The 53874-nt window shown below is 68.5% G+C and carries 57 protein-coding genes (2 of these 57 only partly in view); 20 read left to right on the top strand and 37 right to left on the bottom strand.

Going from position 1 to position 53874, the window contains the following annotated elements:
* On the bottom strand, positions 1-269 hold the 5' portion of the coding sequence (smpB, locus tag WG903_RS13480) for an SsrA-binding protein SmpB (protein ID WP_340076174.1). The gene continues 205 nt to the left of window position 1, outside the view; only the first 269 of its 474 coding nucleotides appear in the window; the start codon lies at positions 267-269; its stop codon lies beyond the left edge, outside the window.
* A gap of 59 nt (positions 270-328) precedes the next feature.
* Here smpB and WG903_RS13475 point away from each other — a divergent pair, with 59 nt between their 5' ends.
* Together WG903_RS13475 and WG903_RS13470 are read left to right on the top strand one after the other, a co-directional pair.
* Entirely contained in the window at positions 329-769 is a 441-nt protein-coding gene (locus tag WG903_RS13475; RefSeq protein ID WP_340076171.1) for a type II toxin-antitoxin system RatA family toxin, read from the top strand.
* Positions 762-1085, top strand: a complete 324-nt coding sequence (locus WG903_RS13470) for an RnfH family protein (RefSeq protein ID WP_340076168.1) — start codon at positions 762-764, stop codon at positions 1083-1085. The genes WG903_RS13475 and WG903_RS13470 overlap by 8 nt, the downstream gene beginning before the upstream one ends.
* Here WG903_RS13470 and WG903_RS13465 read toward each other — a convergent pair.
* The gene (locus WG903_RS13465; protein WP_340076166.1) at positions 1082-1573 is read right to left on the bottom strand and encodes a DUF4124 domain-containing protein; all 492 of its coding nucleotides are present in this window, start codon (positions 1571-1573) and stop codon (positions 1082-1084) included. The genes WG903_RS13470 and WG903_RS13465 overlap by 4 nt on opposite strands.
* 89 nt (positions 1574-1662) lie before the next feature.
* On the opposite strand from WG903_RS13465, the gene guaB reads away from it, so the two are divergent.
* From guaB to WG903_RS13435, 6 genes are read left to right on the top strand one after another with little or no spacing between them, the layout of a single operon-like run.
* Positions 1663-3132, top strand: coding sequence for an IMP dehydrogenase (gene guaB, locus WG903_RS13460; RefSeq protein ID WP_340076164.1), 1470 nt, complete (start codon positions 1663-1665; stop codon positions 3130-3132).
* A complete protein-coding gene (gene guaA, locus WG903_RS13455) occupies positions 3132-4745 on the top strand; it encodes a glutamine-hydrolyzing GMP synthase (RefSeq protein WP_340076162.1) in 1614 nt (537 codons plus the stop codon). Before guaB ends, guaA begins: the two co-directional genes overlap by 1 nt.
* A 5-nt stretch (positions 4746-4750) precedes the next feature.
* Positions 4751-5371 (top strand): FMN-binding negative transcriptional regulator, encoded by a 621-nt coding sequence (locus tag WG903_RS13450; protein WP_340078243.1) that lies wholly within the window; start codon positions 4751-4753, stop codon positions 5369-5371.
* Position 5372: 1 nt separating this feature from the next.
* The gene (locus WG903_RS13445; protein ID WP_340076160.1) at positions 5373-5603 is read left to right on the top strand and encodes a hypothetical protein; all 231 of its coding nucleotides are present in this window, start codon (positions 5373-5375) and stop codon (positions 5601-5603) included.
* 14 nt (positions 5604-5617) lie between these two features.
* Complete coding sequence (tadA, locus tag WG903_RS13440; protein WP_340078242.1) at positions 5618-6973, top strand: tRNA adenosine(34) deaminase TadA; 1356 nt, start codon at positions 5618-5620, stop codon at positions 6971-6973.
* On the top strand, positions 6970-7881 hold the full coding sequence (locus tag WG903_RS13435; protein ID WP_340076158.1) for an LD-carboxypeptidase: 912 nt from the start codon (positions 6970-6972) through the stop codon (positions 7879-7881). Before tadA ends, WG903_RS13435 begins: the two co-directional genes overlap by 4 nt.
* A gap of 13 nt (positions 7882-7894) precedes the next feature.
* On the opposite strand, the gene WG903_RS13430 is transcribed toward WG903_RS13435, so the two are convergent.
* Positions 7895-8239 (bottom strand): hypothetical protein, encoded by a 345-nt coding sequence (locus tag WG903_RS13430; RefSeq protein WP_340076156.1) that lies wholly within the window; start codon positions 8237-8239, stop codon positions 7895-7897.
* A gap of 174 nt (positions 8240-8413) precedes the next feature.
* On the opposite strand from WG903_RS13430, the gene WG903_RS13425 reads away from it, so the two are divergent.
* Together WG903_RS13425 and WG903_RS13420 are read left to right on the top strand one after the other, a co-directional pair.
* Positions 8414-9034, top strand: a complete 621-nt coding sequence (locus tag WG903_RS13425) for a glutathione S-transferase family protein (protein ID WP_340076154.1) — start codon at positions 8414-8416, stop codon at positions 9032-9034.
* Complete coding sequence (locus tag WG903_RS13420; protein WP_340076152.1) at positions 9031-10140, top strand: 3-deoxy-7-phosphoheptulonate synthase; 1110 nt, start codon at positions 9031-9033, stop codon at positions 10138-10140. Before WG903_RS13425 ends, WG903_RS13420 begins: the two co-directional genes overlap by 4 nt.
* 2 nt (positions 10141-10142) lie before the next feature.
* Here WG903_RS13420 and WG903_RS13415 read toward each other — a convergent pair whose 3' ends face one another.
* The 8 genes from WG903_RS13415 to mltG all read right to left on the bottom strand — a co-directional run bounded on the left by WG903_RS13415 (position 10143) and on the right by mltG (position 16171).
* A complete protein-coding gene (locus WG903_RS13415; RefSeq protein WP_340076150.1) occupies positions 10143-10457 on the bottom strand; it encodes a hypothetical protein in 315 nt (104 codons plus the stop codon).
* A gap of 35 nt (positions 10458-10492) precedes the next feature.
* The gene (locus tag WG903_RS13410) at positions 10493-11440 is read right to left on the bottom strand and encodes a MerR family transcriptional regulator (RefSeq protein WP_340076148.1); all 948 of its coding nucleotides are present in this window, start codon (positions 11438-11440) and stop codon (positions 10493-10495) included.
* A 228-nt stretch (positions 11441-11668) separates the two neighbouring features.
* Positions 11669-12328: an ankyrin repeat domain-containing protein gene (locus tag WG903_RS13405; protein WP_340076145.1), complete on the bottom strand. Its 660-nt coding sequence runs from the start codon at positions 12326-12328 to the stop codon at positions 11669-11671.
* The gene (locus WG903_RS13400; protein WP_340076142.1) at positions 12325-13131 is read right to left on the bottom strand and encodes a TatD family hydrolase; all 807 of its coding nucleotides are present in this window, start codon (positions 13129-13131) and stop codon (positions 12325-12327) included. Before WG903_RS13400 ends, WG903_RS13405 begins: the two co-directional genes overlap by 4 nt.
* Before the next feature lie 31 nt (positions 13132-13162).
* Complete coding sequence (locus WG903_RS13395; RefSeq protein ID WP_340076140.1) at positions 13163-13519, bottom strand: PilZ domain-containing protein; 357 nt, start codon at positions 13517-13519, stop codon at positions 13163-13165.
* An 11-nt stretch (positions 13520-13530) separates the two neighbouring features.
* A complete protein-coding gene (locus WG903_RS13390) occupies positions 13531-14520 on the bottom strand; it encodes a DNA polymerase III subunit delta' (protein WP_340076138.1) in 990 nt (329 codons plus the stop codon).
* Positions 14517-15152: a dTMP kinase gene (tmk, locus tag WG903_RS13385; protein WP_340076136.1), complete on the bottom strand. Its 636-nt coding sequence runs from the start codon at positions 15150-15152 to the stop codon at positions 14517-14519. Before tmk ends, WG903_RS13390 begins: the two co-directional genes overlap by 4 nt.
* The gene (mltG, locus tag WG903_RS13380) at positions 15149-16171 is read right to left on the bottom strand and encodes an endolytic transglycosylase MltG (protein WP_340076134.1); all 1023 of its coding nucleotides are present in this window, start codon (positions 16169-16171) and stop codon (positions 15149-15151) included. The genes tmk and mltG overlap by 4 nt, the downstream gene beginning before the upstream one ends.
* 28 nt (positions 16172-16199) lie before the next feature.
* Between mltG and ygfZ the strand changes: the two genes are divergently transcribed.
* Entirely contained in the window at positions 16200-17078 is an 879-nt protein-coding gene (ygfZ, locus tag WG903_RS13375) for a CAF17-like 4Fe-4S cluster assembly/insertion protein YgfZ (protein ID WP_340076132.1), read from the top strand.
* Here the strand turns inward: ygfZ and WG903_RS13370 are convergent.
* The 3 genes from WG903_RS13370 to WG903_RS13360 are packed head-to-tail and all read right to left on the bottom strand — an operon-like array spanning position 17054 to position 20489.
* Positions 17054-18676 (bottom strand): O-antigen ligase family protein, encoded by a 1623-nt coding sequence (locus WG903_RS13370; protein ID WP_340076131.1) that lies wholly within the window; start codon positions 18674-18676, stop codon positions 17054-17056. The genes ygfZ and WG903_RS13370 overlap by 25 nt on opposite strands.
* A complete protein-coding gene (locus WG903_RS13365; protein ID WP_340076130.1) occupies positions 18673-19536 on the bottom strand; it encodes a YbgC/FadM family acyl-CoA thioesterase in 864 nt (287 codons plus the stop codon). Before WG903_RS13365 ends, WG903_RS13370 begins: the two co-directional genes overlap by 4 nt.
* Positions 19533-20489 (bottom strand): alpha/beta hydrolase, encoded by a 957-nt coding sequence (locus WG903_RS13360; RefSeq protein ID WP_340076129.1) that lies wholly within the window; start codon positions 20487-20489, stop codon positions 19533-19535. The genes WG903_RS13365 and WG903_RS13360 overlap by 4 nt, the downstream gene beginning before the upstream one ends.
* Before the next feature lie 18 nt (positions 20490-20507).
* Between WG903_RS13360 and WG903_RS13355 the strand changes: the two genes are divergently transcribed.
* Complete coding sequence (locus WG903_RS13355) at positions 20508-21644, top strand: iron-containing alcohol dehydrogenase (RefSeq protein WP_340076128.1); 1137 nt, start codon at positions 20508-20510, stop codon at positions 21642-21644.
* On the opposite strand, the gene WG903_RS13350 is transcribed toward WG903_RS13355, so the two are convergent.
* Together WG903_RS13350 and WG903_RS13345 are read right to left on the bottom strand one after the other, a co-directional pair.
* Positions 21645-22718: a phospholipase gene (locus WG903_RS13350; RefSeq protein ID WP_340076127.1), complete on the bottom strand. Its 1074-nt coding sequence runs from the start codon at positions 22716-22718 to the stop codon at positions 21645-21647.
* A gap of 4 nt (positions 22719-22722) precedes the next feature.
* A complete protein-coding gene (locus WG903_RS13345; RefSeq protein WP_340076125.1) occupies positions 22723-25050 on the bottom strand; it encodes a Tex family protein in 2328 nt (775 codons plus the stop codon).
* Between the two features lie 142 nt (positions 25051-25192).
* Here WG903_RS13345 and WG903_RS13340 point away from each other — a divergent pair, with 142 nt between their 5' ends.
* The 3 genes from WG903_RS13340 to WG903_RS13330 are packed head-to-tail and all read left to right on the top strand — an operon-like array spanning position 25193 to position 27007.
* Positions 25193-25720, top strand: a complete 528-nt coding sequence (locus WG903_RS13340; protein ID WP_340076123.1) for a hypothetical protein — start codon at positions 25193-25195, stop codon at positions 25718-25720.
* A 53-nt stretch (positions 25721-25773) separates the two neighbouring features.
* Complete coding sequence (locus WG903_RS13335) at positions 25774-26505, top strand: DUF1223 domain-containing protein (RefSeq protein WP_340076121.1); 732 nt, start codon at positions 25774-25776, stop codon at positions 26503-26505.
* A 10-nt stretch (positions 26506-26515) separates the two neighbouring features.
* Positions 26516-27007, top strand: coding sequence for a hypothetical protein (locus tag WG903_RS13330; RefSeq protein WP_340076118.1), 492 nt, complete (start codon positions 26516-26518; stop codon positions 27005-27007).
* Here the strand turns inward: WG903_RS13330 and WG903_RS13325 are convergent.
* The 16 genes from WG903_RS13325 to WG903_RS13250 all read right to left on the bottom strand — a co-directional run bounded on the left by WG903_RS13325 (position 27004) and on the right by WG903_RS13250 (position 44911).
* Positions 27004-27546, bottom strand: coding sequence for a methylated-DNA--[protein]-cysteine S-methyltransferase (locus WG903_RS13325; protein ID WP_340076116.1), 543 nt, complete (start codon positions 27544-27546; stop codon positions 27004-27006). The genes WG903_RS13330 and WG903_RS13325 overlap by 4 nt on opposite strands.
* Positions 27547-27553: 7 nt before the next feature.
* Positions 27554-28507: a glutathione S-transferase family protein gene (locus WG903_RS13320; RefSeq protein WP_340076114.1), complete on the bottom strand. Its 954-nt coding sequence runs from the start codon at positions 28505-28507 to the stop codon at positions 27554-27556.
* A gap of 10 nt (positions 28508-28517) precedes the next feature.
* Positions 28518-30158, bottom strand: a complete 1641-nt coding sequence (locus WG903_RS13315) for an isovaleryl-CoA dehydrogenase (RefSeq protein WP_340076112.1) — start codon at positions 30156-30158, stop codon at positions 28518-28520.
* Positions 30159-30168: 10 nt separating this feature from the next.
* Positions 30169-31185 carry an NADP-dependent oxidoreductase gene (locus WG903_RS13310; RefSeq protein WP_340076110.1) on the bottom strand — a complete coding sequence of 339 codons (1017 nt, stop codon included), beginning with the start codon at positions 31183-31185 and terminating at the stop codon, positions 30169-30171.
* Positions 31186-31193: 8 nt separating this feature from the next.
* A complete protein-coding gene (locus tag WG903_RS13305; RefSeq protein ID WP_340076107.1) occupies positions 31194-31622 on the bottom strand; it encodes a PaaI family thioesterase in 429 nt (142 codons plus the stop codon).
* 2 nt (positions 31623-31624) lie between these two features.
* Positions 31625-32419, bottom strand: a complete 795-nt coding sequence (locus WG903_RS13300) for an SDR family oxidoreductase (RefSeq protein WP_340076105.1) — start codon at positions 32417-32419, stop codon at positions 31625-31627.
* Positions 32416-32658 carry a hypothetical protein gene (locus WG903_RS13295; protein ID WP_340076102.1) on the bottom strand — a complete coding sequence of 81 codons (243 nt, stop codon included), beginning with the start codon at positions 32656-32658 and terminating at the stop codon, positions 32416-32418. The genes WG903_RS13300 and WG903_RS13295 overlap by 4 nt, the downstream gene beginning before the upstream one ends.
* The gene (locus WG903_RS13290; protein ID WP_340076100.1) at positions 32658-34481 is read right to left on the bottom strand and encodes an acyl-CoA dehydrogenase; all 1824 of its coding nucleotides are present in this window, start codon (positions 34479-34481) and stop codon (positions 32658-32660) included. Before WG903_RS13290 ends, WG903_RS13295 begins: the two co-directional genes overlap by 1 nt.
* On the bottom strand, positions 34482-35657 hold the full coding sequence (locus WG903_RS13285) for an acetyl-CoA C-acyltransferase (RefSeq protein ID WP_340076098.1): 1176 nt from the start codon (positions 35655-35657) through the stop codon (positions 34482-34484). It abuts the gene before it with no gap.
* Positions 35658-35676: 19 nt separating this feature from the next.
* Positions 35677-37776, bottom strand: a complete 2100-nt coding sequence (locus tag WG903_RS13280) for a 3-hydroxyacyl-CoA dehydrogenase NAD-binding domain-containing protein (RefSeq protein WP_340076096.1) — start codon at positions 37774-37776, stop codon at positions 35677-35679.
* 126 nt (positions 37777-37902) lie between these two features.
* Positions 37903-38598 (bottom strand): ABC transporter ATP-binding protein, encoded by a 696-nt coding sequence (locus WG903_RS13275; RefSeq protein ID WP_340076093.1) that lies wholly within the window; start codon positions 38596-38598, stop codon positions 37903-37905.
* Positions 38598-39368 carry an ABC transporter ATP-binding protein gene (locus WG903_RS13270; protein WP_340076091.1) on the bottom strand — a complete coding sequence of 257 codons (771 nt, stop codon included), beginning with the start codon at positions 39366-39368 and terminating at the stop codon, positions 38598-38600. The genes WG903_RS13275 and WG903_RS13270 overlap by 1 nt, the downstream gene beginning before the upstream one ends.
* Positions 39365-40708, bottom strand: a complete 1344-nt coding sequence (locus WG903_RS13265) for a branched-chain amino acid ABC transporter permease (protein ID WP_445263632.1) — start codon at positions 40706-40708, stop codon at positions 39365-39367. Before WG903_RS13265 ends, WG903_RS13270 begins: the two co-directional genes overlap by 4 nt.
* Before the next feature lie 70 nt (positions 40709-40778).
* The gene (locus WG903_RS13260) at positions 40779-41726 is read right to left on the bottom strand and encodes a branched-chain amino acid ABC transporter permease (RefSeq protein WP_340076086.1); all 948 of its coding nucleotides are present in this window, start codon (positions 41724-41726) and stop codon (positions 40779-40781) included.
* A gap of 90 nt (positions 41727-41816) precedes the next feature.
* Positions 41817-43010: a branched-chain amino acid ABC transporter substrate-binding protein gene (locus tag WG903_RS13255; protein ID WP_340078241.1), complete on the bottom strand. Its 1194-nt coding sequence runs from the start codon at positions 43008-43010 to the stop codon at positions 41817-41819.
* Between the two features lie 272 nt (positions 43011-43282).
* Complete coding sequence (locus WG903_RS13250) at positions 43283-44911, bottom strand: 3-(methylthio)propionyl-CoA ligase (protein ID WP_340076084.1); 1629 nt, start codon at positions 44909-44911, stop codon at positions 43283-43285.
* A 221-nt stretch (positions 44912-45132) separates the two neighbouring features.
* Between WG903_RS13250 and WG903_RS13245 the strand changes: the two genes are divergently transcribed.
* On the top strand, positions 45133-45384 hold the full coding sequence (locus WG903_RS13245; RefSeq protein ID WP_340076082.1) for a hypothetical protein: 252 nt from the start codon (positions 45133-45135) through the stop codon (positions 45382-45384).
* 28 nt (positions 45385-45412) lie between these two features.
* Here WG903_RS13245 and WG903_RS13240 read toward each other — a convergent pair whose 3' ends face one another.
* The 4 genes from WG903_RS13240 to WG903_RS13225 are packed head-to-tail and all read right to left on the bottom strand — an operon-like array spanning position 45413 to position 49581.
* On the bottom strand, positions 45413-47158 hold the full coding sequence (locus WG903_RS13240) for a PHA/PHB synthase family protein (protein ID WP_340076080.1): 1746 nt from the start codon (positions 47156-47158) through the stop codon (positions 45413-45415).
* A 4-nt stretch (positions 47159-47162) separates the two neighbouring features.
* Complete coding sequence (locus WG903_RS13235; protein ID WP_340076077.1) at positions 47163-47621, bottom strand: MaoC family dehydratase; 459 nt, start codon at positions 47619-47621, stop codon at positions 47163-47165.
* A gap of 13 nt (positions 47622-47634) precedes the next feature.
* Entirely contained in the window at positions 47635-48438 is an 804-nt protein-coding gene (phaZ, locus tag WG903_RS13230; RefSeq protein WP_340076075.1) for a poly(3-hydroxyalkanoate) depolymerase, read from the bottom strand.
* Positions 48439-48441: 3 nt separating this feature from the next.
* Positions 48442-49581 carry an ABC transporter substrate-binding protein gene (locus WG903_RS13225; protein ID WP_340076073.1) on the bottom strand — a complete coding sequence of 380 codons (1140 nt, stop codon included), beginning with the start codon at positions 49579-49581 and terminating at the stop codon, positions 48442-48444.
* 138 nt (positions 49582-49719) lie between these two features.
* On the opposite strand from WG903_RS13225, the gene WG903_RS13220 reads away from it, so the two are divergent.
* From WG903_RS13220 to WG903_RS13205, 4 genes are all read left to right on the top strand, one after another.
* Positions 49720-50472: a Crp/Fnr family transcriptional regulator gene (locus tag WG903_RS13220; RefSeq protein ID WP_340076071.1), complete on the top strand. Its 753-nt coding sequence runs from the start codon at positions 49720-49722 to the stop codon at positions 50470-50472.
* A 10-nt stretch (positions 50473-50482) separates the two neighbouring features.
* On the top strand, positions 50483-51160 hold the full coding sequence (locus WG903_RS13215; protein ID WP_340076069.1) for a Crp/Fnr family transcriptional regulator: 678 nt from the start codon (positions 50483-50485) through the stop codon (positions 51158-51160).
* A 55-nt stretch (positions 51161-51215) separates the two neighbouring features.
* A complete protein-coding gene (locus WG903_RS13210; protein WP_340076067.1) occupies positions 51216-52229 on the top strand; it encodes an AraC family transcriptional regulator in 1014 nt (337 codons plus the stop codon).
* Positions 52230-52381: 152 nt separating this feature from the next.
* Entirely contained in the window at positions 52382-53389 is a 1008-nt protein-coding gene (locus WG903_RS13205; RefSeq protein WP_340076065.1) for a fatty acid desaturase family protein, read from the top strand.
* Here WG903_RS13205 and WG903_RS13200 read toward each other — a convergent pair.
* Positions 53376-53874 carry the end of a hybrid sensor histidine kinase/response regulator gene (locus WG903_RS13200; protein WP_340076062.1) on the bottom strand. Its footprint extends 641 nt past the window's final position, so only the last 499 of its 1140 coding nucleotides appear in the window; its start codon lies off the right edge, out of view — the gene reads right to left on this strand; the stop codon is at positions 53376-53378. The genes WG903_RS13205 and WG903_RS13200 overlap by 14 nt on opposite strands.

Below are 53874 nucleotides of genomic sequence, written 5' to 3'. Positions count from 1 at the left end.
TGCATCAGCAGCTTGCGGGTGCGCTGCGCCTCGGGGTTGACGTGCGTCGAAGCCGATTTGAGGGGGTCGATGCGCAGGCCGATGATGAACAGCTCGCCGTCCTTGACCACGACGTAGCCGTCGGTGAGCTGTGCCTTGCCTTCGCGCAGCGCCTTCACTTCCCAGCCCTGCAGGACGATGCCGGCCTCGTAGCGCTCTTCGAAGAAGTAGTTGAACGAGGCCTTGCGGTTCTCTGCGATGCGGGGCGGGCTCTCGTTTTTCGTGGACATGGACTGACAGGTGAGGGCGAAGGGCCCTAACTACAATCCGCCGGGCTGCCGCATTCTCCATGAAAACCGTCCACAAATCCGTGCTGATCTGGTACAGCGCCGAGGAGATGTTCAGGCTGGTCACCGACGTGCAGGACTACCCGGAATTCCTGCCCTGGTGCGACCGCGCGACCGTGCTGGAGCAGGACGAGCGCGGCATGAAGGCCCAGGTCGGCATCGCCTTCGGCGGCATCCACCAGACCTTCACGACCCGCAACGAGCACGTGCCCGGCCGCCAGGTGAAGATGCACCTGGTCGACGGGCCGTTCTCGCGGCTGGACGGCGACTGGAAGTTCCACCCGCTCGGCGGCGGCGAGCAGAGGGCGTGCAAGGTCGAACTGGAGCTGGTCTACGGCTTCGACAACGTCGCGCTCGCGGCGCTGGTGGGCCCCGTGTTCGACAAGATCGCGGGCAGCCTCGTCGACGCCTTCGTCAAGCGCGCCGAATCCGTCTATGGCTGATGCACCCCTGCGGGTGACGGTGGTGTTCTCGCCCGCGCCACGCGAGGTGCGCGAATGGGCGCTGGCGCTCGCGCCCGGCAGCACGGTGGCCGACGCCATCGCCGCCAGCGGCCTGCGGGGGGACTTCCCGGCGCTGGACCTCGATGCGCTGGGCGTGGGTGTGTGGGGCAGGAAGGCGGGCCCGAAGCAGCCGCTGCGCGACCGCGACCGCGTCGAGGTGTACCGCCCGCTGCAGGTCGACCCGAAGGTGGCCCGCCGGGAACGTTTCAGGAAACAGGGAACGCGCGCCGCAGGGCTGTTCGCCCGCAAGCGCTAGCTGCAGTTGCGCGTGATGACGTTCTCGAGGCGGCGCGTCTCGGCGGCGCGCGCGTTGTCGTCCATGATCTCGCGCTCGCCCTTGTCGTTGGTGACCGTCAGGCGCACGCCGGAGTCGATGGTGGCCTTGGCCTGCTTCGCGCGCGTGCAGTTGTCGGCCCTGGCCTTGTTGTTCTCTTCCTCCGCGGCCTTCTTCTTCTCGGCTTCCGCGGCGGCCATCTGCTTCTTCTTCTCCTCCAGCTCCTTGTCCTTGCCGGTCACGCGCGGCATGGAGGCGGCGGGCGCAGGGGCGGGCGCGGCTGCGGCAGGCTCCGGCTCGGCCGGGCGGTTGCCGGGGCGGCGGAGGATCTTGTCGTTGGGCGTGCCGGGCGGCGGGGGCTGGTCGCTGAACACCTTGCGGCCGTCCTTGTCGACCCATTGCCATTGCGCGTAGGCAAGGGGCGTGGCCAGGCACGCGAGGGCGACGAGGGTGATGCGAAGCCGGTTCATGCGTGCCAGTTTAGCTTTGCGGGGTTTTATGTCCATCCGCAAAAGCGTGCAAAAGGGCACGAGTACAATCCGTTTTTTGGAGCCCTGACATGCGCCTCTTAGGAAAAGCGCTCACCTTCGACGACGTGTTGCTGGTGCCGGCGTACTCCCAGGTCCTCCCCAAGGACGCCTCCCTCGCCACCCGCCTCTCCCGGAACATCAGCCTGAACCTGCCGCTCGTGTCCGCGGCCATGGACACCGTGACGGAGGCGCGCCTGGCGATCGCCATCGCGCAGGAAGGCGGCATCGGCATCGTCCACAAGAACCTCACGCCCAAGCAGCAGGCGGCCGAGGTCTCCCGCGTCAAGCGTTACGAATCGGGCGTCCTGCGCGACCCGGTCGTGATCACGCCGCAACACACGGTGCGCCAGGTCCTGGACATGCAGGAGCAGCTGGGCATCTCCGGCTTCCCGGTGATCGACGGCGGCAAGGTCGCCGGCATCGTCACCGGCCGCGATTTGCGTTTTGAAACACGTTACGACGTCCCGGTGTCGCAAATCATGACGCCGCGCGAGAAGCTCGTGACCATCCGGGAAGGCACCAGCCTCGCCGACGCCAAGGCGCTCCTGAACAAGCACAAGCTGGAGCGCCTGCTGGTCGTGAACGACGCTTTCGCGCTCAAGGGCCTGATCACCGTCAAGGACATCACCAAGCAAACGAGCTTCCCGAACGCCGCGCGCGACGCCTCGGGCCGCCTGCGCGTCGGCGCCGCGGTCGGCGTGGGCGAGGGCACCGAGGAGCGCGTCGAGGCGCTCGTGAAGGCGGGCGTCGACGCCATCGTCGTCGACACGGCCCACGGCCACAGCAAGGGCGTGATCGAGCGCGTGCGCTGGGTCAAGAAGAACTACCCCGACGTCGACGTGATCGGCGGCAACATCGCCACGGGCGAGGCGGCGAAGGCGCTGGTGGAAGCCGGCGCGGACGCGGTCAAGGTCGGCATCGGCCCCGGTTCCATCTGCACCACGCGCATCGTCGCGGGCGTGGGCGTGCCGCAGATCATGGCCATCGACAGCGTGTCGACGGCGCTGCAGGGCAGTGGCGTCCCTCTCATCGCCGACGGCGGCATCCGCTACTCCGGCGACATCGCCAAGGCCATCGCCGCCGGCGCCAACAGCGTGATGATGGGCGGCATGTTCGCCGGCACCGAGGAGGCGCCCGGCGAGATCGTCCTGTTCCAGGGCCGCAGCTACAAGAGCTACCGCGGCATGGGCTCCATCGGCGCCATGCAGCAGGGCAGCGCCGACCGTTATTTCCAGGAATCCACCAGCGGCAACCCCAACGCGGACAAGCTGGTGCCCGAAGGCATCGAAGGCCGCGTCCCGTACAAGGGGTCGATGGTGTCCATCGTGTTCCAGCTCGCCGGTGGCGTGCGCGCCGCGATGGGCTACTGCGGCTGCGGCACCATCGAGGAGATGCGCGAGAAGGCGCAGTTCGTGGAGATCACGTCCGCCGGCATGCGCGAGAGCCACGTGCACGACGTGCAGATCACCAAAGAAGCCCCGAACTACAGGGCTGATTGATGCAGCACGACAAGATCCTCATCCTGGACTTCGGGTCGCAGGTCACCCAGCTCATTGCCCGCCGCACGCGCGAGGCGCACGTCTATTCCGAAGTGCACCCTTGCGACGTCAGCGACGAGTGGGTGCGCAGCTTCGCCGCCGACGGCCACCTGAAGGGCGTGATCCTCTCCGGCAGCCACGCGTCGCTGTGGGAAGACGAAACCTTGCGCGTGCCGCGCGCGGTGTTCGAGCTCGGCATCCCGGTGCTGGGCATCTGCTTCGGCATGTACGCCATCGCCGAGGCCCTGGGCGGCAAGGTCGAAGGCAGCAACAAGCGCGAGTTCGGCTACGCCGAGGTGCGGGCGCGCGGCCACACGAAACTCTTCGACGGCATCCAGGACTACGTGACCCCCGAAGGCCACGGCATGCTGCACGTGTGGATGTCGCACGGCGACAAGGTCACCGAGATGCCGCCCGGCTTCAAGCTGATGGCGTCCACGGATTCGTGCCCCATCGCCGGCATGGCCGACGAGGAGCGCCGCATCTACGGCGTGCAGTTCCACCCGGAGGTGACGCACACCTCGCAGGGCCGCGCCATCCTCGAGCGCTTCGTGCTGGGCATCTGCGGCGCGAAAGCCGACTGGGTCATGGCGGGCCACATCGACGAAGCCGTCGCGAAGATCCGCGAGGAGGTGGGCAACGAGGAGGTGATCCTCGGCCTGTCGGGCGGCGTCGATTCGTCGGTGGCCGCCGCGCTGATCCACCGCGCCATTGGCGACCAGTTGACCTGCGTCTTCGTCGACCACGGCCTGCTGCGGCTGAACGAAGGCGACATGGTCATGGACATGTTCGCCGGCAAGCTGCACGCGAAGGTCGTGCGCGTGGATGCGAGCGAGCTGTTCCTCGGCAAGCTGGCGGGCGTCGCGGACCCCGAGCAGAAGCGCAAGATCATCGGCCGCGAATTCGTCGAAGTCTTCAAGGCCGAGGCCGCGAAGATCAAGCAATCGCATTCGCGCACCGTGGCGTGGCTCGCGCAAGGCACGATCTACCCGGATGTCATCGAGTCGGGCGGCGCCAAGAGCAAGAAGGCCGTCACGATCAAGAGCCACCACAACGTCGGCGGCCTGCCGGAGCAGCTGGGGCTCAAGCTGCTGGAGCCGCTGCGCGACCTGTTCAAGGACGAAGTGCGCGAGCTGGGCGTAGCCCTCGGCCTGCCGCCGGAGATGGTCTACCGCCACCCGTTCCCTGGGCCGGGCCTCGGCGTGCGCATCCTGGGCGAGGTCAAGAAGGAGTACGCGGACCTCTTGCGCCGCGCGGATGCGATCTTCATCGAGGAGTTGCGCAACTTCACCGACCCGCAGACCGGCAAGAGCTGGTACGACCTCACCAGCCAGGCCTTCACCGTGTTCCTGCCGGTCAAGAGCGTGGGCGTGATGGGTGACGGCCGCACCTACGACTACGTCGTGGCGCTGCGTGCCGTGCAGACCAGCGACTTCATGACGGCCGACTGGGCCGAGCTGCCGTACGCGTTGCTCAAGAAGGTCTCCAGCCGCATCATCAACGAGGTGCGCGGCATCAACCGCGTCACCTACGACGTCTCGAGCAAGCCCCCGGCCACCATCGAGTGGGAGTGAGTTCCATGTACATGCCGCCGCAGTTCAAGTCCGACGACCCGGCGCTTGCTGCGGAGCTGATGCGCGACCACCCCTTCGCGACGCTCATCTCCAACGACGACGGCGGACAGCCGTTCGTCTCGCACCTGCCGCTGCATGCGGAGCGCAGCGGTGACGCCTTCACCATTTGGGGCCACTGCGCCAAGCCCAACCCGCACTGGCGCTACCTGCAGGCGCGCCCGAAAGCGCTGGCGGTGTTCATGGGCCCGCATGCCTACATGTCGCCCAAGGTGTACCCGGACCTCACGCGCGTGCCGACGTGGAACTACCTGTCGGTGCACTGCGAAGTCGAAGCGCGCCTGGTCGAGGACGACTTCGGCAAGGACCGGCTGCTGAAGAAACTGATCGGCGACCATGAGCCCGCGTACGCGCAGCAATGGCTCGACCTGGGCGAGGAATTCCAGCGCAAGATGCTCGCGGGCATTGTCGGCTTCGAGTTGCGCGTGACGTCGTGGCAGTGCAAGCTCAAGCTGAACCAGCACCGCAAGGAGGCGCACGCCGGCATGCGGCAGGTCTATGCGTCCGGCAGCCCGGACGAACGCGCGCTCGCCCAGTGGATGGAGCGGCTGGGACTCCAAGGAGGATGACATGCGGATGGTTTTCGGTGTCCTGAGCCTGCTGGTCGTCGTGGCGATCATCGGCGTGCTCGCGAAAAAGCAGCTCGGTTCGGTGTCCGGCGCGCCGCCGTCGACGAGCACGTCGTCCCAGGGCGTCACTGCGCCCGCGGGCACGCCCAAGCAGCAGGTCGAGGCCGTGAAGCAGTCGATCGAAAGCGCCGTGCAGCAGGCGCCGCGCCAGTCGACCGAAGAGACGAAGTGAGCGACGCCGCCTTCATGGCGCGCGCGCTCGCGCTGGCGCGCGAAGCGGCGGCGGCGGGCGAAGTGCCGGTGGGAGCCGTCGTCGTGCAGGACGGCGAGGTCGTGGGCACCGGGCGCAACGGCCCCATTGCGACGAGCGACCCGACGGCCCATGCCGAGATCGTCGCGTTGCGCGAGGCCGCGCGCGCGGCCGGCAACTACCGGCTCGATCGCTGCACGCTCTACGTGACGCTGGAACCGTGCCCGATGTGCGTGGGCGCGATGCTGCACGCGCGCGTGGGTCGGGTCGTGTTCGGCGCGCCGGACCCGAAGACAGGCGCGGCCGGCTCCGTCGTCGACCTGTTCGCACGCCGTGAGCTGAACCACCACACCACCGTTGAAGGCGGCGTGATGCAGGAGGAGTGCGCGGCGCTCCTCGGCGATTTCTTCCGGTCGCGCCGGGCCGAAGGCAAGGCGACGGCGCAGCCGCTGCGCGACGACGCGGTGCGCACCCCCGACGAGCGCTTCGCGAACCTGCCGGGTTTTCCGTGGGCGCCGCAGTACGTCTCCGACCTGCCTTCGCTGGCCGGGCTTCGCATGCACTACGTGGACGAAGGCCCGCGCGATGCGCCGCTGACCTGGCTGTGCCTGCACGGCAACCCGGCCTGGAGCTACCTCTACCGCCGCATGATCCCGGTGTTCCTGGAGCAGGGCCACCGTGTCGTCGCGCCCGACATGCCCGGCTTCGGCCGCAGCGACAAGCCGAAGAAGGACTCCGCACACACGTTCTCGTGGCACCGGCAGGTGCTGCTGGAGTTCGTCGAGCGGCTCGATTTGCGCAACGTCGTGCTGGTGGTCCAGGACTGGGGCGGCCTGCTCGGCCTGACGCTGCCGATGGCCGCGCCGCAGCGCTACCGCGGCCTGCTGGCGATGAACACCACGTTGGGCACGGGCGACGCGCCGCTGTCGCCGGGCTTCCTCGCCTGGCGCGAGATGTGCCGGACCAAGCCCGATTTCGACGTCGCGCGGCTTTTCTCGCGCGGCAACCCGCACATGATCAGCGCCGAATGCGAGGCCTACAACGCCCCGTTCCCGGACCGCGGCCACCGCGCGGCGCTGCGCGCGTTCCCGCCGATGGTGCCGGATCGCGTGGATGCCGATGGCGCGGCCGTCTCGCGCGAGGCGCGCGAGTTCTGGCGCTCGAAATGGGATGGGCAGGCCTTCATGGCCATAGGCGCGCTCGATCCCGTGCTGGGCACCGGCGTGATGCAGCAGCTGCGCGCGGACATCCGCGGCTGCGCCGAGCCCATGGTCCTGCCGCAGGCGGGCCACTTCGTGCAGGAGCACGGCGAGGAGATCGCCCGCGCCGCGGTGGGATACTTCCGCGCGTGAGCCACATCTACGTTTATTCGCCCTCCAGCGCCGTCCCCGACCGTTCCGTCATCCAGCGGGGCGTGAAGCGCCTCGAGGCCCTCGGGCATGAAGTCGAGCTCGACAAGGCCGTCTTCGCGCGCAAGATGCGCTTCGCCGGCGACGACGAGATCCGGCTCGCCGCGATCCATCGCGCCGCCGAAAGCGGCGCCGATATCGCGCTCATCACGCGCGGCGGCTACGGCCTGACTCGGCTGCTGCCGGACATCCGCTACAAGGTCCTCGCCAAAGCCATCGACCGCGGCATGAGCTTTGTCGGGCACAGCGACTTCACCGCGCTGCAGTGCGCCGTGATGGCGCAGACCGGCCGGGTCACCTGGTCCGGGCCCGCGCTCGGCGAAGACTTCGGCGGCGAAGGCGAGCCCGACGACATCATGCAGGCCTGCTTCGAGGACTTGGCGAGCGGGCAAGGGGAGGGCGCCGGCTGGCAACTGCCGCGCGCCGAGTCACGCGAACGCGCGTTCGAGGCGAAGGGCCTGCTGTGGGGCGGGAATCTCGCGATGATCGCGGCCCTCGCCGGCACGCCGTGGTTCCCGAAGGCCAAGGGCGGCATCCTGTACCTGGAAGACGTGGGCGAGCATCCCTACCGCGTAGAGCGCATGCTCACGCAGCTGCTCTACGCGGGCGTGCTGCAGCAACAGAAGGCGATCCTTATCGGGCAGTTCACCAACTACCGCTTGGCGCCGCACGACCGCGGCTTCGAGCTGAAGACGGTCGTGCAGTGGCTGCGCGCGCAGGTCAAGGCGCCCGTGTTCACGGGCCTGCCCTTCGGCCACGTGCCGACCAAGCTCGTGCTGCCCGTGGGCGCGAAAGTGGAGATGGCGGCGGAGGGCCGCGACGCGATCGTGGTGTGGGGTCACCGCCATTGAGGCGGCGGGGCGCTCAGCCGACCAGCGGGCTGGGACGCGAGCTCAGGCCGCCGGGCAGCAGGCCCTGGAACTGCGCGCTGATGCTCGCGATCTTCTGGCGCGCGGCGGATTCGCCGTGCATGTTGGCCAGCGCGGCCATCAGGTCGCCACGCAGGTACCACAACGCATGGATGTCGTTGGCGTAGCGGATGCGGCGCGTGATCTGCGGGAAGTGGCGCGGGCCGGCCGGGCCGAGCGCAGCCAGCATGGATTCGCGAATGTCCTCGGTCCCTTCGTCCAACGTCGAATCGGACGGCGGGCCGGGCGGGTTGCCGAGCAAACCGTAGACACTACGAAGGGTGGGCTTGAGCCAACGCATGGAAGGGTTGCGACAAAATCCGATGGCGGGGATCACAAGTTAGGCCTGCAACATGAAAACTACAAGGCAGTGGCGTGATGGAGTTAACGGAAAACCACACGCTAAATCAACACGTTGGTAACGAATCGTGAAGCTGTTTCCAGTTATTTCGGGCTTTAGGCCTTTCTTGTTCCGATGAGCACGCGCACCCTTTACCACTGCAAGCAGGCTCGTTCGTTCCGCGTGCTGTGGATGCTCGAGGAGCTCGGCCTCGACTACGAGCTGCACATGCTGCCGTTCCCGCCGCGCGTGTTCGCGCGCGACTACCTGCAGGTGAACCCGCTCGGCACGATCCCGTTCTATGTCGAAGGCGACGTGCGCATGACCGAGTCGAGCATGATCTGCCACTGGCTCGCGACGCAGCACGGCAAGCTGCACGTACCCGCCGGCGAGGCCGGCCACTCCGAGTACCTGAACTTCGTGAGCTACGGCGAAGCCACGCTGACGTTCCCGCTGGCCGTGCACTTCCGCTACACCGCGGTCGAGCCCGAAGAGCGCCGCCTGCCGCAGGCCGCCGAGGACTACAAGCGCTTCTTCATCGGCCGGCTCAAGTTGATCGAGCCGGTGCTGCAGAAGCGGCAGTGGCTGTGTGGCGACCGCTTCACGGCCGCCGACATCTCGGTGGGCTACGCGCTGGGTTTCGCGCGGACGCTCGGGCTGCACGATGCACTGCAGCCGCAGGTGCAGGACTACGAAAAGCGGCTGCGCGAGCGCGACGGCTACAAGCGGGCGGTGGCAAAGGAAGCGAACGGATGAACGAAGACAGGGCAGGGCGCTACCAGGAGCCCAACGAGGATTTCCCGCACGCGACGCGGCTGGACGACGTGCGCATCCGCGAGGTGCGGCCGCTGATCTCCGCGGCGCTGCTGCAGTACGAGCTTCCGGCCGACGAGAAGATCCAGGCGTTCATCGAGGAGAGCCGGCGCGAAGTGGCCGCCGTCGTTCACGGCACGGACCCGCGGCTGCTCGTGGTCGTCGGGCCGTGCTCCATCCACGACCGCGACCAGGCGCTGGAATACGCGCGCCGGCTGCGCGGGCTGTCGCGGGAACTGCACGACGACCTGCTCGTCGTGATGCGTGTGTACTTCGAGAAACCCCGCACCACCGTCGGCTGGAAGGGCTACATCAACGACCCGCGCCTGGACGGCAGCTTCCGCATCAACGAAGGCCTGCGCCGCGCGCGCGAGGTGCTGCTCGAGGTCGCGAAGCTCGGGCTGCCGGCGGGCACCGAGTTCCTCGACCTGCTCAGCCCCCAGTACATCGCCGACCTCGTGAGCTGGGGCGCGATCGGCGCGCGCACCACCGAAAGCCCGAGCCACCGCCAGCTGGCCTCCGGCATGAGCTGCCCGATCGGCTTCAAGAACGGCACCGACGGCAGCGTGCAGGTCGCGGCCGATGCCCTCGTCGCGTGCCGCTCGCCGCATGCCTTCATGGGCATGACCAAGATGGGGCAGGTCGCGATCTTCGAGACGGCGGGTAACGACGACTGCCACGTGATCCTGCGCGGCGGCACGCGCGGGCCGAACTATTCGCCACAGGACGTCGACGCGGCCTGCTCGGCGCTCGCGAAGTCCAAGGTGCTGGAGCGCGTGATGGTCGACTGCTCGCATGCGAACTCGCGCAAGGACTGGCAGAAGCAGGTGGAGGTGGCGCACTCTCTGGCGCAGCAGGTGGCCGGCGGCGAGCGGCGGATCATGGGGATCATGGTGGAAAGCCACCTGAAGCCGGGCCGCCAGGACCTCAAGCCCGGCGTGCCGCTGGAGCCGGGCGTGTCCATCACGGACGGCTGCATCGGCTGGGAACAGACCGACCAGGTGTTGCGAGAGCTGGCGCAGGCCGCCCGCAAGCGCCGCGGCGCGTAGCTTCAGGCGTCGCGGGCGAGGGGGCTGGGGCGCGAGCGCAGGCCGCTGGGCAACTGGTCGCGCACCACTGCGGAAATCCGGTCGAGCCGGTGGCGCGCCTCGGCTTCGCCGTGTTCGGCGGCGAGCAACGCCATCATCTCGCTGCGCATGAACCACAGCGACTGCAAGGTGGCCGCGCAGCGGATGCGCAGGTTCAGCATCGCGGCCTTCTCGCCAGGGTCGCCTTCGAGCAGCCCCAGCATCAGGCCGCGGAAGCGCTCCATCGCGGCGGCTTCGGCGTCCTCGCCCAGTTTCTGCGGCGAGCTTATGGGCCACATCGAGTGGATTCCCTCCCTGAGTTTTGAAAACATCGTCATTCGGGTTCCTTCCAGGCCGGAGTTGCGGCGGCGCGCAGCTCCACGATTTCGGTGACGGGTACTGCCGCAAGTCGTTGGGGAAGCAGCGCATGGGCGGGTGCGATGTCCGCCAGGCGCGCGAAAGTCATGGGCTGGGCCGGCACGCCGTAGGCCACCCGCTCGCGTAGCGCCTGGGGCAGGCGGGCGATGAAGGTGCGCGTGGCCAGCACGGTGCCGGCGCGGGCGCAGCGTGCGAACTCCTCGGCGTCGCCCATGGACTCGCCGACCATTTGCAGGTCGCCGGGCGCCGCGGCGCTGACCCAGGACTCGCCTTCGCACAGGCCGGCGTCGGCCTGCACGTCGAAGGGCCAGTCGCGGCGCAGCTTCCAGCGCGCATTGACCTCGCGCACGGCCTCGCGCACCTGCTGGGACGCTTCGAGCGCGGCCCAAAGATGGTCCTGGCGGCCACGCGGCAGGAAGCGGCACACGAAGCGGTGGGGCGCGACGCGCAGCAACTGGCCTTCATGCGTGGCTGCGATCCGGCGCACTTCCTCGGCCACGTCGTTGGCCAGGGCGAAGTAGTCGTGGACGGACAGGGCGACCCACAGGCTGTCGGCGTCGTGCAGCGTGACCGCGAGGACGGCGACGACCAGGACTTGCGGCTCCGCCGAGACGCCGGTGGCGGCCGGCATGGGCACGGGCGCCGCGACTTCGGCCCGCGCGGACGGCGAGCCCGAAAAGGATTCCAGGATGCGCCCGAGGCTCCAGCCTTCCCGCTTCAGGCGCTGGATGGTCTCGATGCGCTCGATCGTGTCGTCCGGGAAGTAGCCGATGCGCGGCGCCCCGCCGTCCTGCGGGTCGGGCGGCAGCACGTCCGGCCGGGGGATCAGCCCGGCCGAGATGTAGTTGTTGAGCGTGGCGCGCGAGATGCCCGTTCGCTCGAGGATTTCCTTGCTGCTAAGCATTCCTTGTCGTCTGTCCAAATAGACTTAGACAGAGCTGGACGGATACTTAGACAGACTTGGACAGTTGTCAACCTTCGAGGGTGGAGAGAGGGGACAGGCGTCGCCGCCGTGCAACGGCCTTCTACACAGCCAGCCCAGGCCACTCCCGGATGTTAGTTGACATAATATACATCGTATAAACCAGAGAAAGCGCGAGGAGACGGCGTGAAGCGCCTAGGCGCCGTCCTCCTAGCGCTTGTACTTCTCGCGCCAAGCCTTCGCTGCCGCAGCGATCAGCTGCGCGGAATCCGGGCGATTGGCCTTGCTTGCGAAGTCCGTGGCGGACATGCCGAGCTGGTTCTTCAATGTCGGGTCGGCGCCGGCTTCCAGCAGGAACCGGACGGCCGCCGGCGTGCCGTACATCGCCGCCATCATGAGCGGCGTGGTGCCGTTGGGCGCCTCGGCGTCGATGTACGCGTGTTCCTCGATCAGGAGCTCCATGACCGGGATGTGCCCGTTGGTGGCCGCGTAATGCAGCGGCGTCCAGCCGGTCTTGACGACGTCGGCGCCGCGGGCGACCAGCTTGCGGGCGAGCTCGAGCTGGCCGCGCAGGCTGGCCATCATCAGCGGCGTCTCGTCCTTGGCCGTCCGGGCGTCGACCTGGGTCTTCGGCGACTCGATGAGCGCCCCCGCGGCCTTCAGCGAGCCGTCGCGCAAGGCCAGGTATAGGCCGTGGGAGCCGTCCGGGCCGGGCGAATTGGGGTCGAACCCGCGCCTCAGCAGATTCTGGATCGCCGCCGGATCGTCCTTTCGGATGGCGGCGAAGAAGTCGTCGTAGGAGCCGGCGCTGGCGGACGAAACTACAATAGCGACAGCCAGATAGGCAATGAACTTGAAGTGTTTTCTCACGCTGCGGGCACCCCGAACAGGCGCTCGAAATTGCGGCTGGTGGCCTCGGCGACGGCTTCCACGGTGGTCTGGCGAACTTCGGCGATCTGCCTGGCGACGTACGGCACCAGCGACGGGTTGTTGGTCTTGCCCCGAAAAGGCACCGGTGCCAGGTAGGGGCTGTCGGTTTCGATCAATAGGCGGTCCGCCGGGACGAAAGCCGCGACATCGCGCAGGTCCTGCGCGTTCTTGAAGGTCACGATGCCCGAAAACGAGATGTGGAAGCCCAGGTCGAGCGCCGCTCGCGCCACCTCGGCCGTCTCGGTGAAGCAGTGGAACACGCCGCCCGCGCTGCCCGCTCCGCCCTCCTCGCCCTCTTCCTTCAGGATCCGCACCGTGTCGGCCGACGACGCGCGGGTGTGGATGATCAGCGGCTTGCGCACCTGGCGCGCGGCGCGGATGTGCGTGCGGAAGCGGTTGCGCTGCCATTCCAGGTCGGCCACGGCGCGGCCGCCCTTGCGTTCTTCCATCTGGTAGTAGTCCAGGCCCGTCTCGCCGATCGCCACGACCTTGGGCAAGTGGGAGCGCGTCACCAGGTCTTCAACCGTGGGCTCCGTGACGCCTTCGTTGTCGGGGTGCACGCCGACGCTGGCCCAGAAGTTGTCGTAGCCGGTCGCCAATGCGTGCACCGCCGGGAATTCCTCCAGCGTCGTGCAGATGCACAGCGCGCGGTCGACCTGCGCCTGCGCCATGGCCTCGCGGATCTGCGGCAGCTGGCCCAGCAGTTCGGGAAAGGACAGGTGGCAGTGCGAATCGACGAACATCCGCCGATGCTACCGCCTCGTCGCGGCCGCTTCAGATGGTCTGGGTCGGGCGCTCGGAAGCGAGGTGGCCGCCGAGGATCTCTTCGATCTTGATCTTGAGCAGCTTGGACTTCTCGTCCGACGGGAAGCGCACGCCGACGCCTTGCGTGCGGTTGGCCGCGGCGCGCTGCGGGGTGACCCACGCGACCTTGCCGGCCACCGGGTAGCGCTGCGGGTCGTCGGGCAGCGAGAGCAGCACGTACACGTCGTCGCCCAGGCGGTAGTCGCGCGTCGTCGGGATGAACACGCCGCCGTCCGCGAACAAGGGGATGTAGGCGGCATACAGCGCGGCCTTCTCCTTGATGGCGAGCTGGATGACGCTGGGACGGGGAGTGCTGTGGGCGGCCATGGCGGTACTGCTCAGTGGCCCGAGTGTAGGGCCGAGCGGCCCTGGCTCACAAGCGCCTCCAGCAGCAGGCCGGCGTTGTACGGGTGCTCCACGGTGCGCAGCGTGCGCGCCAGCTCGCGCGACCACTCCGCGAGCACCGCGTAGGCCGGGGGGCGGGGCAGGTCGGCGAGCTGGAAGAAGCGCGGGGCAGCGCCGGCGCGCACGGCCATCAGGTCGTGGCACAGCTTCAGGAGGCCGTCGACGGCGCGCGCAGCCGACCAGTCGCCCATGAGCGAAGCGTCGCCGCGCGCGATGGCCTTGGGCAGCGAGGACCACTGGCGCGCGTCGATGCCCGCGCGCGACATGGCCAGCGCGTCTTCCGGCCGCCCGCCCGCGGCGCGCAGCAGGGCGTCGACGTCGCCGCTGGGCACGCCTTGCCCGGCCAGCCATTGCGCCGCTTCCGGCGGCTTCGGCCAGTCCATGGTGTGGCCCAGGCAGCGGCTGCGGATCGTCGGCAGCAGCTGGTGCGCAGCCTCGGTCGCCAGCACGAAGCGCACATCGCCCGGTGGTTCTTCCAGCGTCTTCAGCAGGGCGTTGGCCGTGATGGGGTTCATGCGCTCGGCGGGATAGACCAGCACGGCCTTGCCTCGCCCTCGCCCGCTGGTGCGCTGCGCGAACTCGATCGCGTCGCGCATCGCATCGACGCGGATTTCCTTGCTCGGCTTGCGCTTCTTGTCGTCGATGTCGCCCTGCGCCTTCTCGCCCAGCGGCCAGCCCAGGTCGATCATCACGGTCTCGGGCATCAGCACGAACAGGTCGGCGTGCGTGCGCACGTCGATGGCGTGGCAGCTCGGGCAGTTGCCGCAAGCGCCTTGCGCCGTCGGCGTTTCGCACAGCCAGGCGCGCACCATCTCCAGCGCCAGGGGGTATTGGCCCAGGCCCGACGGGCCCTGCAACAGCCACGCGTGCCCGCGTTGTTGCAGCAGGCCTTGCAGCTGCGAAGCGATCCAGGGGGCGCTCACGCGAGCCAGCCCTTGGACTTCACCGCCGCCAGCACATCGCGCCACACGGCATCGCGCGGCTGGTCGCCGGCCAGGCGAGCGAAGCGACCTGCCTGCTCGCGCGCCCGCCGGTCGTAACCGGCGGCGACACGCGCGAAGAATTCCGCCGGCTGTGACTCGAACTTGTCCGGCACGCGAACGCCCGCCAGCCGCTGCGCAGCGACCTTCGGGTCGATCTCGAAGAGCAGGGTGAGGTCGGGCTGGCGCAAGGCCGCGGCGGGCGTGCGTTGCACCACCTGCTCGAGCTGCTCCAGCACGGCCCAGTCGAAGCCGCGCCCGCCGCCCTGGTAGGCGAAGGTCGCATCGGTGAAGCGGTCGCACAGCACGACGTCGCCCCGCGCCAGCGCCGGTTCGATGACCTGCACCAGGTGGTCGCGCCGCGCCGCGAACATCACGAGCGCCTCGGCCAGCGGGTCCATCGGCTCGTTGAGCGCCAGCGTGCGCAGCTTCTCGGCCAGCGGTGTGCCGCCCGGCTCTCGCGTCACGACCACCGCCCTGCCCTGCGCCTTGAACGCTTCGGCCAGGGCCTGCACGTGGCTGGACTTGCCCGCGCCGTCGATGCCTTCGAAGGTGATGAAAACGCCCGGCTTCACGGCAGTTTGCGCTGGTACTTGTTCACCGCGCGATTGTGCTCGTCGAGGTTCGCGCTGAAATGGCTGGTGCCGTCGCCGCGTGCGACGAAGTACAGCGCGTCGCTTTGCGCGGGCTGCACGGCTGCCAGCAGCGACGCCTTGCCCGGCATCGAGATCGGCGTGGGCGGCAGGCCGGGGCGCGTGTAGGTGTTCCAGGGCGTGTCCGCCTGCAGGTCCTTCTTGCGCAGGTTGCCGTCGAAGGCCGCGCCCATGCCGTAGATCACCGTGGGGTCCGTCTGCAAGGGCATGCCCACGCGCAGGCGGTTGTTGAACACCGCCGAGACCAGCGTGCGGTCCGACGGCTTGCCCGTTTCCTTCTCGACGATGCTCGCGACGATCAGCGCCTCGTCCGGCGTCTTCGCGACGGAGCGCGGCGTGCGTTGCTCCCACGCTTGCGCCAGGCGCTTGTCCATGGCGCGCATCGCCCGCTGCAGCACCTTCACGTCGCTGGAGCCCTTGGCGTAGGTGTAGGTGTCGGGGAAGAAGCGGCCCTCGGGATGAACGCCCGGCCGGCCCAGTGTCGCCATCAGCTGTTCGTCGCTCATGGCTTTCGTGTCGGGCCTGAGCGTGTCTTCCTTGGCCAGCGCCGCGCGCACCTGCCGGATGTTCCAGCCTTCGACCAGCGTGAGGGCGCGCAGCGACTCCTCGCCACGGGCGAGTTTCGACAGGAGCCCCTCCGGCGTGATGCCGGCCTCCAGTTCGTAGCTGCCCGCCTTGATCTGGCGGCCCTGGCCCGAGATGCGGAACCAGCCGTAGAGCAGCTGCGGGTCGACGTCGACACCGGCGTCGTGCACCGCTTGCGCCACCGCGCGCGGCAAGGTGCCGGGCTCGATGGACAGGTCCACGGTGGCGGCGCGCAGCTTCAGCGGCTGGTTCAGCCACCACCAGCCCCAGCCGGCCGCGCCGGCGGCCGCCAGGAACAACAGGAAAAGGACGGTCGTGAAGAAGCGGCGCACCGGGCTGGCCCTACGGGCCTTCATGGAATGGGCTCACGATAATAATTCAGCGATGACCCAAGCCCTGGATGGCGTTGCGCCGCTCGCGCACCTCGGAGTGATCGCGGTGTCCGGCGAGGACGCGGTGAGCTTCCTGCAGAACCAGCTGACGAACGACGTTGCCCTGCTGGGCAGCGGCGAGGCGCGGCTGGCCGCCTACTGTTCGGCCAAGGGCCGCATGCAGGCCAGCTTCGTGTGCTTCAAGCCGTCCGACACCGAGGTGCTGCTGGTGATGAGCCGCGACATCCTGCCCCAGACGCTCAAGCGCCTGTCGATGTTCGTGCTGCGGGCCAAGGCGAAGCTGCGCGATGCGAGCGGTGAATACGAGCTGTGGGGCGTGGCCGGCGGACAGGCGCCGCGCCGGCCGTGGGAGTCGAAGCGCGACGGCGCAACGACGCTGGTCGGGCTCTACCCCGCGGACGGCACGCCCCGCGCGCTCGCTATCGGCGCGCGGCCGCCAGGGCCCGAGCTCGATCCTGCGCTGTGGGCCTGGGGCGAGGTGCGCGCCGGGGTCGCCACCATCACCGCGCCGATCGTCGAAGCGTTCGTGCCGCAGATGCTCAACTACGAATCCGTGGGCGGCGTGAATTTCAAGAAGGGTTGCTACCCGGGCCAGGAAATCGTGGCGCGCAGCCAGTTCCGCGGCACGCTCAAACGCCGCGCGTTCCTGGCGCACGGCCCCGCGCAGCTGTCGGTGGGACAGGAGCTCTTCCATGAATCCGATGCGTCACAGCCATGCGGCACCGTGGCGCAAGCCGCGGCTGCGCCGGGTGGGGCCTGCGACGCGATCGTGTCCATCCAACTGGCCGCCGCGCAAGGCGGCAAGGTGCTGGCCGGCGGCGCGGAGCTGAAGCTATCTCCGCCGCCCTATCCCTTGCTCGACGACATCTGACGCAGAAGCCGCGCCCGCTCGGCATACGGGGCGGCGAGGTCCGGGCGGCCGATCGCCGTGTAGCCGCGCGCGACGTTGGCCAGCATGGGGGCGACGTTCGGGTGCGAACGCAGCACATGCTCCCAGATGCGGATCGCGTTGGGCCAGTCGCCCCAACGCCCCAGCTCGTCGGCCACCAGGGGCGTCATCAGCCGCTCGTGCGGATGCAGGCGCATGCCTTCGTCGGCCAGCCGCAGCATCTCGGACTTCGCGGGCAGCCAGCGAACGTCGTTCGGGTTCGAGGTGCCGCCGATCTCGAGGGCGATGCGCGCGGCGCGGGCGAGGCGGGATTCCGCGCGGGCGGCGGTGACCGTGGCGTAGGCGGCGAGCACGAGAGCAACGACGATCACCGCGGACGTGGCAATGCTGGAGCGCCGCGACAGCGATATCTCGCCACGCGGAAGCGCGAGGCCGCCGAGGCCTAGCGCGAACATCGCGCCGGTCGCGGCCAGGTGCCATGGGAAACCCGCGGCACTGACGACTAACAGCGCGCCGAGGCTGGCCAGGAGCGCAGCGCGCCATGCATCGACCGTGCGGACTTCACGCACAAGCCAGGTCACCAATGCGGCGAGGAACAGCCAGCCCACGATGCCGTACTCCGCCACGAGCTGCAGGAATTCGTTGTGCGCAAAGTAATCGGCCTCGTGCTCCCATGACCCCGCGCCGACGCCGGCGAGCGGATGGTCCGCGATGGTTCGCGCGGTCGCAGCCCACATGTCCAGACGCATAGTCGTCGCCTCGTCCCGCGACGCGATCGCCGCCCCACGCGTGAAGACCCGCGCGATGGCGGTGTCGCCGCGCTGCTCCGCGGCGATGCGCGCATCGCCCGTCGGCACGGTGCCGAGCAGGACGAAGGGCAGCAGCGCGACGAGGACCCACGACCGCGTGGGCCGCGCCAGCAGCGCCGAGGCCAGCAGCAGCCCCAGCGCGACGAGCGCCGCGCGCGCGCCCGTCATGCCAATCGCCAGCACCACCACCCCTGCCGCGAGCGCGATCAGGATTCGATTGCCCCGGCGGCGCTCGCGCACCACGAGCCATGCGAACCACGGCAATGCACATACCGCGAACTCGGCGAAGAAATTGCGGTTGACGAAGGTGGACGCCGGGCGTGCGCCCTGCGGGAACAGCTCGAGCCCGAAGAAGAACTGCAGGACGACCCAGAGCGACGCCACGGTCGCGCCCAGCGCCACTCCCCGTGCCACCACTGCGCGCCTTGCCTCATCGTGAAGGACTTGCAGCGCGACGCACGCGAGCAGCGCCACCACCAGCCAGCGGACTGTTTCGACACCGGCGAGCCACGGATGTGCCCAAGCCATGCTGGCGAATGCATAGGCGGCCAGCAGCAACGGCAAGAGCAGCACCGGATGCCAGCGCAGGATGAGCGGCGCCTCGCTGCGTGGCCACACGAACACGAGCGCGGCCAGCAAGGCACCGCAGGCGACGACGGCCGACTTGAACGTGTCCTGCAACATCCCCTCGTGCGTGACGCCCAGGGATGCCGCCGCGGCGATCGCCGCGGCGAGCAGCGCCGCCACGACGGTGCCGCGATCGGATTTCACTTCGCCAGGGGCCGCGCCATCTCGATGTGCGGGATGCCCGCTTCCTCGAATTCGTCGCCGCGGGGCGCGAAGCCCAGGCCGAGGTAGAACGACTCCGCCGTGCGCTGCGCGTGCAGCACGATCTCGCGGTCACCGCGCTTGCGGGCCGCCCCCATCAGCGCGTCCATCACCGCGCGGCCCACGCCCGAGCCGCGCAGCACCTTGTGGGTGGCAACGCGGCCGATCTTGGCCGAGCCCTTGTCCGCAGGCAGCAAACGCCCCGTCGCCACCGCCTGGCCGAGGCGGTTGAAGGCCACCGCATGGAGCGCCGTGTCGTCGGCCTCGTCCCACTCCATCTCCAGCGGCACCTTCTGCTCGTCGACGAAGACTTCGGTGCGGATGCGCCGCGCCGGGTCACGCAATTCGCTCCACGGGCCGACCCGCACCTCGAACACGGGCTCGCCCGCCTCGTAGCCTTCCAGCACCTGCCGCAGCGCCTGTGGCACCGGTTTCGACTTCTGCGTGGCCGGGTCGGCAAAGACGTAGAGCAGTTCGCAGGTGATCAGCAGGTCGTTGTCGCGGAAGATCGCGCCGGTGAACACCATCGAGGAGTTGCCGATCTTCGAGCACTTCACGCCCACCTCCAGGCGCTCGTCCATCCGCGCGGATGCATGGAATTCCACCGTCGCCTTCTTCGCGTAGATGTCGCCGCCCAGCGAATGCATCGCCTCCTCGTACGGCAAGGCGAGCGCGCGCCAGTAGTCGGCCACCGCGGTGTCGAAGTACATCAGGTAGTGCGCGTTGAACACGATCTTCTGCATGTCCACTTCGGCCCAGCGCACGCGCAGGCGGTGGAAGAATCGGAAGTCGCTTCTCTTCATGCGTGGAATGCTCCGGCGAGGGCCTTCGCCGCATCGGCGTGCGCCTGGCGCGCCTCGCGGATGGCACGGCCCATCTTGATGAATTCGTGGGTGACGCCCCGGTAGATCTCGATGTCCACCGGCACGCCCGCGAGGCGCAGTTTATCCGCGTAGGCGATGCCATCGTCGACCAGCGGGTCGCATTCGGCCAGGCCGAACCACGCCGGCGCCACGCCTTCGACATCGTCGGCGTTCAGCGGTGCGAAACGCCAGTCGCCGCGCAGCTCGCGCGGGATGAACTGGTCGAAGAACCAGTCGATGTGTTTCTGCTCCAGCACCAGGCCGCGCGCGAAGCGGCGGTGCGACGGGGCCGACGTGTCCGGTGCGGTGCCCGGATAGAACAGTAGCTGCAGGGCGAGCGGTAAACCGGTGTCACGCGCTTCGATCGCGCAGTACGCCGCGAGCGTCCCGCCCGCGCTGTCGCCACCCACGGCCAGGCGCGAAGGCACACCGCCATGGCTGGCGCTGCCCTTCGCGATCCACCGCAGCGCATCCCACGCATCGTCGAACGCCGTCGGGAACTTGTGTTCCGGCGCCAGGCGGTAGCCCACCGAGATCACCGCGCACGGGGCCAGGCGGGCGAGCTCCCGGCACAGGATGTCGTGCGACGCCACGCTGCCGATGGTGAAGCCACCCCCGTGGAAATACACCAGCAGCGGCATCTTCCCCTGCGCGGGCGCGTACAGCCGCGCCGGGATCGCGAAGCCGTCGCGCGCGGGGATCGTGAAGTCCTCGACGCGCGCCAGCTCGGCCTTGGGCACCTCCAGCACGCCGGCGCCCAGCTCGTAGGACGCCTTGGCCTGGCGCGCCGGCAGCTCGTAGACGGGCGGGTAGGGTGCGCGGTGCATGCGTTCCAGCACCGAGCGCATCGCGGGCGTCAGCTCGGGAAATTCGGGCAGAAAGGTCTCGGGCATCGCGCTACAGTATCGGCCATGGCCTTCATCTACTACGTCACCCAGGTCCAGCTCGATTTCGGCGCGGTGAAGCTGCTCAAGCAGGAATGCGAGCGCATCGGCATCCAACGCCCGCTCATCGTCACCGACCCGGGGGTGAAGGCGGCGGGTGTCCTGCAGAAGGCCATCGACGCCCTGCCCGGCTTCCCCATTGCCGTCTATGACCAGACGCCGTCCAACCCCACGGAAGCCGCGGTGCTGGCGGCCGTGGAGGTCTACAAGGCCAACCAATGCGATGGCCTCATCGCCGTGGGCGGCGGTTCGGCCATCGACTGCGCGAAGGGCGTCGCCATCGCGGCGACGCATGAGGGTCCGCTGACGCGCTACGCCACCATCGAAGGCGGCTCGGGCCTGATCACCGACAAGGCGGCGCCGTTGATCGCCGTACCCACCACCAGCGGCACCGGTAGCGAGGTCGCGCGCGGGGCCATCATCATCGTGGACGACCACCGCAAGCTGGGCTTCCACTCCTGGAACATCGTGCCGAAGGCCGCCATCTGCGACCCCGAGCTCACGTTCGGCCTGCCCTCCAAGCTCACGGCCGCCACCGGCATGGACGCCATCGCGCATTGCATGGAGACCTTCATGTCCGCCGCGATCAACCCGCCCGCCGACGGCATCGCACTGGACGGCCTGGAGCGCGGCTGGGCCAACATCGAGCGCGCGACGAAGAACGGCCAGGACCGCGAAGCGCGCTTCAACCTGATGAGCGCCTCGATGCAAGGCGCGATGGCCTTCCAGAAGGGCCTAGGCTGCGTGCATTCGCTCAGCCACAGCCTCGGCGGCGTCGACCCGCGGCTGCACCACGGCACCTTGAACGCGATGTTCCTGCCGGCGGTGGTCACCTTCAATGCAGCCGCGGAGTCGGTGAAGAAGGACCGGCGCCTGGAACGCATGGCGCATGCGATGGGCCTGAAGTCGGCCGGCGACATTCCGGAGGCGATCAAGGACATGAACAAGCGCCTGGGCCTGCCGGCTGGCTTGGCCGAGATGGGCGTGCAGCGCAGCCAGTTCGACGCCATCATCAAGGGCGCCCTCGCGGACCACTGCCACAAGACCAACCCGCGCCTCGCGACGCCGCAGGAGTACCGCGAGATGCTCGAAGCGTCGATGTAGTCAGAGCGCCTCGATGCGCGAGGCATCGGGCTTGTCCAGCCACTGCTGGAATTCATCCGCCAGTTGCGCCGCCGCCGAAGCGGCCGTGCTCCACGCCGTCACCCGCGCTTTCAGGTCCGTGCCGTAACGCGGGAAGTCCGTGCGGTCGGGCAGTTTCCCGTTCGGCAATTTCGCGACCCACTCGCGGTCGGGCGCCAGCACGATGGTGTTGTCCAGGAAATGCGTGGCGCCGTGGCGCCACTTGAAGGCCTTGTCCAGCCAGCCCGGCACCACCGCCTTCTGGAAATGCGGGTACAGCACCAGCGGCCCGTGGCCGCCGCTGTCGTAGTCCAGGTGCAGGTGGTAGTCGGTGATGCCGCCGTCCCAATAGGCGCCGGGCGGCGCATCGGGGATGTCATGAACCGCATCCAGCACGAACGGGATCGAGCAGCTCGCCTGCAGCGCGGGCTGGAAGTTGTGCTCCGTCAGCTCCACCTGGCGCGTGCGGTAGTCGGTGGCGTCGAACGGCAGGCGGGACGACGTGGAGAACACCACCCGTTCCAGCCATGCGCCCATCACGCGGCGATGCAGCGCGTTCGACAGGAACGCGCCCGCATAGCCCAGTGGCGTGGCCACCTTGTGCTGGCGCCCCAGCACGTGCCGCCCCCGCGACGCGACGATGTGCAACTTGTAGCGGGGGTTGTTCAGCACGTCGAGCACGTGGCCGCCGTAGAACGACTCCAGGCTCAGGCCGAACCGTTCGCTCACGTGCGAGGGCAGCGGGTACTTGCGGCCGGGCAGCAGCTCGTAGTCCTGCGCGATGTAGTCGCGCTCCAGGCGGCTGAAGCCCGAGATCGGCTCCTTCAGGCAGGCGGTCGCCATGCGCCACGCGCCGATGGATGCGCCCACGAGATCCACGCGCTGGTGCGACCGCGTGAGCCAGTCCCCGAAGATGAATCGGTCGAGCGGGCCGAGGATCAGGCCCTTGGGGCCGCCCGCCGCGCCGGGGACGACGCCGACGTCGCCCGGGTTGAGGCCGTTGCGCTCCACGTGGCTCCGCGCGCGCGGGCCGGCGTAGATGCGAAGTGCCTTCATTTGCCTATTTTCGCAGCCCCTGCAGCTTGGCGAACGCGCTGCCCATCGCCGTTGTCGCGGGCGCGTCTGGCCGGGCCCGTTGTCCGCGCCCCGCGCCCTCGAAGCGGTTCTCGCGCGGACCGTCGCGCCGCTGCGTTTCGCCGAGCTTCATGGTGAGCGAGATGCGCTTGCGGGCGGCATCCACCTCCAGCACCTTCACCTTCACGATGTCGCCGGTTTTCACCACCTCGCGGGCGTCGTTGACGAAGCGGTTGGCCAGGTGGCTCACGTGCACCAGGCCGTCCTGGTGCACGCCGATGTCGACGAACGCGCCGAAGGCCGCGACGTTGCTCACCGTGCCTTCGAGCACCATGCCTTCGCGCAGGTCGGCGATGTCCTCGACGCCGTCGTTGAAGCGCGCCACCTTGAAATCCGGGCGCGGGTCGCGGCCGGGCTTCTCGAGCTCGGTGAGGATGTCCTTGACCGTGATCACGCCGAACTTCTCGTTGGCGAAGAGCTCGGGCTTGAGTGGCTTGAGCATCTCGGCGCGGCCCATGAGCTCTTGCACGGGCTTGCCCGCCATGGCCAGCATCTTCTCGACCACCGGGTAGGTCTCGGGGTGCACGCCCGTCATGTCCAGCGGGTTGTCGCCGCCGCGGATGCGCAGGAAGCCGGCGCTCTGCTCGAAGGTCTTGGCGCCCAGGCCGCCGACGTCCAGCAGCTGCTTGCGGTTGCGGAAGGCGCCGTTGGACTCGCGCCAGCGCACCACGGCCTTGGCAACGCTAGCTGAAAGACCCGACACGCGGGACAGCAGCGGCACGCTGGCCGTGTTCAGGTCCACGCCGACCGAGTTCACGCAATCCTCGACGACGGCATCCAGCGTGCGCGCCAGTTCGCTCTGGTTCACGTCGTGCTGGTACTGGCCCACGCCGATGGACTTCGGGTCGATCTTGACCAGCTCGGCCAGCGGGTCCTGCAGGCGGCGCGCGATGCTCGCGGCGCCGCGCAGGCTCACGTCCACGTCCGGCATCTCCTGCGACGCGAATTCGCTGGCCGAGTAGACCGACGCGCCGGATTCACTGACGACGATGCGTTGCAAGTTCGGGAGATCATCGGCCAGGCGTTTCATCAGGTCGGCGGCGAGCTTGTCGGTTTCGCGGCTCGCGGTGCCGTTGCCGATGGCGATGAGCGACACCTGGTGCTTGCGGCACAGCAGGCCCAGCTGGTGCAGGGAGCCTTCCCAGTCGCGGCGCGGTTCGTGCGGGAACACGGTCGCGGTGTCGACGAGCTTGCCGGTTGCATCGACGACCGCCACCTTCACGCCGGTGCGGATGCCGGGGTCCAGGCCCATCACCACGCGCGGGCCCGCCGGCGCGGCCAGCAGCAGGTCGCGCAGGTTGTCGGCAAAGACCTTGATCGCCACCTTCTCGGCGTCTTCCCGCAGCCGCGTGAACAGGTCGCGCTCGGTCGACAGCGACAGCTTCACGCGCCAGGTCCACGCCACGCATTTGCGCAGCAGGTCGTCGGCGGGCCGGCCCTGGTGCGACCACTTCAGGTGCTGCGCGATGCGACCTTCGGCGATCGACGGCTTGCCGGGCTCGGGTTCGACCGGCAGCGTGAGCTTGGCGTCCAGGATCTCCAGCTGGCGGCCGCGGAACACGGCCAGCGCGCGGTGCGAAGGCACGCGCCCCACCGGCTCGTCGTAGTCGAAGTAATCGCGGAACTTGGCGACGTCGGGATGGTTCTCGTCCTTGCCCGGCGCGAGCTTCGACTTGAACAGGCCTTCGGCCCAGAGCCATTCGCGCAGGGATTGCACCAGCTGCGGCTCCTCGGCCCAGCGTTCGGAGAGGATGTCGCGCACGCCGTCGAGCACGGCGGCCACAGTCGTGAAGTCCTCGCCGCCTTCGCCCTTCTCCGCCTTGACGAACGTCGCCGCTTCCTGCGCGGGATCGAGGCGCGGATCGGCGAACAGCTTGTCCGCCAGCGGCTCCAGCCCGGCATCGCGTGCCATCTGCCCCTTGGTGCGCCGCCTGGGCTTGTACGGCAGGTACAGGTCCTCGAGCTCCTGCTTGGTCGGCGCGGCTTCAATCGCGGCGCGCAGCTGCGGCGTCAGCTTGCCCTGCTCCTCGATGCTCTTGAGGACGGCTTCACGCCGGTCCTCCAGTTCGCGCAGGTAGGCCAGGCGCGTTTCCAGTTCGCGCAGCTGCGCGTCGTCCAGGCCGTTCGTGGCTTCCTTGCGGTAGCGGGCAATGAAAGGCACGGTGGCGCCGCCGTCCAGGAGGTCCACGGCGGCGCGGACCTGCGCCTCCGCCACGCGCAGTTCGGCGGCGATCTGCCGGATGATTTTCTGCATGTCTTGCTGTGTTACTGCCGGTCCCGCCCCCGCGGGGAGGCGCGAGTTTGCCACAGGCCGCACAGGCGGAAGCGGCCCCCGCTGACAGGCGCGCAACGGCCGCGTTTCAAGAATGGAACGGCTACCCTCAGGAGGCAACCCCATGCGCGGACGTATCGTATTCATCGTGGTGGCGGTGCTGGTCACCCTGGCCATCGCATCGCTCAACTGGGCCGAGTTCACCCGGGCGGAACCGCTCAGCTTCGGGCTCTTCACCGCAACCGTCCCCGTGGGCGTGACCATGCTGGTGATCATGGCCATCGTGCTCACCGTGTTCCTGGTCAGCAGCGCCATCCAGGAATCGCGCTACCTGCTCGACCATCGCCGCCACACGCGCGCTTTGCATGCGCAGCGCGAGCTGGCCGAGAAGGCCGAGGCCTCGCGCTTCACCGACCTGCGCCAGCACCTGGACAGCCACCTGCGCGAGACCCGCACGCGCGAGACGGTGATGGCCACCGAGTTCGAGAAGCGCATGCTGCAAAGCCACCAGGAGCTGCGCGCGCAGGTCGAGCGCATGCACCAGATGATGGCCGCGCGGCTGGACGCGCTGGATGCGCGCGCGCCGGTCGCGCGCGCCGACGCGACGCTGCCTCTGGATGACGTGCCGCCGCGGGATCGCGTGCGGCTGTAAGCCTTGCCGCCCTGGCGCGACTGACCGGCATGTCCAGCCGGAAGGAGCGCCTGATGACCGACTTGCGAGCCGCGCTGGCGGGCGCCTGCGCCCTTGCCGGCGCTAGCGCGATCGCCGCGGATGCCCCCGCCGCTTGCCGCGCCCAGTCCGCGGCAGCGCTGACCCCCGTCATCGAGCTCTACACCTCCGAGGGCTGCAGTTCCTGCCCGCCGGCCGATCGCTGGATTTCCACACTGAAGGATGATGCGGCCCGCGGCCGCGTCGTGGCCCAGGCCTTTCACGTCGGCTACTGGGACTACATCGGCTGGGTCGACCGCTTCGCGAACCCGGCGCACACGCAACGCCAGAGGCAGGTCGCCTCGTGGAACGGCCTTCCCAACATCTACACGCCGCAGGTCGTGCGAAACGGCCAGGACTGGCGCAGCGATCGCGTCTTCACCGTCGCGGAGCCCGCCCGGGCATCGATCGACCTGCAGCAGACCACTCCCAACGCATTCGCGGCTGCCGTCGTGCCGGCGGACGGCGTCGGCGCATGGGGCGCCTACTGGACCGTGACCGAACACGGGCACGCGAGCAAGGTGAAGGCCGGCGAAAACGCCGGCGAGTACCTCCGCCACGATTTCGTCGTGCGGCAGTACGTGCCCGCCGGCGACCGCCGCGGGCCGGCCCAGCTAACGTTGCTCGCGATACCGCCGGACAAGGGCCACGCGCGCCAGGTCAACCTCGTCGTTTACGACGCGAGGAACGGCCGAACGCTGCAGGCCCTGAGCCTCGCCTGCGGCTAGACTGGGGCGGATGCGTTCGCTGGTCCGCCGGTTCTTCGTCGCGGTCTTCGCCCTGCTGCTCCTGTTCGAGGAGTGGGGATGGGAGCCGCTGGCCGCGCTGCTCGCGCGCCTGGGCCGGCTGCCCTTCTTCGCGTGGCTCGAGCGGCGCATCCGCGCGCTGCCGCCCTACGCGGCGCTGGCGGCCTTCTTCGCGCCCGCACTGCTCCTCGTGCCCATCAAGCTCGCCGCGCTGTGGTTCATCGCGCAGGGCCACGGCGGCTGGGGCCTGGCCGTGCTGGTGGCAGCCAAGATCGCGGGAACGGCCCTCGTCGCGCGCCTGTTCGCACTGACGCAGCCGACGCTGATGCAGCTGGCGTGGTTCGCACGCTGGTACCCGCGCTGGAAAGGCTGGAAGGACCGCGTGATCGCCGAGGTGAAGGGCTCGCCCGGTTGGCAGGCCGTGCAGCGCGCGAAGGCCGCGGCCGCCGCGCAGTGGGCGCAATTCCGCAAGAACCTGGGCTAGTCGAACAGGCCGGGGTGCGCGCCGAGCTGCGCACGCTCGATCTCCAGCATCTTCAGCTTGGTGTCGACGCCGCCCGTCGCCGAGAAGCCCACGCCCGTGTTGCCCGCACCGAGCACGCGGTGGCACGGCACGATGGGTGCGAAGGGGTTGTGGCCCAGCGCCTGGCCGACCGCGCGTGCGGAGCCGGGCTCGCCGATGCGCTGCGCCACTTCGCCGTACGTGAGCGTGCGGCCCGGGGCGATGGCGCGGGCCACCTCGTACACGCGCCGGTTGAAATCGGGCTCGCCCTGCATGTCCAGCGGCACGTCCGCGAGGTCGTCCTTCGCGCCGGCCAGCAAGGCCTGGACCCGCGCGACCACGCGCGCCACCCACTCGGGCGGCTCGGCCTGGGGCACATCAGGATGCCGCCGCAGCATGCGCCGCGCCGTGCCTTCACGGTCACGTTCCGGCAACTGGCAGGTGACGATCGCGCCTTCGCCCCACGCGATGCCGCACGCGCCGATGGCGGTGTCGAACACGCAGTAGCCGAGCGCGGCCATCGAAGCGTCAGGCGGCTTCGACCTTGCGCAGCACGTAGCCGATGCGCGGGAAGTGCACGTGCACGACGCCGGCGCGCGGGTCCTCGCGCTCCAGCGTGTAGTGCGTGCGCGTCGCGGCCAGCAGCGTGCCCTCGGTCGGCTCGGTGCCGAACGTTTCGGGCGTGATCGTCACGCGAGTGCCGAGCGGGATGCCGTGGTCGTCCTGGAAGGCGCTGTCGACCAGCATCTTCTGGGCGGCCGGCAGCGGGTCGGCGCGCTTGGCCACTTCGATGGCGCTGGCCGAGTCGAATTTCTCCATCGCCCCATGGCCGATCGCCTCGATGCGGTCCATCCACTCCAGCACGGCGGGCGTGGTCGCGAGGATCCCGGCCAGGCTGGCGGCCTGCCGGCGCGTGAACCACAGCGGGTGGTAGGTCGCCAGGTCGGCGATGCACGGCTCCAGGCCGAAGAGGTAATCGTGCTCCTCGGCCATGTGCGCGATGCGGCGCAGGTAGGAGCGGTAGGCCGACGTCGCGTCGCCCGTGCGCAGGCGGACCATGTTGGCGTGCATCGCCTTGCGATCTTCCATGAAGGCCTTGCCGGCTTCCGGCGGCAGGCCCTTGAAGAGGTCGGCCTGTGCCTTCGGCTGGAAGCTGTACGTCATCGACGACCAGAACAGCGTGGTGTCGGCCCACTGGGCGAAGACGCGCGCCACGCCCTTGAGGTGCGCCGGGTAGAACGTGGGCTCGGGCTGGATGTGCTCGAGCACGTCGCAGATCAGCGTGGTGTCGCAATAGATGTCGGCGCCGACCTGCAGCACCGGCGTGCGGCGGTAGCCGCCGGTCAGCGCCACCACGTCGGGCTTCGGCAGGATGTTCGGGATGTGCACCGAGTGCCACGCGAGCTTCTTGAAACCCAGCGCCGTGCGAATCTTCTCCGCGAACGGCGACATGGGGTAGTGGTGCAGGATCAGTTCGGGCATCTCGTGTCCTTCAGCGCGGCAGGGCGCGCGCGATGATCGTATCGAAGTCGGCGGAAGCCGGCAGCGTGCCGAAGGCCTGCCCCCAGTCGCCGCCCAGGCGCGAATCGCAGAAGGCCGCGAACACCGCCGCAGGCGCCGCCTGCGCCAGCATCGCCGCCTGCACGGTGAGCGCCACGTCCTGCGCGAGGCGCCTCGCCTGGGTTTCGGTGGCCAGCTCCTCCACGCGCGTGGGCAGCGACTGCACCATGCGGTCGAGCGCGGTGTGCGCACCGCGAGCCGGCGCGAGCTCCTGCGCGAGCGCGGCCGCGGCATCGCCCTTGCGCAGCGCGCGCAGCAGGTCCAGCGCCATGATGTTGCCGGCGCCTTCCCAGATCGAGTTGAGCGGCATCTCGCGGTAGATCCGCGCCATGGTGCCCTGGCCGCCCTCCTCCACGTAGCCGTTGCCGCCCAGGCACTCCATCGCTTCCTGCGCGAAGGCGCTGCCGCGCTTGCAGATCCAGAACTTCGCGATGGGCGTGAGCAGGCGCGCCATCGCGGCCTCGTGCGCATCGGCGGGTTTGTCGAAGGCGCGCGCGAGTCGGATGGCGAGCGCGGTGGCGGCTTCGCTTTCCAGCGCCAGGTCCGCCAGCACATTGCGCATCAGGGGCTGTTCGATCAGCTTCTTGCCGAAGGCCGAGCGTTGCGCCGTGTGGTCCAGGGCGATCGACAAGGCTTGCCGCATCAAGCCGCTGGTGCCGAGCGCGCAGTCCAGTCGCGTCATCGTGCCCATTTCGAGGATCTGCGGCACGCCGCGCCCTTCGTCGCCCACCAGCCAGGCAAAGGCTTCGTCGAACTCCACTTCGGAGCTGGCGTTGGCCTTGTTGCCCAGTTTGTCCTTCAGCCGCTGGATGCGGATGGCGTTCACGCTGCCGTCGGGCAGCACGCGCGGCAGGAAGAAGCACGACAGACCTTGCGGCGCCTGCGCGAGCACGAGGAAGGCGTCGCACATGGGCGCCGAGAAGAACCACTTGTGGCCCGTGAGGCGGAAGCGCCGGCCCCAGCCATCCTCGCCATCCGGTGCGGCTTGCGTCGTGTTCGCGCGCACGTCGGAGCCGCCCTGCTTCTCCGTCATACCCATGCCCATGGTCACGCCGGGCTTGTCGCGCCAAGGCCTGAGCTTGGGGTCGTAGCCACGGCTCGTGAGCTTGGGCGCCCAGTCGGCATGCACCTTCGCGTTGCCGCGCAGGGCCGGCGTGACCGCATAGGTCATTGAAATGGGGCACAGCACCGAGGGCTCGAGCTCCGTGAACTGCATGAAGCCGGCTGCCCGCAAGACGTGCGGCGAAGCACTGCCGCCCGCCCACGGCGTGCCGTGCAGGCCGGCGGCGACGGCCGCGCCCATGAGCGCGTGGTAGCTGGGGTGGAACTCGACCTCGTCGAGCCGGTGCCCGTAGCGGTCGTGCGTGCGCAGCTGCGGCGTATGCACGTTGGCCAGCCGCGCATGGGCCTGGAATTCCTCGCTGCCCGCCAGCGCGCCGAGTTCGGCGAGCGGCGTCGTGTCCAGCGCGGGGGCGTTGAACTTCAGCGCGTCGTGCAGCGCGCGGTTGCCCGCGAACAGGTTATAGCCCGCGAGCGGCACAGGCTGGTTGAGGACCTCGTGCGTCGCATGCATGGGCGCTTCCTCAGGTCAGCTTGACGAGCTGCTTGCCGAAATTCTTGCCCTTGAGCAGGCCCAGGAAGGCCTCGGGCGCCGACTCGATGCCCTGCGCCACCGACTCGCGCGGGCGGAACTTGCCGCTGCCCACCAGCTGGCCCAGCTCCGACAGCGCATCGGGCCACACCTCCATGTGCTCGCTGACGATGAAACCTTCGAGGCGCATGCGGTTGGTCAGGAGCAGCTGCGGGAACGACATGGGAACCGGCTTGCCGTCGTAGCCCGCGATCATCCCGCACAGCGCGATGCGGCTGAAGGCGTTCATGCGCGTCATCACGGCGTCCATCACCATGCCGCCGACGTTCTCGAAGTACCCGGAGATGCCGTCGGGCGCCGCTTCCTTCAGCGCCTTCGAGAGCGAGCCCGCGTCCTTGTGCTCGCGGTAGTCGATGCAGGCGTCGAAGCCGATCTCCTTCACCGCGTAGTTGCACTTGTCGGCGCCGCCGGCGATGCCGACGACGCGCAGGCCGCGCGCCTTGGCGAGCGCGCCGAAGGCGCTGCCGACCGCGCCGGTCGCCGCGCTCACTGCCACGGTCTGCCCGGCCTTGGCGTCGATGATCTTCACCAGGCCATACCACGCCGTCACCCCGGGCATGCCGACCGCGCCGAGGTAGTGCGAGATCGGCACGTGCGTGGTGTCGACCTTGCGCAGGGCGCCGGGTTGCTCGGCGCTGACGACGCTGTACTCCTGCCAGCCGCCCATGCCGACCACCTTGTCGCCGGCCTTGTACTTCGGCGACTTGCTCTCGACCACTTCACCCACGGTGCCGCCCTGCATCACCTGCCCCAGCGGCTGCGGCTGCGCGTAGCTCTTGGCGTCGTTCATGCGGCCGCGCATGTACGGGTCCAGGCTCAGGTAGTGGTGGCGCACCAGCACCTGCCCGTCCTGCAGCGCGGGCGTATCGCCGGTCACCAGCTTGAAGTTGGATGCGGTGGCTTCGCCCTGCGGGCGGTTGTCCAGGAGGATCTGCTTGTTCTGCGGCATGGCGAGCCTCAATCGGTCGAGATGGTGTTCAGCGGGTTGACGCTCTTGGCGCCCGTGGGCAGGCGCGGGACGTACTTGAAGGTGCCCGTGGAATGGGCGCAAGGCTTGCCGTCGGCGTCGAAGATGGTGGCTTCGGTGAAAGCCATCGTGGCCGTGCGGTGCATCAGGTGCCCCCTGCCGGTGAGCTTGCCGCGCGCCGGCTGCATGAAGGTGGTCTTCATCTCGATGGTGACCACGCCCATCTCGGGCTGCGCGCTGCGCGCGGCCGCGGCCATCGTCACGTCCAGCAGGGTCATGCACGCGCCGCCGTGCGTCACGCCGAAGGAATTGAGGTGCTCAGGCCTGGCCTCGTAGGCGATCTCGGAATTGCCGCCCTCGAACTTCTCCAGCGAGAAGCCCAGGAGTTCGACGAAGGGGATCTTGACGCCGAAATTCATGCTCAGCCTCCCGTCACCACGCTGACGCCGCCGTCGACCGCCAGCCACTGGCCGGTGATGTGCTTGCCGGCATCCGACGCGTACAGCAGCGTGATGCCCTTCAGGTCCTCGTCGTCGCCCAGGCGGCGCAGCGGCGCGTTCTCCGCCAGCTTGTCCTCGCCGATGCGGTCGAGCGTGCCTTGCGTCATCTTGCTGGGGAAGAAGCCCGGGCAGATGGCGTTGACGTTGATTCCGTACTTGCCCCACTCGCATGCCAGCGCCTGTGTGAACGTGATCACCGCGCCCTTGGAGGTGTTGTAGGCCAGCGTGGGCAGGTCGGGCGGGTTGCCGCCCAGGCCCGCGATCGAAGCGACGTTGATGATGCGGCCCTTCCTGCGCGGGATCATCGACTTCTTCGCCAGGTGCTGCGACAGGATGAAATAGCCGCGCACGTTCAGGTTCATCACCTTGTCCCACGCTTCGACCGGATGGTCCTCGGCGGGCGAGCCCCAGGCGGCGCCGGCGTTGTTGACGAGGATGTCGACGTCGCCCATGCGCTCGAGCGTGTGCTCGGCCAGGCCGCGGATGTCTTCTTCCTTGGCACAGTCGGCGGCGCTCCAGCGCGCGTCGATGCCGGCGGCTTGCAGCTCGGCCACCGCTTCCTCGAGCTCGCCTTCCTTGCGCGCGCTCAGCATCACCTTCGCGCCGGCTTCTCCCAGCGCGTGCGCGATCTGCAGGCCCAGCCCGCGCGAGCCGCCGGTGACGAGCGCCGTGCGCCCTGTCAGGTCGAAGAGCTGGGAGGTGGTGCGGACGGTCATGGCTTTCCTTCGGGGGAATTCGATTGTGCGCCGGGTGCGGCGGTTTCGGCCATGCGCGAACGCACGACGATGAGCACGACGCCGGCGGCCACCGCCATGCCGCCGAGCACGCCGAGCGACCAGCCGGCGATGACGTGGACCTCGCCGGAGATAACGCCCAGGATGATGGCGAAGATACCGCCGTAGATCGCGATCCAGGCCAGGCGCTCGACCCAGGCCCGCGCGCGTGGCGTCGCCATCAGAACGCTTCCTCCGGCACCTGCGCGCAGGTGGGGTCGCGCGTGGCAACCACCTTCAGCCAGGCGTCGAGCTTCGGCAGCTCGTAGCGGAAGAAGTACTGGGCCGCGGCGCGCCGGCCCGTGTGGGCGGCATCCTTCGCATCGTCGGGAATCGCCAGCACGACGTCGAGCCAGGTCCACGCCAGCACCATGTGGCCGAAGGCCTGCATGTACGGCACCGCATTGGCGAGCGCCTCGGCGGGGTTCGCCGTGGCCCACGCGGACTTGGTCGCGGCCCCCACCTGCTGCAGCGCCTTGGCCAGCGCGTTGGCGAACTCCGCGAGGTCGCTGCGCTGCATGGCGCGTTCGATGGTCGCGTTGATGCGCTGCGCCAGCAGCTGCAGGCCCTTGCCGCCTTCCATCACCACCTTGCGGCCCAGCAGGTCCGCGGCCTGGATGCCGTGCGTGCCCTCGTGGATCATGTTCAGGCGCTGGTCGCGCCAGTACTGCTCCACCGGGAAGTCGCGCGTGTAGCCGTAGCCGCCGTGCACCTGGATCGCGAGCGAATTCGCCTCCAGGCAGTTCTCCGAAGGCCAGCTCTTGGCGATGGGCGTCAGCACCTCGAGCAGCAGGCGCGCTTCTTCCGCGGCCTCCGGCGTGCCGGTGTGCTGCTCGTCGATCAGGCGCGCGCAGAACAGCATCAGCGCCAGCGCGCCTTCGCAATACGACTTCTGCGTGAGCAGCATGCGCTTGACGTCGGCGTGCTCGATGATGCGCACCTGCGGCTGGGCCGGGTCCTTGCCTTCGGGGCCCACCGGCCGGCCTTGCGGCCGCTGCTTCGCGTACTCGAGCGATGCGTAGTAGCCCGCGAGGCCCAGCGCCGTCGCGCCCATGCCGATCGCGATGCGCGCCTCGTTCATCATGTGGAACATGCAGCGCAGGCCTTCGCCCGGCTTGCCCACGAGGTAGCCGATGGCGCCCGCCTGGCCGCGAACCGGGTACTTGCCTTCGCCGAAATTGAGCAGCGTGTTGGTCGTGCCGCGCCAGCCGAGCTTGTGGTTCAGGCCCGCCAGCGCGACGTCGTTGCGCTCGCCCGTGAGCTGGCCCTGCGCATCCACCAATTTCTTGGGGACGATGAAGAGCGAGATGCCCTTGGTGCCGGGCACGAGCTTGCCGTCCGGGCCGGGAATCTTCGCCAGCGCCAGGTGGATGATGTTCTCGGTGAGCTCGTGCTCGGCCGCCGAGATCCACATCTTGTTGCCCTTGAGGCGGTAGCGCGCACCGAGCGGGTCGCTTTCGAAATCGCTGCCGTCCGGAACCGCGCGCGTCGCGACGTCGGACAGCGACGAGCCGGCTTGCGGCTCCGACAGCGCCATCGTCCCGGACCAGCGGCCGCTGAATTCGTTCAGCGCGAAGACCTGCTTCTGCGCCTCGGTGCCGTGCGCCATCAGCAGGTTGGCATTGCCCGTGGTGAGCATGCCGCCCGCGATGGAGGCCGATGCGATCGTGAAGATCGCGTTGGCCGGCGCCTCGATCGCGTACGGCAGCTGCATGCCGCCGATGTCGTAGTCCTGCGCCGCCGACAGCATGCCGGTGCCCACGTAGGCGTTCCACGCCTCGTGCGAGGCGCGCGGCAGGATCACCTTCTCGCCGTCGAAGCGCGGCTCTTCGGTGTCCACCAGGCGGTTGAACGGCGCGAAGCGCTCACGCGCCACGCGCTCGCAGGTGTCGAACACGGCGTCGAAGGTTTCGCGCGAATGGTCCGAGAACCGTTCGCGCGACGCCAGCCGGTCGGCGTGCAGCCAGTCGTAGAGGAGGAAGGAAAGCGTGTTTCGAAGGTTCATTTACAGAACCTCGAACACCCCCGCCGCCCCCATGCCGCCGCCGATGCACATCGTGACGACCACCTTCTTCGCCCCGCGGCGCTTGCCTTCGATCAGCGCGTGGCCCGTCAGGCGCTGGCCCGACACGCCGTACGGGTGGCCCACCGCGATCGCGCCGCCGTTCACGTTCAGGCGGTCGGCCGGGATGCCCAGCTTGTCACGGCAGTACAGCACCTGCACCGCGAAGGCTTCGTTCAGCTCCCACAGGTCGATGTCGCTCACCTTCAGGCCCAGGCGCTTGAGCACCTTGGGCACGGCGAAGACCGGGCCGATGCCCATCTCGTCGGGCTCGCAGCCCGCCACCGCGAAGCCGAGGAAACGGCCCAGCGGCTTGAGGTTCTTGCGGCTCGCGTAGTCTTCGCTGACCACGACGCAGGCGCCCGCGCCGTCGGAGAACTGGCTGGCATTGCCCGCGGTGATGACGCCGCCGGGCATCGCCGAACGGATGCCGCTGATGCCTTCCTTGGTCGTGCCCGGGCGCAGGCCCTCGTCCTGCGACGCGGTCACTTCCTTGGTGATCAGGCCCATCACCGCGTCGGCGACGCCGGCCTTCACCGTGATCGGCACGATCTCGTCCTTGAACTTGCCGGCTTCCTGCGCCGCGCAGGCCTTCTGCTGGCTGGCGGCGCCGTACTCGTCCTGCGCGTCCTTGCTGATGTTGTAGCGCTTGGCGACCTGCTCGGCCGTCTGCAGCATGCTCCAGTAGATCTCGGGCTTCTTCGCGACCAGCGACGGGTCGGACAGCATGTGCTGGTTCATCTCCTGCTGCACGCACGAGATGCTCTCCACGCCGCCGGCCACGTACACGTCGCCCTCGCCCGCGATCACGCGCTGCGAGGCCATCGCGATGGTCTGCAGGCCCGAGGAGCAGAAGCGGTTGACGGTAACGCCGGACACGGTGATCGGCATGTCGGCCATCAGCGCGACCTGGCGCGCGATGTTGGCGCCCGTCGCGCCCTCGGGGTTGGCGCAGCCCATGAGGACGTCCTCGACTTCGGCGGCGTCGATGCCGGCACGCTGCACCGCGTGCTTGACCGCATGGCCGCCCAGGGTGGCGCCGTGCGTCATGTTGAAGGCGCCCTTCCAGCTCTTGGTGAGCGGCGTGCGGGCGGTGGAAACGATGACGGCTTTGGTCATGTGATGCTCCGTGTTCGAATCAGTTAAAGGTCTTGCCTTCGGCCGCGAGGCGGGCGAGCAGCGGCGCGGGTTCCCAGAACTTCGCGTCGTCGTTGGGGTTCTTCTGGAAGCGCTTCATGGCCTGGGCCACGTTGTACAGGCCCACCTGGTCGGCGTAGAGCATCGGGCCGCCGCGGTGGAACGGGAAGCCGTAGCCGGTGATGTAGACCATGTCGATGTCGCTCGCGCGGGCGGCGATCTTGTCCTCGAGGATGTGCGAGCCTTCGTTCACCAGCGCGAACACCAGGCGCTGCACGATCTCCTCGTCGCTGATCTTGCGCGGGGTGATGCCCAGCTCCTTGCGGTGCGCCGCGATCATTTCCTCGACCAGCTTGGAGGGAATCGCGTCGCGCTTGCCTTCCTGGTAGTCGTACCAGCCGGCGCCGGTCTTCTGGCCGAAGCGGCCCAGCTCGCACAGCTTGTCGGCGGTCTTGCTGTATTTCATGTCGGCGCGCTCGGTGGCGCGGCGCTTGCGGATGGCCCAGCCGATGTCGTTGCCCGCGAGGTCGCCCATGCGGAACGGGCCCATCGCGAAGCCGAACTTCTCGATGGCCTTGTCCACCTGCTGCGGCGTGGCGCCCTCGTCCAGCAGGAAGCCGGCCTGGCGGCTGTACTGCTCGATCATGCGGTTGCCGATGAAGCCGTCGCACACGCCCGAGACGACGGCGGTCTTCTTGATCGCCTTGGCGATGGCCATCACGGTGGCCAGCACGTCCTTGGCGGTCTTGTCGCCGCGCACCACTTCCAGCAGCTTCATCACGTTGGCCGGGCTGAAGAAGTGCATGCCGACCACGTCCTGCGGGCGCTTGGTGAACGAGGCGATCTTGTTCACGTCCAGCGTCGAGGTGTTGGAGGCCAGGATCGCGCCCGGCTTGGCGACGGCGTCGAGCTGCTCGAACACCTTCTGCTTGACGCCCATCTCCTCGAACACCGCCTCGATGATCAGGTCGGCATCCTTCAGGTCGTCGTAGGCCAGCGTGGTCTTCAGCAGGCCCATGCGCTGCTCGTACTTGTCCTGCTTGAGCTTGCCCTTCTTGACCTGCGCCTCGTAGTTCTTGCGAATGGTGGCGACGCCACGGTCCAGCGCCTCCTGCTTGGTCTCCAGCATGGTCACGGGGATGCCGGCGCTCAGGAAGTTCATGGTGATGCCGCCGCCCATGGTGCCGGCGCCGATCACGCCGACCTTCTTGATGTCGCGCTTGGGCGTGTCTTCCGGCACATCGGGAATCTTGGAAGCGGCGCGCTCGGCCATGAACAGGTGGCGCAGCGCGCGCGATTCCGGCGTGAGCATCAGCGCCATGAACTCGACACGCTCCTGCGCGAGGGCGTCGTCGAACTTCATCTTGGTGGCGTTCTCCACCGTGTCCACGCACTTGGCGGGCGCCGGCAGGTTCTTGGCCATGCCCTTGACCATGTTGCGCGCGAACTGGAAGTACGCATCGCCCAGCGGGTGCTTGGCCGGCAGGTCGCGCACGCGCGGCAGCGGGCGTGCATCGGCGACGGAACGCGCGTAGGCCAGCGCTTCTTCGGCCAGCGATTCGGGCGACGACGCCATCTTGTCGAACAGCTTCTGGCCGGGCAGTTGCGCCAGCATCTCGCTCTTGACCGGCTCGCCGCTCACGATCATGTTCAGCGCGACTTCGACACCCAGCGCGCGCGGCAGGCGCACCGTGCCGCCGGCGCCGGGGATGAGGCCCAGCTTCACTTCGGGCAGCGCCACATTCGTGCCGGGCGCGGCGATGCGGTAATGGCAGCCGAGCGCGAGCTCGAGGCCGCCGCCCATCGCGACCGAGTGCACGGCCGCGACGACCGGCTTGGCCGAGTTCTCCACCGTCGAGATGACCGACAGCAGGTTCGGTTCGGCCAGTGCCTTGGGCGAGCCGAACTCCTTGATGTCGGCGCCGCCGGAGAAGGCCTTGCCGGCGCCGGTGATGACGATCGCCTTCACCGCCGGGTCGGCGTTGGCCTTGTCGACGCCTTCGGCGATGCCCAGCCGCGTGGCGTGGCCCAGGCCGTTGACGGGCGGGTTGTTCATCGTGATCACGGCCACGTCGCCGTGCACCTTGTATTCAGCGGTCATACCGGGTTTCCTCGCGGAGGGGTGAATGAAATAGGACGGTCGTTCTATTTTTGATTCTAGAGGGGAGATGTTGCGCCGCTAAGGGCGCTTTGTCACGACAGGGACAAACCTCTAATCGGGGCGTCGTCAGACTTCGAGCCACTCTTTGCGGATATAGGCATCCGCACGCAGCGACTCGGGCGTGCCCTGGAACACGATGCTGCCGTGGCCCATGACGAGGGCCCGGTCGGAGATCGCCATGGCGATCGTGAGTTTCTGCTCGATGAGCAGCACGGAAATGCCGCGTTCCTTGAGTTTCTTCAGGTACTCGGCCACCAGCTCGACAATCTTGGGCGCCAGGCCCTCGGTCGGCTCGTCGATGATGATCAGGTCGGGGTCACCCATGAGCGTACGGCAGAGCGTGAGCATCTGCTGCTCGCCGCCGGAGAGCACGCCGGCCTCCGTGTGCTGGCGCTCCCGCAGCCGCGGGAACATCTCGTACATGTCCTCGAAGCTCCAGCGGCCCTGCTGCTTCGCGCTCTTCTGGCCGAGCATCAGGTTCTGGTGCACCGTGAGCTTCGGGAAGATGTCGCGGTTCTCGGGCACGTAGCCGATGCCCAGGTGCGCGATCTCGTAGGGCTTGCGGCCCATGGTCGGCTGGCCCTTCCAGTCGATCGCGCCCGTGCAATCGACCATGCCCATGATGGCCTTGGCGGTGGTGGAGCGTCCCGAGCCGTTGCGGCCCAGCAGCGCGACGATCTCGCCTTCTCGCACGTCGAAGTGCACGCCGTGCAGCACGTGGCTCTTGCCGTAGAAGGCGTGGAGGTTCTCGACCTTGAGCATCAGTGCGCCCCCGCCTGTGCGTCCGCGATGTGGGAGCCCAGGTAGGCTTCCTGCACCTTCTGGTTGGCGCGCACCTTCTCGGGCGTGTCGAAGGCGATGATCTCGCCGTAGACCACCACCGCGATCTTGTCGGCCAGGCCGAACACCACGCCCATGTCGTGTTCCACGGTCAGCAGCGTCTTGCCCACGGTCACTTCCTTGATGAGCTCGATGAAACGCCTCGTTTCGCTCTTGCTCATGCCGGCCGTGGGTTCGTCCAGCAGGATCACGTTGGCGCCGCCGGCGATGGTGATGCCGACCTCCAGCGCCCGCTGCTCGGCATAGGTGAGGTTCATCGCCAGAACGTCGCGCTTCTTGTCCAGGCGGATCTGCTCGAGCAGGCGCTCGGCGCGGTCGTTGGCGTCCTCCAGGTCCGCGAGGAACTTCAGGAACGTGTACTTGTAGCCCAGGCTCCACAGCACGCCGCAGCGCAGGTTCTCGAACACCGACAGGCGCGGGAAGATGTTGGTGATCTGGAAGCTGCGCGACAGGCCCAGCCGGTTGATCTCGTAGGGCTTGCGGCCGTCGATACGGATGCCGTTCAGGTGCACCTCGCCGCTGGTCGGCTCGAAGCGGCCGGAGATCAGGTTGAAGAGCGTCGACTTGCCGGCGCCGTTGGGGCCGATCACCGCGATGCGTTCGCCCTGCGCCACGGCCAGGTTGCAGCCGCGGATGATCTCGGTCTTGCCGAAGCTCTTGCGCAGGTCCTTCAGTTCGAGCGCAAACGTCACAGCGCTTCCCTCCGCTTGATCTCTTTTTCGATGAACTCCTGGATCTCGCCCCACTGGCGCACGAAGTGGCGGCGGGCCACTTCGAACAGCAGGATGCCGGTGAGCACGACGAAGACCGAGCCGAACCAGCTGTTCACGCCGCCCGTGTCGAGCGTCGCCCCGAGGAACTTCACCTGCGGGCCGAGCGCCGAATTCAGCTGCATGTGGTAGACCATCTCGATCATGGCCGCGGCCCCGAGCAGCACGACGAGGCCCGTGACGGCCAGCGCCAGGTAGCTCACCCACAGCTCGCGCAGCCGGCCGAAGGAGGCCACGCGCAGGTTCATCATGATCAGGCTGGCGATGCCTCCCGGCGCGTACATCACCATGAACAGGAACACCAGCCCGAGGTACAGCAGCCAGGCCTTCGTGTACTCGGACAGCAACACGAAAGCCAGCACCAGCAGGACGCCGCCGATGATGGGCCCGAAGAAGAAGGTGGCGCCGCCCAGGAAGGTGAACAGCAGGTAGGCCCCCGACCGCGGCGCGCTCACGACTTCCGACGTGACGATCTCGAAGTTCAGCGCGCCCAGGCCGCCGGAGATGCCGGCGAAGAAGGCCGACACGATGAACACAATGTAGCGCACGCGCTGCGTGTCGTAGCCGATGAACTCCACGCGTTCGGGGTTGTCGCGCACCGCGTTCACGATGCGCCCGAGCGGCGTGCGCGTGAACGCGAACATGAGCGCCGTGCAGACGAAGGTGTAGACCGCGATCAGGTAGTACAGCTGGATCTGCGGGCCGAAGGTGATGCCGAACGGCTTGGCTCCCGCCACGCGGTTGCCGTTGATGCCGCCTTCGCCGCCGAAGAACTCGGGGAACATCAGCGACATCGCCCACACGAGCTCGCCCACGCCCAGCGTGATCATCGCGAAGGGCGTCGCCGCCTTCTTCGTGGTGACGTACCCGAACAGCACGGCGAAACCCGCCGCCGCGAGGCCGCCCGCCACCGGGATCAGGCTCACCGGGATCGGCCACTGGCCCTTGCTCACCAGGTTGAGCGTGTGGATGGCCAGGAAGGAGCCCATGCCCGAATACACGGCGTGGCCGAAACTGAGCATGCCGCCCTGCCCCAGCAGCATGTTGTACGAAAGGCAGACGATGATGGCGATGCCCATCTGGCTGAGCATCGTGTGCGCCAGGCTGCTGGTGAACAGCAGCGGCGCGACCAGGAGCACCAGCGCGAAGAAGCCCCACACGATCCAGCGGCCAACGTTGAACGGCTTGAACTCGTAGTAGCCGGCGTGCGGCAGCTTCGCGGGCACGCGCGGGCCGGCGGCGCCGGGCGCCTTGATCTCCATGGGAACGCCCGTGCGCGAGTTCTCGCGTGCGGCTTCGGGCGTGGAGGTGTCGAGGACCGTGGTGTTCATCTCAACCCTCCCGCGTCCCGAGCAGGCCCTTCGGCCGGAAGATGAGGATCAGGACCAGCAGCAGGTACGGCAGGATCGCCGCGACCTGCGAGATCTTCACCTTGAGCACGACCCAGCCCGGCGTGGACGGGCCGGCGGCGAACCCGAAGAAGTTCCACAGGTCGGCAAGCGAACGGTCGCTGCCCACCGCGAAGGCGTCCATCACGCCGATCAGGAGTGACGCGACGAACGCACCGGGCAGCGAGCCCATGCCACCCACGACGACGACGACGAAGATGATGGAGCCGACCGAAGCGGCCATCGCGGGCTCGGTCACGAACTGCGCGCCGCCCACGGCGCCCGCGAGGCCAGCCAACGCCGCACCACCGCCGAACACGAGCATGAAGACGCGCGGCACGTTGTGGCCCAGCGACTCCACGGCCTCCGGGTGCGTCAGCGCCGCCTGGATCACCAGCCCGATGCGCGTCTTCTTCAGCAGCAGCCACAGCGCCGCGAGCATGGCGAAGGCCACGCCCATCATGAACACCCGGTACATCGGGAAGTTCGTGCCGAAGATGTGGAAGGCGGGGTAGTCCAGCCACCCGGGCTTGCGGTAGTCCATCGCCGAGCGCCCCCACATCAGCTGCACGATCTCGACGATCAGGTACGACAGGCCGAACGTGATCAGCAGCTCCGGCACGTGGCCGAAGTGGTGCACCCGGCGCAGCGCGAAGCGCTCGAACAGCGCGCCGAGCACGCCCACCAGCAGCGGCGCCACGAAGAGCGCCGGCGCATAGCCCACCCACACGCTGACCGAGTAACCCAGGTACGCGCCCAGCATGTAGAAGCTCGCGTGCGCGAAATTGAGCACGCCCATCATGCTGAAGATCAGCGTCAGGCCCGAACTCAGCATGAACAGCAGCAGCCCGTAGCTGATGCCGTTCAGGAGCGAGATGGTGAAGAACTCCATGCGGTCAAACGTTATCGGTGAAATCCACTAGGAAAAAAGCGAGGGGCGAAAAAAGGCCGGGTGGCTCTCGCGACCCGGCCGTGGTGGGGATCAGGCGCCCGGACGCGTCATCTGGCACGAGGTGGGCGTGGACGAGACGTAGGGCTCCAGCGTGCGCACCGGCGCGAAGTTCCAGCCGGTGTTTTCCTCGCTGTACGGGTCCTTGGCCGTGGCCTTGGTCCACTTGCTGATGTACAGCGTCTGCTGCAGCTGGTGGTCCGACTTGCGCATCGTGGCTTCGCTGCCCAGGCCCTTGAACGACAGGCCTTCCATGGCGCGCGCCACCTTCACGGGGTCGGTGCTCTTCGCCGCGGCCATGCCGCCGGACAGCATCTTGATGCCCAGGTAGGTCTGGAACGTGTAGTAGTCGTCGTTGAACTTCTTCTTGAACTCGTTGCGCAGGTCGCGCAGCTCGCCCGTGAAGTTCGAGTGGCTGATGGCCACCTGGCTCACGTTCATGTCCTTGCCCTGCGCCAGCGCGGTGGGCGTGCCGGACACGCCGGCGTAGTAGGCGTACAGCGGGATGTTCAGGCCGGCGTCGTTCAGCGCCTTCACCAGCAGCGTCATGTCGGTGCCCCAGTTGCCCGTGACGATGGCGTCGGCGCCCGCAGCCTTGATCTTCGCGACGTAGGGCGCGAAGTCCTTCACCTGTCCCAGCGGGTGCAGCTCGTCGCCCACGATCTTCACGTCGGGGCGCTTGCGCGCGATGCCTTCCTTGAAGTACTTGGCGACCTGCTGGCCGTGCGCGTAGTTCTGGTTGATCAGGTAGACGTTCTTGATCTTGGCCTCGTCCTTCATGAAGGACGTCAGCGCCTCCATCTTCATCGACGTGTCGGCGTCGAGGCGGAAGTGCCAGAAGCTGCAGCGCTCGTTGGTCAGCGCCGGGTCCACGGCGGCGTAGTTGATGTACACCACCTCCTTGCCGGGGTTGCGCTCGTTGTGCTTGTTCACGGCGTCGAGGATGGCTGCCGCGGCGCCGGAACCGTTGCCCTGCGTGACGTAGCGGAAGCCCTGGTCGAGGGCGGCCTTCAGCGCGTTCAGGCTTTCCTGGGGCGAGCCCTTGTTGTCGAAGCCGACGAACTCGAACGTCACGCCCGCGGCGTTCTTGTTTCCGTTGAGCTTCTCCGCGGCGAACTGCCAGCTTTTCAGCTGGTTCTGGCCGACGTTGGCGAACGGGCCCGAGAACGGGTCGATGTGGGCGACGCGCACCGTCTGGCCGGCGGTCTCCTTGGGTGCGGCGCTCATCGCCGCAGTGGCTGCCGGCGCGGGCGCGGCCTTCGCGGGCGCCGCTGCGGGCTTGGCCGGCGCGGCAGGCTTGGCCGGTGCGGGCTGCTGTGCGTGGGCGCTCATCGCGCAAGCCAGGAGGGTCGCGAAGGCGACGCGGCTGATCGAGTTGTGCATGTGCTGTCTCCTAGTGATTCCGACAGCAGGCAGGTTACTGTTTTTGTGCAGTGCAACCGTCAGGGATTGCCCGTAAGAAAGGCGCGCCCTATCGCCCAGGCGACAAGGCGGCCTTGTCAGGCGCCGGGCAGCCGGTAGTCCTTCAGCGTCTCGCGCAGCCGCGTCTTGAGCATCTTGCCGGTGGCGCCCAGCGGGATCGCGTCGACGAACACGACGTCGTCGGGGATCTGCCACTTGGCCGTCTTGCCCTCGTAGAAGCGCAGCAGCTCTTCCTTGGAGACCTCGGCGCCGGGCTTTTTCACCACCACCACGATCGGCCGTTCATCCCACTTCGGGTGCCGCACGCCGATGCAGGCGGCCATGGCCACCGCGGGGTGCGCAACGGCGATGTTCTCGACATCGATGGAACTGATCCACTCGCCGCCCGACTTGATCACGTCCTTGCTGCGGTCGGTGATCTGCATGTAGCCGTCGGGGTCGATGGTGGCCACGTCGCCGGTGGGGAACCAGCCGCCCACCAGCGGGTCGCCGCCCTCGCCCTTGAAGTACTCGCGGATGATCCACGGGCCCTTCACAAGCAGGTCGCCAGAGGCCTTGCCGTCCCACGGCAGTTCGCGGCCGTCTTCGCCGACGATCTTCATGTCCACGCCGAAGATCGCGCGGCCCTGCTTCAAGCGGATCTTCATCTGCTCCTGCGGCGCCTGCCGCAGGTGCTTGTTCTTCAGCGTGCACAGCGTGCCCAGCGGGCTCATCTCGGTCATGCCCCAGGCATGCAGCACGTCCACGCCGTAGTCCTCGCGGAACGAATCGATCATCGCGGGCGGGCAGGCCGAGCCGCCGATCACCGTGCGCTTGAGCGTGGAGAAACGCAGGCCGTTCTGCTTCAGGTGGCCCAGGAGCATCTGCCACACCGTGGGCACGCCCGCGGCGAAGCTGACGTTCTCGGATTCGAGCAGCTCGTACACCGACTTGCCGTCCAGCGCCGGGCCCGGGAACACCAGCTTGCAGCCGGTGAGCGCCGCCGAATACGGGATGCCCCACGCGTTGACGTGGAACATGGGCACCACCGGCAGCACCGAGTCGCGCGCCGACAGCGCCATCACGTCGGGCATGGAGGCGGCGTAGGCGTGCAGGATGGTGGAGCGGTGGCTGTAGAGGGCCGCCTTGGGGTTGCCCGTGGTGCCGCTCGTGTAGCACATGCTCGAGGCGGAGTTCTCGTCGAAGTCCGGCCAGTCGTAGGTGGTCTTCTGCCCGCCGATCCAGTCCTCGTAGGCGACGAGGTTCGGGATGCCGCTGTCCGCCGGCAGTTTCGCCTTGTCGCACAGCGCCACGAAGCGCTTGATGCCCGGGCACTTGGCGTGGATCGCCTGCACGATGGGCAGGAAGGTGAGGTCGAAGCACAGCACCTGGTCTTCCGCGTGGTTGGCGATCCACGCGATCTGCTCGGGATGCAGGCGGGGGTTGATCGTGTGCAGCACGCGGCCCGAGCCGCTCACGCCGAAGTACAGCTCCAGGTGGCGGTAGCCGTTCCACGCCAGCGTGGCGACGCGGTCGGAGAACAGCAGCCCCGTCGCGTCGAGCGCGTTGGCCACCTGCTTGGCGCGGGCCGAGGCTTCGCGCCAGGTGTAGCGGTGGATGTCGCCCTCGACGCGGCGCGAGACGATCTCGGAGTCGGCGTGGTGGCGCTCGGCGAAAGTGAGCAGCGACGAGATCAGAAGCGGCTCTTGTTGCATCAGGCCCAGCATGGGTTGTCTCCTTGTTTGCGAATCCGTTGCGTCAATCGTAACCCCGCGATCCTCGGTTTCCGCGGCGCAACAAGCCAACTTTGTCGGGCCGCGGACATGCACGGGGCCCGGGAGGCTGTCGCTTGGACGACGGTTGGTGTAGGCAGCGCGACACGCTTTGCGGCTTGTCGCCGCGGCGTCCAAAGTGCAGCCATCGGGTACGACATGCGAAGGAGACAGCGATGAGCAAGCAGACGACCCCCTTCTGGTCCAACTACTACCGCGCCACGGAAAAGGCGCAGCTGCCCGGCGTCGACGAGGTGATCGCGGGCCGCTCGCCCTACCTCTACGACCTGCTGATGCTGTGCCGGCGTGGCGCGTGGGAGCTGGAGCTGCGCCACTTCTTCCCGCCGGTTTCGCTGATGCGCAGCATCGCCTCGCTGCTGGAGATGGGGCTGATCGAACGGATGGACCTGCCCGCGGCGCGGGCCTGAAACGACAAGGGCGGCCCAGCCGCCCTTGTCATTCCAGCACGTAGGTGCCGGGCGCCGCGCCCAAGGGCTTGTAGCGGCGCGATCCCAGCCTCACAGGCGCTTCCACCCGCGGGCCCGAGCGGCGCTGGATCCACACCCGCCAATCCGGCCACCAGCTGCCCTCCTCGCGCTTCGCCGACTGCAGCCACGCATCGGCATCCGCCTTCGAAGCCGGCCCCGACATGTAGAAGGCCTTGCCCTGCCCCGGCGGGTTCACCAGGCTTTGCAGGTGGCCCGCGTTGGCCAGCACGAAGCGCGAATTCGGCCCGAACATGCGTGCGGTGCGATAGCAGGCGCGCCAGGGCGTGATGTGGTCGTTCGTGCCGGCGATCACGTACGCGCCGGCCTTGACGCGGCGCATGTCGATGGCCTCGCCGGCGACTTCGAGCTTGCCCGGGTTGCGGTAGGGGTTGTGTTCCAGCAGCTCCAGCAGGTCGCAATGGAAGCGCCCCGGCAGCGCGGTGTTGTCGCTGTTCCAGGCCAGGATGTCGTGCGCGGGCGGCTTGTTGCCCATGAGGTAGTTGTTGACCCAGTAATTCCACACCAGGTCGTTGGAACGCAGCCAGGCGAACATCGACGCCATCTCGCGGCCCGTGACGATGCCGCGCCGCCGCGAGCGCGCCTTGGCCGCGCCCAGCGTCGACGGCGTGTTGAAGATGCCCAGCGCGCCGTCGCCGAAGGCGTCGTGCGTGTCCAGGATGCAGACGGCCCACGTGACGTGGGCGACCTTCTCCTCGCCGCGCGCGGCCAGCCACCCCAGGTACGCTGCGAGCGTCATGCCGCCGGAGCACGAGCCCCACATGTTCACGTCGGCGCTGCCCGTGATGGCCTTCGCCGCTTCCACCGCGGCGTCGAGCGCCAGCACGTAGTCGTCCAGGCCCCAGTGGCCGTGTTCCACCGTGGGGTTGCGCCAGCTGATTACGAAGAACTGGATGCCCGAATCGACGGCCCATTTCGCCAGGCTCTTCTCGGGCGTCAGGTCGATCGCGTAGTACTTGTTGACCTGCGGCGGCGACATGATGAGCGGCCGTGCGTGCACCTTCGGCGTCGACGGCGCGTACTGGATCAATTCGAACATCTCGTGCCGCAGCACGACCTGGCCCGGCGTCGTCGCGATGTTCTCGCCCACCTTGTACGGCGAGGCGTCCACCTGCGTGGGCATGCCGTCGTTGTGCAGGAGGTCGTCGACCATGTGGCGCGCGCCCTGCCACACGTTGCGGCCGCCCGATTCCACGGTCTTGCGCAGGGCGGCCGGGTTGCCCAATAGCCAGTTCGAGGGCGCCATCGCATCCCACGCCAGCGACGTGAAGAACCGCGCGCGGGCCTTGGTGCGCTCGTCCAGGGACGATTCGTCCACCGCGCGGCCCAGCATGCCCTGCGTCGCCAGGTAGGTTTGCAGCAGCCGCTTGTGGAAGGGGTTGCCCTGCCACGCCGGGTCGGCGAAGCGGCGGTCCTTCGGGTCGGCGGCGATCGCCGAACTGCCGCCGGCGATCTCGCGCAGCTCGCGCAGCAGGCGCGCCGCATGCGTGCTGTTGCGCCGCGGGGCGGCCGCGATGACGCGGGCGAGCGCGGCAGCCGACTCGGCCACGTCGCGCCGGCGCACGCCCAGCAGCGGGTTGAACGTGAGCGTGTTGTCCACCGCGCTCGCGACCAGCTCGGTCCATTCGGCGGCGGTACGCATCGCCTTGCCGCCGGTGGCGGCCGCGGCTTCGCGCAAGGTGCGTGTCGTTCCCATCGCGTCAGTCCATCAGGTACACGAGCGAGATCGCCACCAGCGCCGGCTTGGGCTCGTTCTCGATCTCGATCGTGTGTTCCGTGGTGAGCAGGTGGCAGCCCGGCCCTTTCTCCACCACGTCGATGATGCGGATGCGGTTGCGCACGCGCCGGCCGGCTCGCACCGGGGCGACGAAGCGGACCTTGTCCAGCCCGTAGTTGACGACCTGCCGCGCCGCCACGTGCTGCAGCACGATGTCCTGGAAGGTCGTGGCCGTGAGCGACAGCGTCAGGAACCCGTGCGCGATCGTCCCGCCGAAGGGGCTCTCGCGCTCGGCTCGGTCGATGTCCACGTGGATCCATTGCGCGTCGCCGGTGCACACGGCGAAGTCGTCGATGCGGCCCTGGTCCAGCGTGATCCAGTGCGAGGGGTCGAAGGCCTGGCCGATGCGCGCGGCCAGCGATGCAGGCGTGAGGGGTTTCATGGCGTGGCGGGGGCTAGTGGAGGAAGTCGTGGATCGCCCGCGCGCAGGCTTCGGCGCGCGTGAGCAGGAACATGTGCCCGCAATCGAGCAGCATCAGCTCGCTGCGCGGGATCAGCGCGTGCATGAGGTGGGCGTTGGCCGGCGGCACCAGCGGGTCGTCCGTGCCGTGCATGACAAGCGTGGGCTGCTCCAGGGCATGCAGCCAGTGGATGCTGGTCCAGCCGGCGACCGCGGCGATCTGCAGGTAGTAGCCCATGCGCGATTGCCAGCGCACGTGCTGGTGCAGGCCTGCCGCGAGCTGCGGGTCGGCGCGGAAGTCGCCGCCGTACAGCGTGCCGGCGAAGCGCTGCGCGTAGGCGGGGTCGATGTAGCGCCGCGGCGTCGCCATCATCCACAGGATGTTGGGCGTGGCCGGCACCATGGCCATGCCGGCGCAGGTGGCGGCCAGGATCAGGCGCCGGCACCGGGCGGGCTGGCTGCGCGCGAACTGCTGCGCAGCCGCCCCGCCCCAGGAGACGCCGAGCGCGTCGCAGCGTTCGTGGCCGTAGTGGTCCAGGATGCCGGCCGCCAGCCGCGCGATGCCGCCCAGGCGGTACGGCAAGGCGGGCAACAGCGAATGGCCGACACCGGGAATGTCGAAGGTGATTACCTCGCGTCCCGGCAGGCGCCGGGCCAGCGGCTCGAACAGCTCGATGTTGGCGCCGATGCCGTTGAACAGCAGCAGCGGCGGGCCTTCGCCCGCACCCCGGCGGCGGCCGACGCGCACGACGTGCCCGTCGGCGCGCAGCATCTTCATCTCGAAGGCATCGGCCGTCATGCGCTACTTGGTGAAGCGCCCGTCGGCGCCGATGATGGTCAGCTCGACGAAGCGCGAGGCCTGGCGCGAATCGGGGCCGAAGTTCACGTCGAAGCCGCCCAGGCGAACGTCCTTCATGCCTTCGGCTGCGGCGACCAGGCGTGCGCGCGTGGGCTCCTTGCCCGAGCGGCGCAGCGCCTCGCCCAGCACGCGGGCGTTGATGTAGCTCTCGAAGCTCACGAAGGAGTAGTCGGCCGCGCCGATCTCCTTCATGGCGGCCTGGTACTCCTTGACCAGCGGGTGGGCGACGTTCCACGGGAAAGGCACGACCGAGGCGACCACGACGCCCACGCCGTCCGGGCCCAGCGCCTTGATATTGGCCTGCGCGCCCATCACCGACAGCGTGTAGAAGGTCATGCCGCGGCGCACCTTGTTGTACGCCTTGATGAACTCGAACGTGGGCTTGCCGGCGGTGATCATGATCACCGACTGCGGCTGGCTGGCGTGCAGGGTGGCCACGGCCTTCTGCGCGTCGGACGCGTCGGTCTGCACCGGCGCCGCGGCCAGCACCTTCAGGTTGTAGCGGCCCATCGCCGCCTCCACGGCGGCCAGGCCGTCCTTGCCGAAGCCGTTGGCCTGGTACACCACGCCCACCTTCGTGATGCCCACCGTGTTCAGGTGCTGCACGATCTTGGCGGCCTCGTCCTTGTAGCTCGCACGGATGTTGAACACCGCCGGCAGCGCCGGGCTGCGGGTGGCCTCCGCGCCGGTGAAGGGCGAGAAGAACGGGATGCCGTCCTTTTCCACCAGCGGCAGGATCGCGGCGCAGTTGGGCGTGCCCATCACGTTGAACAGCGCGAAGACCTGGTCCTCGCCCAGCAGCTGCTGCACGTTCTTCACCGTGTTGTCGGCCTTGTAGCCGTCGTCCAGGGTCACGACGCGGATGCGCCGGCCGTAGATTCCGCCCTTCGCATTGACCGAGCTGAAATACGCGCGGGTGCCCGTTTCGATGTCCTTGCCCAGTTCGGCCAGCGGCCCGGTGAGCGCGAGCGACTGGCCCAGGACGATCTCGTTGCCCGAGATCCCCGGTTCGGCTTGCGCGCCGGCGGCGGCGACCCCGAGCAAAAGGGCCGTGGCGAGAATGCGAACGTTCGTGCGGAACATGGCTGTCTCCTGGTGTTGTGTTGCAGCAGTGTCGAAGCGGCCCTTGACACACTCAAACCATGTAGTTACACCGACAGCATGGGTCGCGGCCCCGACACGTCGAGTCGGGCAGCCGACAAATGAGGAGACATCCAAGCAATGGCGATCCCCCTGTCGCACAACCTTTTTCCGGGTGCGTCGATGTTCATCGGCGACGCCTCGCGTCCCGGGATGCAGTTCATCCTGGCGCAGCCCTGGATGGCCGGCCTCGACGAAGGCCTGCGCCAGCGCATCGTCGACAGCGTCTACACCCTGCAGGGCAACAAGGGCGAGGTGATCCTGAAGGCCAACGAGGAGGTGCAGGGCTGGTACGCCGTGCTGACCGGGCTGGTCAAGCTGCAGAGCCAGCTGTCGCAGGGCCGCCGCCAGGGCTACCTGGGCATCCCCGGCGGCGAATGGTTCGGCGAAGGCTCGGTGATGAAGAACGAGCCGCGCCGCTACGACGTGATCGCGCTGCGCGACAGCGAGCTGCTGTGCCTGCCGCGGCCGCTCTTCGAGGAGCTGTACGCCACCAGCATCCTGTTCAACCAGTCGATCAGCCGCCACCTGAACATGCGCCTGGGCCAGGTCATGGTGATCATCGAGACCATGCGCCTGCGCGCGCCCGACCAGCGCGTGGCGATGTACCTGGGCCCCACGCTGTGGCACGGCTCGCGACGCATGAGCCTGTCGCAGGAGGAGCTGGGCATCCTCTCCGGCCTGTCGCGCCAGACGGTGAACACGGTGCTCAACGAGTTCGGGCGGCAGGGCCTCGTGTCGCTGGACTTCGGCCGCATCGAGATCAAGGACGAAAAGGGGCTGATGGCCATCGCCTTCAACGCGAACCACCTGCGCGAAGCGCCGCGCGGCTGAAGCGCGCCCCGTGGAAACGCTGCCCCCGCCGGCCACCCGGTTCCTGCAGATGCAGCCGTGGTTCCAACGGCTGCCCGAGCCCTGGCGCGAGCGCCTGCCGAAATCCGTCACGACCGTGCAGGCGCACAAGGGCGACGTGCTGCTGCGCGCCGGCGAGCCGGTGGGCGGCTGGTACGCGGTGCTCTACGGCTTGGTGAAGCTGCAGACCGAGTCGCCCGAAGGCCGGCGGCAGGCCTTCCTGGGCATCCCCGCCGGCGAGTGGTTCGGCGAAGGCTCGGTGCTGAAGGACGAGCCGCGCCGCTACGACGTGGTCGCCCTGCGCGACACCGAGCTGCTTTGCCTGCCGCGCACCGAGTTCGAGCAGCTGCGCGCGAGCAGCATCGACTTCTGCAACGCGCTCATCGAGCACCTGAACATGCGCCTGGGGCAGGCGCTGGCCATCATCGAGACCGCGCGCCTGCGCTCGCCGGCGCAGCGCGTCGCGATGTACCTGGGCCCGCACCTGTGGCGCGGCTCGCGCCGCATGAGCCTCACGCAGGAGGAGCTGGGCATCCTCGCCGGCCTGTCGCGGCAGACGGTGAACACGGTGCTCAAGGAGTTCGAGCGGAAGCACTACATCTCGGCCGAATTCGGCCGCGTCGAGATCGTCGACGAAGCCGGCCTGCAATCAGTGCTGTCGCAAGCGTGAATTCCTAGCACCCGCCCCTCTTGCGGCACTGTCCTGAAAGGCTTTGAATGGGGACATGGCCGACGTGGCCGAAGTCCCCACACATTCCTCCGCGTGGACGCGGGGCGTGGTGCACCTGTTCGCCTCGCAGGGCGTGGACACCGACTGGCTCCTGCGCGCGGCGAACATCGACCCCGAACGCCTGAAGCACGCGCACGAGCGCTTCACCATGCGCGAGGTCGACCGCATGTGGGACCTCGCCGTCGGGCGCACCGGGCAGGCGACGCTGGGACTGGACCGCACCATCGCGCGGCGGCACATCGACTTCAACATCGCCGCGCAGGCCATGTGGTCCAGCCCCGACCTCGCATCGGGCCTGGCGGTGCTGCAGAAGTACCTGCACCTCATCAACGACGCCCACGCCTTCACGCTGGTGGCCGACCGCGGCGACCGCTGGCTGGTGCACGACCACGGCGGCGACGGCCTGAGCCCGCGCCAGCGCGAGGAGTTCTCGATGTTCGGCACGCTGCTGCTGCTGCAGACGGTCACGCACCACCAACTGCGGCCGCTGGTGGTGGAGTTCGTCTTCCCGGAGCCCGCGTCGCTGCACCCGTACCGGATGGCCTTCCACTGCCCCTTGCGCTTCGGGCAGGACGCCAACCGCATGAAGCTCTCGCGCGACGACCTGGCCTTGCGCGTGATGGGCGCGGGCGAGTCGCTCTTCGCGATCCAGGAGCAGGTGATCGAGGACCGGCTGGAGCGCTACGGGCGCGCGCGCACGAGCTACCGCGCCAGCGAGGAGATCATCCGGCGCCTGCACCTGGGGGAGCCGCGCCGCGAGGACCTCGCGCGCAGCCTGGGCCTGGCCGATTCCGCCTTCGAGCGGCGCCTGAAGTCCGAGGGCCAGTCCTTCGACGACCTCCTCGATGGCGTTCGGCGCGAGCTGGCCGAGCACTACCTGCACCAGGAGGGGTACACGCCCACGCGCGTGGCCAACCTGCTGGGTTGGGAAACGCCGACGCAGCTGGCCGCCGCCTGCAAGCGCTGGTTCGGCGTGGCCACGGCGCAGTACCGCAACCAGGCGCAGTGAATAAGCGTTAAGCAAACGCCCTAGGGGGATTAAGAAAGTTTACCGAGGCCCGCGGCGCCCGGTCGGGCATCCTTGCAGGCAGCCCCCCGATCCACTAACCTCGAACCCGCATCTTCCAGGGAGAGCCCAGGCGGAAACCGCCGGGCAAAGTCATGAACGAAGTACCCACCGGGCAGGACCCGTCGCGCGAGCTGCAGCTGCGCGCCGCCCGCGCCATCATCGCGCGCGAACTGGGGGCCGAACGGCTCGCCCGGCTCCACGAAACCAACCTCGCGATCGACCTCGCCGCCATCGCCGGCCTCATCGCCCTCTTCCTGGCCTGCGCGTGGCAGCTCGCCACCGGCAGCTTGACGCAGCCGCTGTGGTGGCTGTGCCTGTTCGTCCAGGGCGACGTCATCGTGCTGATGGCCATCCTGAACCACGATGCCTTCGTGCACCGCAAGCTGCTGCCCACGCCGCTGCGCTGGGTGGTGTCGTCCGTCCTCGCCTGGCCGGCGCAATTGCGCAGCGCGCTGTACGAAAGCCAGCACCTGACGCACCACCGCATGCTGGGCACCGACGGCGACACCGAGATGCACAAGGGCGGCATCGACACGATGTTCAAGCGCATCGTCTATGCGACGCCGGCGCTCATCGTCTTCCGCGCCCTCTTCTACCGCGGCCTCATCGTCAAGCAGCAGGTCAAGCCCGCGCACGGCGGCGAAGCGCGCCTGCGCTGGGAGAAAGGCACGCGCTACGCGATCATCGCGCTGGTTCTCGCCAGCCTGGCGTGGGACTGGCGCCTGCCGGTCTTCGGCTACCTGCTGCCCTTCGCGACCGTGACGCCGCTGGTGAACACCGTGCGCATCGTGCTGGAGCACTTCGACCTGGAACGCAGCAACCCGCTGTGGGTCGGCACCTTCTACCGCACGGGCTTCTTCTCGCGGGTGATGTTCTGGTGGGGCACGGGCGACTGCCACATGGTCCACCACTTCTACGCCAACATCCCGTTCTACCGGATGGGCGAGGCGCTGCGCCTGATGCGGCCCATTCTCATCCGCCACGGCGTGTACGAGCACCGCTCGCTCGTGCGCCTGCTGGCGCAGTGGTTCTCGGGCTCGCGCCCGCACTGGTCGGTGCCGCCCGCGGCGGGCGAAGAAGGCGTGCCTAGGACGGCTTGAAGCGCAGCGTGACGGTGGTGCCCGCGCCCGCCGCCGACTCGATCTCGATGCCGCCGCCGATCGACTGCATCACGCGCTGGCAGAACATCAGCCCCATGCCGTTGCCGCCCGACTGGGCGCGCGTGGTCACGGGCTCGCGCGTGAGCTTGGCCAGCACCTCGGGCGGGATGCCCGGGCCGTTGTCGACGAAGCGCAGCCACGGCTGCCGGTTGCCCGTGCCTTCCACGCCGGCCTCGATGCGCAGGCTCGGCGCGGGCTGGCCGCGCAGCGCGATGAGCGCGTTCTTCGCCAGCGTGCACAGCACGAGGTAAAGCAGGTCGCGCCGGCCGGGCAGGCTGAAATCCTGCGCGATGCGGCTGCCGACCCAGGTGCGCTCCTCGTCCTCGAACGGGTACTCGTCCAGCAGCGCGGAGACGAGCGACGACGCCGTGACGCTCTGCGGCTCCGAGCCCGGGTAGGCGTCGCGCGCGGACTGCACGAAGGTG

It is taken from the genome of Ramlibacter sp. PS4R-6 (genome assembly GCF_037572775.1).
Classification (GTDB): Bacteria; Pseudomonadota; Gammaproteobacteria; order Burkholderiales; family Burkholderiaceae_C; genus Ramlibacter.
This window is presented reverse-complemented; position numbering and strand designations above follow the sequence as displayed.

What these genes read in the sequence shown, in the direction of transcription:
- WG903_RS13340 (WP_340076123.1), top strand. Translation starts at nt 25,193, where the DNA reads ATGCGCGGACGTATCGTATTCATCGTGGTGGCGGTGCTGGTCACCCTG.
- WG903_RS13330 (WP_340076118.1), top strand. Translation starts at nt 26,516, where the DNA reads ATGCGTTCGCTGGTCCGCCGGTTCTTCGTCGCGGTCTTCGCCCTGCTG.
- WG903_RS13260 (WP_340076086.1), bottom strand. Translation starts at nt 41,726, where the DNA reads ATGGAGTTCTTCACCATCTCGCTCCTGAACGGCATCAGCTACGGGCTG.
- WG903_RS13345 (WP_340076125.1), bottom strand. Translation starts at nt 25,050, where the DNA reads ATGCAGAAAATCATCCGGCAGATCGCCGCCGAACTGCGCGTGGCGGAG.
- tadA (WP_340078242.1), top strand. Translation starts at nt 5,618, where the DNA reads ATGGCGCGCGCGCTCGCGCTGGCGCGCGAAGCGGCGGCGGCGGGCGAA.
- WG903_RS13315 (WP_340076112.1), bottom strand. Translation starts at nt 30,158, where the DNA reads ATGCATGCGACGCACGAGGTCCTCAACCAGCCTGTGCCGCTCGCGGGC.
- WG903_RS13275 (WP_340076093.1), bottom strand. Translation starts at nt 38,598, where the DNA reads ATGCTCAAGGTCGAGAACCTCCACGCCTTCTACGGCAAGAGCCACGTG.
- WG903_RS13425 (WP_340076154.1), top strand. Translation starts at nt 8,414, where the DNA reads ATGAGCACGCGCACCCTTTACCACTGCAAGCAGGCTCGTTCGTTCCGC.
- WG903_RS13350 (WP_340076127.1), bottom strand. Translation starts at nt 22,718, where the DNA reads ATGAAGGCACTTCGCATCTACGCCGGCCCGCGCGCGCGGAGCCACGTG.
- WG903_RS13285 (WP_340076098.1), bottom strand. Translation starts at nt 35,657, where the DNA reads ATGACCAAAGCCGTCATCGTTTCCACCGCCCGCACGCCGCTCACCAAG.
- WG903_RS13300 (WP_340076105.1), bottom strand. Translation starts at nt 32,419, where the DNA reads ATGACCGTCCGCACCACCTCCCAGCTCTTCGACCTGACAGGGCGCACG.
- WG903_RS13470 (WP_340076168.1), top strand. Translation starts at nt 762, where the DNA reads ATGGCTGATGCACCCCTGCGGGTGACGGTGGTGTTCTCGCCCGCGCCA.
- WG903_RS13400 (WP_340076142.1), bottom strand. Translation starts at nt 13,131, where the DNA reads ATGTTCGTCGATTCGCACTGCCACCTGTCCTTTCCCGAACTGCTGGGC.
- WG903_RS13225 (WP_340076073.1), bottom strand. Translation starts at nt 49,581, where the DNA reads ATGTTCCGCACGAACGTTCGCATTCTCGCCACGGCCCTTTTGCTCGGG.
- WG903_RS13450 (WP_340078243.1), top strand. Translation starts at nt 4,751, where the DNA reads ATGTACATGCCGCCGCAGTTCAAGTCCGACGACCCGGCGCTTGCTGCG.
- WG903_RS13245 (WP_340076082.1), top strand. Translation starts at nt 45,133, where the DNA reads ATGAGCAAGCAGACGACCCCCTTCTGGTCCAACTACTACCGCGCCACG.
- WG903_RS13475 (WP_340076171.1), top strand. Translation starts at nt 329, where the DNA reads ATGAAAACCGTCCACAAATCCGTGCTGATCTGGTACAGCGCCGAGGAG.
- phaZ (WP_340076075.1), bottom strand. Translation starts at nt 48,438, where the DNA reads ATGACGGCCGATGCCTTCGAGATGAAGATGCTGCGCGCCGACGGGCAC.
- WG903_RS13235 (WP_340076077.1), bottom strand. Translation starts at nt 47,621, where the DNA reads ATGAAACCCCTCACGCCTGCATCGCTGGCCGCGCGCATCGGCCAGGCC.
- WG903_RS13295 (WP_340076102.1), bottom strand. Translation starts at nt 32,658, where the DNA reads ATGGCGACGCCACGCGCGCGGGCCTGGGTCGAGCGCCTGGCCTGGATC.
- WG903_RS13220 (WP_340076071.1), top strand. Translation starts at nt 49,720, where the DNA reads ATGGCGATCCCCCTGTCGCACAACCTTTTTCCGGGTGCGTCGATGTTC.
- WG903_RS13290 (WP_340076100.1), bottom strand. Translation starts at nt 34,481, where the DNA reads ATGAACCTTCGAAACACGCTTTCCTTCCTCCTCTACGACTGGCTGCAC.
- WG903_RS13410 (WP_340076148.1), bottom strand. Translation starts at nt 11,440, where the DNA reads ATGCTTAGCAGCAAGGAAATCCTCGAGCGAACGGGCATCTCGCGCGCC.
- WG903_RS13205 (WP_340076065.1), top strand. Translation starts at nt 52,382, where the DNA reads ATGAACGAAGTACCCACCGGGCAGGACCCGTCGCGCGAGCTGCAGCTG.
- WG903_RS13210 (WP_340076067.1), top strand. Translation starts at nt 51,216, where the DNA reads ATGGCCGACGTGGCCGAAGTCCCCACACATTCCTCCGCGTGGACGCGG.
- WG903_RS13430 (WP_340076156.1), bottom strand. Translation starts at nt 8,239, where the DNA reads ATGCGTTGGCTCAAGCCCACCCTTCGTAGTGTCTACGGTTTGCTCGGC.
- WG903_RS13310 (WP_340076110.1), bottom strand. Translation starts at nt 31,185, where the DNA reads ATGCCGCAGAACAAGCAGATCCTCCTGGACAACCGCCCGCAGGGCGAA.
- WG903_RS13305 (WP_340076107.1), bottom strand. Translation starts at nt 31,622, where the DNA reads ATGAATTTCGGCGTCAAGATCCCCTTCGTCGAACTCCTGGGCTTCTCG.
- WG903_RS13465 (WP_340076166.1), bottom strand. Translation starts at nt 1,573, where the DNA reads ATGAACCGGCTTCGCATCACCCTCGTCGCCCTCGCGTGCCTGGCCACG.
- WG903_RS13335 (WP_340076121.1), top strand. Translation starts at nt 25,774, where the DNA reads ATGACCGACTTGCGAGCCGCGCTGGCGGGCGCCTGCGCCCTTGCCGGC.
- WG903_RS13360 (WP_340076129.1), bottom strand. Translation starts at nt 20,489, where the DNA reads ATGCCCGAGACCTTTCTGCCCGAATTTCCCGAGCTGACGCCCGCGATG.
- WG903_RS13420 (WP_340076152.1), top strand. Translation starts at nt 9,031, where the DNA reads ATGAACGAAGACAGGGCAGGGCGCTACCAGGAGCCCAACGAGGATTTC.
- WG903_RS13325 (WP_340076116.1), bottom strand. Translation starts at nt 27,546, where the DNA reads ATGGCCGCGCTCGGCTACTGCGTGTTCGACACCGCCATCGGCGCGTGC.
- WG903_RS13250 (WP_340076084.1), bottom strand. Translation starts at nt 44,911, where the DNA reads ATGCTGGGCCTGATGCAACAAGAGCCGCTTCTGATCTCGTCGCTGCTC.
- guaA (WP_340076162.1), top strand. Translation starts at nt 3,132, where the DNA reads ATGCAGCACGACAAGATCCTCATCCTGGACTTCGGGTCGCAGGTCACC.
- WG903_RS13365 (WP_340076130.1), bottom strand. Translation starts at nt 19,536, where the DNA reads ATGAAGAGAAGCGACTTCCGATTCTTCCACCGCCTGCGCGTGCGCTGG.
- WG903_RS13355 (WP_340076128.1), top strand. Translation starts at nt 20,508, where the DNA reads ATGGCCTTCATCTACTACGTCACCCAGGTCCAGCTCGATTTCGGCGCG.
- WG903_RS13320 (WP_340076114.1), bottom strand. Translation starts at nt 28,507, where the DNA reads ATGCCCGAACTGATCCTGCACCACTACCCCATGTCGCCGTTCGCGGAG.
- WG903_RS13445 (WP_340076160.1), top strand. Translation starts at nt 5,373, where the DNA reads ATGCGGATGGTTTTCGGTGTCCTGAGCCTGCTGGTCGTCGTGGCGATC.
- WG903_RS13265 (WP_445263632.1), bottom strand. Translation starts at nt 40,708, where the DNA reads ATGGAGATCAAGGCGCCCGGCGCCGCCGGCCCGCGCGTGCCCGCGAAG.
- guaB (WP_340076164.1), top strand. Translation starts at nt 1,663, where the DNA reads ATGCGCCTCTTAGGAAAAGCGCTCACCTTCGACGACGTGTTGCTGGTG.
- WG903_RS13280 (WP_340076096.1), bottom strand. Translation starts at nt 37,776, where the DNA reads ATGACCGCTGAATACAAGGTGCACGGCGACGTGGCCGTGATCACGATG.
- WG903_RS13395 (WP_340076140.1), bottom strand. Translation starts at nt 13,519, where the DNA reads ATGGCCGCCCACAGCACTCCCCGTCCCAGCGTCATCCAGCTCGCCATC.
- ygfZ (WP_340076132.1), top strand. Translation starts at nt 16,200, where the DNA reads ATGACCCAAGCCCTGGATGGCGTTGCGCCGCTCGCGCACCTCGGAGTG.
- WG903_RS13415 (WP_340076150.1), bottom strand. Translation starts at nt 10,457, where the DNA reads ATGTGGCCCATAAGCTCGCCGCAGAAACTGGGCGAGGACGCCGAAGCC.
- WG903_RS13240 (WP_340076080.1), bottom strand. Translation starts at nt 47,158, where the DNA reads ATGGGAACGACACGCACCTTGCGCGAAGCCGCGGCCGCCACCGGCGGC.
- WG903_RS13255 (WP_340078241.1), bottom strand. Translation starts at nt 43,010, where the DNA reads ATGAGCGCCGCACCCAAGGAGACCGCCGGCCAGACGGTGCGCGTCGCC.
- mltG (WP_340076134.1), bottom strand. Translation starts at nt 16,171, where the DNA reads ATGAAGGCCCGTAGGGCCAGCCCGGTGCGCCGCTTCTTCACGACCGTC.